The 54,224-nt window shown below is 74.1% G+C and carries 44 protein-coding genes, 1 tRNA gene and 1 riboswitch; of the genes, 33 read left to right on the top strand and 12 right to left on the bottom strand.

Annotated features, from left to right (window positions below; genetic code table 11):
- The first annotated feature begins 302 nt into the window (after positions 1-302).
- From IE330_RS15955 to IE330_RS16000, 10 genes are all read left to right on the top strand, one after another.
- On the top strand, positions 303-1,088 hold the full coding sequence (locus IE330_RS15955) for a GntR family transcriptional regulator (protein ID WP_190136675.1): 786 nt from the start codon (positions 303-305) through the stop codon (positions 1,086-1,088).
- Between the two features lie 139 nt (positions 1,089-1,227).
- On the top strand, positions 1,228-2,349 hold the full coding sequence (locus IE330_RS15960; protein WP_190136676.1) for a TIGR03364 family FAD-dependent oxidoreductase: 1,122 nt from the start codon (positions 1,228-1,230) through the stop codon (positions 2,347-2,349).
- Positions 2,343-3,059, top strand: coding sequence for a phosphonatase-like hydrolase (locus IE330_RS15965; protein ID WP_190136677.1), 717 nt, complete (start codon positions 2,343-2,345; stop codon positions 3,057-3,059). Before IE330_RS15960 ends, IE330_RS15965 begins: the two co-directional genes overlap by 7 nt.
- Positions 3,056-4,117 (top strand): ABC transporter ATP-binding protein, encoded by a 1,062-nt coding sequence (locus IE330_RS15970; protein WP_190136678.1) that lies wholly within the window; start codon positions 3,056-3,058, stop codon positions 4,115-4,117. The genes IE330_RS15965 and IE330_RS15970 overlap by 4 nt, the downstream gene beginning before the upstream one ends.
- 178 nt (positions 4,118-4,295) lie before the next feature.
- A complete protein-coding gene (locus tag IE330_RS15975; protein ID WP_229925682.1) occupies positions 4,296-5,114 on the top strand; it encodes a 2-aminoethylphosphonate ABC transporter permease subunit in 819 nt (272 codons plus the stop codon).
- Positions 5,101-5,898: an ABC transporter permease gene (locus IE330_RS15980; RefSeq protein ID WP_190136679.1), complete on the top strand. Its 798-nt coding sequence runs from the start codon at positions 5,101-5,103 to the stop codon at positions 5,896-5,898. Before IE330_RS15975 ends, IE330_RS15980 begins: the two co-directional genes overlap by 14 nt.
- A gap of 47 nt (positions 5,899-5,945) precedes the next feature.
- Entirely contained in the window at positions 5,946-7,013 is a 1,068-nt protein-coding gene (locus tag IE330_RS15985) for a 2-aminoethylphosphonate ABC transporter substrate-binding protein (protein ID WP_190136680.1), read from the top strand.
- 159 nt (positions 7,014-7,172) lie between these two features.
- Entirely contained in the window at positions 7,173-7,952 is a 780-nt protein-coding gene (locus tag IE330_RS15990) for an HAD-IIA family hydrolase (protein WP_190136681.1), read from the top strand.
- Between the two features lie 140 nt (positions 7,953-8,092).
- A complete protein-coding gene (locus IE330_RS15995) occupies positions 8,093-8,641 on the top strand; it encodes a hypothetical protein (protein ID WP_190136682.1) in 549 nt (182 codons plus the stop codon).
- Between the two features lie 2 nt (positions 8,642-8,643).
- Positions 8,644-9,327 carry a class F sortase gene (locus IE330_RS16000; protein ID WP_190136683.1) on the top strand — a complete coding sequence of 228 codons (684 nt, stop codon included), beginning with the start codon at positions 8,644-8,646 and terminating at the stop codon, positions 9,325-9,327.
- Between the two features lie 66 nt (positions 9,328-9,393).
- Here the strand turns inward: IE330_RS16000 and IE330_RS16005 are convergent, their stop codons facing one another.
- A complete protein-coding gene (locus IE330_RS16005) occupies positions 9,394-10,263 on the bottom strand; it encodes a CbtA family protein (RefSeq protein WP_190136684.1) in 870 nt (289 codons plus the stop codon).
- Positions 10,264-10,280: 17 nt separating this feature from the next.
- Positions 10,281-10,508 (bottom strand): CbtB domain-containing protein, encoded by a 228-nt coding sequence (locus IE330_RS16010; RefSeq protein ID WP_190136685.1) that lies wholly within the window; start codon positions 10,506-10,508, stop codon positions 10,281-10,283.
- 32 nt (positions 10,509-10,540) lie between these two features.
- A riboswitch (cobalamin riboswitch) is annotated at positions 10,541-10,679 on the bottom strand.
- A gap of 407 nt (positions 10,680-11,086) precedes the next feature.
- On the opposite strand from IE330_RS16010, the gene IE330_RS16015 reads away from it, so the two are divergent.
- Positions 11,087-12,142 carry a glycoside hydrolase family 6 protein gene (locus IE330_RS16015; RefSeq protein WP_190136686.1) on the top strand — a complete coding sequence of 352 codons (1,056 nt, stop codon included), beginning with the start codon at positions 11,087-11,089 and terminating at the stop codon, positions 12,140-12,142.
- A 138-nt stretch (positions 12,143-12,280) separates the two neighbouring features.
- Here IE330_RS16015 and glxA read toward each other — a convergent pair whose 3' ends face one another.
- From glxA to IE330_RS16035, 4 genes are all read right to left on the bottom strand, one after another.
- On the bottom strand, positions 12,281-14,218 hold the full coding sequence (glxA, locus tag IE330_RS16020) for a radical copper oxidase GlxA (RefSeq protein ID WP_190136687.1): 1,938 nt from the start codon (positions 14,216-14,218) through the stop codon (positions 12,281-12,283).
- Complete coding sequence (locus tag IE330_RS16025; protein ID WP_190136688.1) at positions 14,215-16,248, bottom strand: glycosyltransferase family 2 protein; 2,034 nt, start codon at positions 16,246-16,248, stop codon at positions 14,215-14,217. The genes glxA and IE330_RS16025 overlap by 4 nt, the downstream gene beginning before the upstream one ends.
- A 324-nt stretch (positions 16,249-16,572) precedes the next feature.
- Positions 16,573-17,286, bottom strand: a complete 714-nt coding sequence (locus IE330_RS16030) for a FadR/GntR family transcriptional regulator (RefSeq protein ID WP_190136689.1) — start codon at positions 17,284-17,286, stop codon at positions 16,573-16,575.
- A 136-nt stretch (positions 17,287-17,422) separates the two neighbouring features.
- Positions 17,423-17,496 (bottom strand) — tRNA-Lys (locus IE330_RS16035).
- Positions 17,497-17,718: 222 nt separating this feature from the next.
- On the opposite strand from IE330_RS16035, the gene IE330_RS16040 reads away from it, so the two are divergent.
- Positions 17,719-18,432, top strand: coding sequence for a nucleoside/nucleotide kinase family protein (locus tag IE330_RS16040; protein WP_190136690.1), 714 nt, complete (start codon positions 17,719-17,721; stop codon positions 18,430-18,432).
- 82 nt (positions 18,433-18,514) lie between these two features.
- On the opposite strand, the gene IE330_RS16045 is transcribed toward IE330_RS16040, so the two are convergent.
- Complete coding sequence (locus IE330_RS16045) at positions 18,515-18,673, bottom strand: hypothetical protein (RefSeq protein ID WP_190136691.1); 159 nt, start codon at positions 18,671-18,673, stop codon at positions 18,515-18,517.
- On the opposite strand from IE330_RS16045, the gene IE330_RS16050 reads away from it, so the two are divergent.
- The 5 genes from IE330_RS16050 to IE330_RS16070 all read left to right on the top strand — a co-directional run bounded on the left by IE330_RS16050 (position 18,672) and on the right by IE330_RS16070 (position 22,439).
- Complete coding sequence (locus tag IE330_RS16050; protein ID WP_190136692.1) at positions 18,672-19,271, top strand: lytic polysaccharide monooxygenase auxiliary activity family 9 protein; 600 nt, start codon at positions 18,672-18,674, stop codon at positions 19,269-19,271. The genes IE330_RS16045 and IE330_RS16050 overlap by 2 nt on opposite strands.
- A 93-nt stretch (positions 19,272-19,364) precedes the next feature.
- A complete protein-coding gene (locus IE330_RS16055; RefSeq protein WP_190136693.1) occupies positions 19,365-19,928 on the top strand; it encodes a DUF3592 domain-containing protein in 564 nt (187 codons plus the stop codon).
- Between the two features lie 57 nt (positions 19,929-19,985).
- Positions 19,986-21,278, top strand: coding sequence for a sensor histidine kinase (locus IE330_RS16060; RefSeq protein WP_190136694.1), 1,293 nt, complete (start codon positions 19,986-19,988; stop codon positions 21,276-21,278).
- Positions 21,254-21,910 (top strand): response regulator, encoded by a 657-nt coding sequence (locus IE330_RS16065; protein ID WP_190136695.1) that lies wholly within the window; start codon positions 21,254-21,256, stop codon positions 21,908-21,910. The genes IE330_RS16060 and IE330_RS16065 overlap by 25 nt, the downstream gene beginning before the upstream one ends.
- 223 nt (positions 21,911-22,133) lie before the next feature.
- Positions 22,134-22,439 carry a hypothetical protein gene (locus tag IE330_RS16070; protein ID WP_190136696.1) on the top strand — a complete coding sequence of 102 codons (306 nt, stop codon included), beginning with the start codon at positions 22,134-22,136 and terminating at the stop codon, positions 22,437-22,439.
- Between the two features lie 96 nt (positions 22,440-22,535).
- Here the strand turns inward: IE330_RS16070 and IE330_RS16075 are convergent, their stop codons facing one another.
- The gene (locus IE330_RS16075; protein WP_190136697.1) at positions 22,536-23,519 is read right to left on the bottom strand and encodes an endo alpha-1,4 polygalactosaminidase; all 984 of its coding nucleotides are present in this window, start codon (positions 23,517-23,519) and stop codon (positions 22,536-22,538) included.
- Between the two features lie 221 nt (positions 23,520-23,740).
- Here IE330_RS16075 and IE330_RS16080 point away from each other — a divergent pair, with 221 nt between their 5' ends.
- The 7 genes from IE330_RS16080 to IE330_RS16110 all read left to right on the top strand — a co-directional run bounded on the left by IE330_RS16080 (position 23,741) and on the right by IE330_RS16110 (position 31,239).
- Complete coding sequence (locus tag IE330_RS16080) at positions 23,741-24,433, top strand: tryptophan 2,3-dioxygenase family protein (protein WP_190136698.1); 693 nt, start codon at positions 23,741-23,743, stop codon at positions 24,431-24,433.
- Positions 24,430-25,536, top strand: a complete 1,107-nt coding sequence (locus IE330_RS16085) for an alpha/beta hydrolase (protein ID WP_229925683.1) — start codon at positions 24,430-24,432, stop codon at positions 25,534-25,536. The genes IE330_RS16080 and IE330_RS16085 overlap by 4 nt, the downstream gene beginning before the upstream one ends.
- Positions 25,533-26,657: a hypothetical protein gene (locus IE330_RS16090; protein WP_190136699.1), complete on the top strand. Its 1,125-nt coding sequence runs from the start codon at positions 25,533-25,535 to the stop codon at positions 26,655-26,657. The genes IE330_RS16085 and IE330_RS16090 overlap by 4 nt, the downstream gene beginning before the upstream one ends.
- A gap of 23 nt (positions 26,658-26,680) precedes the next feature.
- On the top strand, positions 26,681-28,252 hold the full coding sequence (locus IE330_RS16095) for an amino acid adenylation domain-containing protein (RefSeq protein WP_190136700.1): 1,572 nt from the start codon (positions 26,681-26,683) through the stop codon (positions 28,250-28,252).
- A gap of 143 nt (positions 28,253-28,395) precedes the next feature.
- Entirely contained in the window at positions 28,396-28,614 is a 219-nt protein-coding gene (locus IE330_RS16100; RefSeq protein ID WP_190136701.1) for an MbtH family protein, read from the top strand.
- Between the two features lie 40 nt (positions 28,615-28,654).
- Positions 28,655-29,587 carry an ATP-binding cassette domain-containing protein gene (locus IE330_RS16105; protein ID WP_190136702.1) on the top strand — a complete coding sequence of 311 codons (933 nt, stop codon included), beginning with the start codon at positions 28,655-28,657 and terminating at the stop codon, positions 29,585-29,587.
- Positions 29,588-30,216: 629 nt separating this feature from the next.
- Positions 30,217-31,239, top strand: coding sequence for an ArsR/SmtB family transcription factor (locus IE330_RS16110; RefSeq protein ID WP_190136703.1), 1,023 nt, complete (start codon positions 30,217-30,219; stop codon positions 31,237-31,239).
- A gap of 75 nt (positions 31,240-31,314) precedes the next feature.
- Here the strand turns inward: IE330_RS16110 and IE330_RS16115 are convergent, their stop codons facing one another.
- The 4 genes from IE330_RS16115 to IE330_RS16130 all read right to left on the bottom strand — a co-directional run bounded on the left by IE330_RS16115 (position 31,315) and on the right by IE330_RS16130 (position 37,024).
- A complete protein-coding gene (locus IE330_RS16115; RefSeq protein WP_190136704.1) occupies positions 31,315-33,867 on the bottom strand; it encodes an FtsX-like permease family protein in 2,553 nt (850 codons plus the stop codon).
- Positions 33,864-34,736 carry an ABC transporter ATP-binding protein gene (locus IE330_RS16120; protein WP_190136705.1) on the bottom strand — a complete coding sequence of 291 codons (873 nt, stop codon included), beginning with the start codon at positions 34,734-34,736 and terminating at the stop codon, positions 33,864-33,866. Before IE330_RS16120 ends, IE330_RS16115 begins: the two co-directional genes overlap by 4 nt.
- Before the next feature lie 57 nt (positions 34,737-34,793).
- The gene (locus IE330_RS16125; protein ID WP_190136706.1) at positions 34,794-35,309 is read right to left on the bottom strand and encodes a flavin reductase family protein; all 516 of its coding nucleotides are present in this window, start codon (positions 35,307-35,309) and stop codon (positions 34,794-34,796) included.
- Positions 35,310-35,473: 164 nt separating this feature from the next.
- Entirely contained in the window at positions 35,474-37,024 is a 1,551-nt protein-coding gene (locus tag IE330_RS16130; RefSeq protein ID WP_190136707.1) for a tryptophan halogenase family protein, read from the bottom strand.
- A 499-nt stretch (positions 37,025-37,523) separates the two neighbouring features.
- Here IE330_RS16130 and IE330_RS16135 point away from each other — a divergent pair, with 499 nt between their 5' ends.
- The 9 genes from IE330_RS16135 to IE330_RS16175 all read left to right on the top strand — a co-directional run.
- Positions 37,524-39,836 carry an MMPL family transporter gene (locus IE330_RS16135; protein WP_229925685.1) on the top strand — a complete coding sequence of 771 codons (2,313 nt, stop codon included), beginning with the start codon at positions 37,524-37,526 and terminating at the stop codon, positions 39,834-39,836.
- Positions 39,837-40,026: 190 nt separating this feature from the next.
- A complete protein-coding gene (locus IE330_RS16140) occupies positions 40,027-40,824 on the top strand; it encodes an AfsR/SARP family transcriptional regulator (protein ID WP_229925686.1) in 798 nt (265 codons plus the stop codon).
- Between the two features lie 214 nt (positions 40,825-41,038).
- Positions 41,039-42,016 (top strand): LysR family transcriptional regulator, encoded by a 978-nt coding sequence (locus IE330_RS16145; RefSeq protein ID WP_190136708.1) that lies wholly within the window; start codon positions 41,039-41,041, stop codon positions 42,014-42,016.
- A gap of 242 nt (positions 42,017-42,258) precedes the next feature.
- Positions 42,259-42,537 carry an acyl carrier protein gene (locus IE330_RS16150; RefSeq protein WP_190136709.1) on the top strand — a complete coding sequence of 93 codons (279 nt, stop codon included), beginning with the start codon at positions 42,259-42,261 and terminating at the stop codon, positions 42,535-42,537.
- Between the two features lie 22 nt (positions 42,538-42,559).
- Positions 42,560-43,792, top strand: a complete 1,233-nt coding sequence (locus IE330_RS16155; RefSeq protein ID WP_190136710.1) for a beta-ketoacyl-[acyl-carrier-protein] synthase family protein — start codon at positions 42,560-42,562, stop codon at positions 43,790-43,792.
- Positions 43,792-44,874, top strand: a complete 1,083-nt coding sequence (locus tag IE330_RS16160) for a beta-ketoacyl synthase N-terminal-like domain-containing protein (RefSeq protein WP_190136711.1) — start codon at positions 43,792-43,794, stop codon at positions 44,872-44,874. Before IE330_RS16155 ends, IE330_RS16160 begins: the two co-directional genes overlap by 1 nt.
- A 147-nt stretch (positions 44,875-45,021) precedes the next feature.
- On the top strand, positions 45,022-45,786 hold the full coding sequence (gene fabG / locus IE330_RS16165) for a 3-oxoacyl-[acyl-carrier-protein] reductase (RefSeq protein WP_190136712.1): 765 nt from the start codon (positions 45,022-45,024) through the stop codon (positions 45,784-45,786).
- Positions 45,787-45,799: 13 nt separating this feature from the next.
- Positions 45,800-46,426: a DsbA family protein gene (locus IE330_RS16170; RefSeq protein ID WP_190136713.1), complete on the top strand. Its 627-nt coding sequence runs from the start codon at positions 45,800-45,802 to the stop codon at positions 46,424-46,426.
- A 28-nt stretch (positions 46,427-46,454) separates the two neighbouring features.
- Positions 46,455-54,224, top strand: a 7,770-nt coding sequence (locus IE330_RS16175; protein ID WP_190136714.1) for a non-ribosomal peptide synthetase, incomplete at its 3' end; no start/stop codon positions are given.

Below are 54,224 nucleotides of genomic sequence, written 5' to 3' on the forward strand. Positions count from 1 at the left end.
CGCGGGGCCCACGCCGGACGGCGGCGCGGGCCCGGCCCTCCCAGCTCGGCCGCCCTCCCGGCTCGGCCGCCCTCCCGGCTCAGCCCCCCGGCTCGGTCTCCCTCCCGGCTCGGCCCCCTCGCCGCCCTCGGCCTCCAGGCCCGCCCCCGGCCCCATGGCCTCGTCCTCACCGCACCCGCCGGACAAGGCCGTTGACCACCAGTCCCACCCGGCCCACGCGCCCCCACGCGTCGCGACCCGTGTCCGTCCCGCGTCCCGTCCCGCGTCCCGCCCCGCCGTCCGGCCGTGCGACGATCCCCCTCGTGGACCACCAGGAGAACACCGCCGCCGCCCCGGCCCACCTGCGGAACCAGGTGCCCGGCGCCCCCGTTCGCTCCGGCATCCCCGAGCACGGCCGCATCCCCAAGTACTACGCCGTCAAGGCCCGTATCGCCGAACTCGTCGAGGAGTTGGGCGTCGGCCGGGCGCTGCCCACCGAGCGGGACCTCGCCGAGCGGTACGAGGTGGCGCGCGAGACCGTGCGCCAGGCGCTGCGCGAGCTGCTGCTCGAAGGCAGGCTGCGCCGGCAGGGGCGCGGCACGGTCGTCGCCGGGCCCAAACTGGAGCAGCCGCTGTCCCTCGCGAGCTACACCGAGGGCGTGCGCCGGCAGGGCCGCACCCCCGGCCGTACCCTCATCTCGCTCGACCGCTTCCCCTGCCCGGACGCCCTGGCCGACGCCATCGGGGCAGCGCCCGGCGAACCGGCCTGGCACATGGAGCGCGTGCTGCTCGCCGACGACGAGCGGGTGGGCCTGGAGAGCACGTACGTCTCCGTGGCGCGGGTGCCGCGCCTCGACACGGACTTCGACCCCGACTCGTCCTTCTACGCGTATCTGCGCGACCGTCTGGGCATCGCCTTCGGCGACGCGGACGAGCGGATCGAGACCGTGCTGGCCACCCCGCGCGAGGCCCTGCTCATCGGGACGCCGCCCGCCCTGCCGATGCTGCTGCTGCACCGGATGTCGCGCGACACCGAGGGCCGGCCCCTGGAGCGGGTGCGGACGCTGTACCGGGGTGACCGCTTCTCGTTCACCACGCATCTCGGCTGAAATCACTGCCTTCCGGGCACCGGAGACCCCGATTCGGTCACGAGAACATAACGGGTCTAGTCCAAGCTTGCGCGGCCGTTCACGCTTTGGTTGCCGCCCGGCCGCCGCCGGGTCACCCGCCGAAAGGAGCGTTGCCGCCGTGAGAGTCATCGTCGTAGGAGCAGGCGTGGTGGGCACCATGCACGCCTGGCACGCAGTGGAGCGCGGCCACGAGGTCGTACAGATCGAGCGCGAGAGCGAGGCCCGGGGGGCCTCGCTGCGCAACTTCGGACAGATATGGGTCAGCGGCCGCGCCGCCGGCGCCGAGCTGGACACCGCGCTGCGCGCCCGCGCGCTGTGGGAGGAGATCGGCGCCCGCGTCCCGGGCCTCGGCTTCCGCGCCAACGGCTCCCTGACCCTGGTGCGCACCGAGCGGGAGCGCGCCGTCGCCGAGGCCGCGTGCGCCCGCCCCGACGCCGCGGCCCGCGGCTACAAGCTGCTCGCCGCCGAGGAGGCCCGCGCGGTCAACCCGGCGCTGCGCGGCGCGTTCACCGCCGCCCTGTGGTGCGAGCGGGACGCCGCCGTCGAGCCGCGCACCGCCCAGCTCCGGCTGCGCGAGGAGCTGCTCAGGTCCCCGCGCTACACCTTCCTGCCCGGCCGCGAGGTCCGTGACGTCGTCGGGCCCGCCGCCGTGCGCGACGACCACGGCGACGTGCACTCCGGCGACGCGGTCGTGCTGTGCACCGGCGCCTGGCTCGGCGGCCTCGTGCGGGAACTGGCCCCCGAGCTGCCGGTGCGCCGCGTACGCCTCCAGATGATGCAGACCGACCCGCTGGGCGAGCCGCTCACCACCTCCGTCGCCGACGCCGACAGCTTCCGCTACTACCCGGCGTACCGGTCGCCGGAGCTGGACGCGCTCAACGCCGGGCAGGCGCAGACCCCGACCGCCGCCGCGCACAGGATGCAGCTCCTCATGGTGCAGCGCGCGGACGGCGGCCTGACCATCGGCGACACCCACGAGTACGAGCACCCCTTCGCCTTCGACACCGTCGAGGACCCCTACGACCACCTCACCGAGGTCGTCGAGGGCTTCCTCGGGCGCCCGCTGCCGAAGGTCCGCCGCCGCTGGGCGGGCGTGTACGCGCAGTGCGTCGACACCAGCCGGGTCGTGCACCGCGAGCGGGTGCGCGACGGGGTGTGGCTGGTCACCGGGCCCGGCGGGCGCGGCATGACGTGCTCGCCCGCGATCGCCGAGGACACCGCCGACGAGCTGGGATGGTGAGGGAATTGACCACGCACACGCACACGCACGTCAAGCTGGCCGTGCTCGACATGGCCGGGACCACCGTCGCCGACGGCGGCCTGGTCGAGCGGGCCTTCGCCGCGGCCGCCCGGGAGCTGGGCGTCGAGCCCGGCTCCGCGGACCACGCCGCGCAGCTCGACCACGTCCGCGCCACCATGGGCGAGTCCAAGATCTCCGTCTTCCGGCACCTCTTCGGCACCGAGGACCGCGCCCGGCGGGCCAACGCCGCCTTCGAGAAGGCGTACGGGGAACTCGTCGACGGCGGGCTCGTCGCCCCGGTCGACGGCGCCCGCGAGGCCATCGAGGAGCTCCGGGCCGACGGCCGCACGGTCGTCCTGACCACCGGCTTCGCCCGCGTCACCCAGGACGCCATCCTGGCCGCCCTCGGCTGGCGGGACCTGGCCGACCTCACCCTGTGCCCCGCCGACGCGGGCGGGCGCGGTCGCCCCCACCCCGACATGGTGCTCGCCGCGTTCCTGCGCACCGGCGCCGCCGACTCCGTCCGCGAGGTCGCCGTCGCCGGGGACACCGCGTACGACATGCGCAGCGGGGTCCGGGCCGGCGCCGGGGTCGTCGCGGGCGTCCTCACCGGGGCGCACGACCGCACAGCGCTGACGGACGCCGGGGCCACGCACGTGCTGCCGTCGGTCGCGGACCTGCCCGCCCTGCTCCGGGACGCGACGGCATGAACAGCGGCATCCGGTTCGACTCCGTGACGGTCACCTACGGCGGGCACGACGGGCACACCGCCCTCGACGCCCTCGACCTGACCGTCGAGCCCGGCGAGGTCATGGCGCTGCTCGGGCCCTCCGGCTCCGGCAAGACCACCGCGCTGCGGGCCGTCGCGGGCTTCGTGCGGCCCGCGTCGGGGCGGGTGTTCATCGGCGACCGGGACGTGACCGCGCTGCCGCCGCACCGGCGCGGCATCGGCATGGTCGTCCAGCAGTACGCCCTCTTCCCGCACCTGCGGGTCGACGAGAACGTGGCGTTCGGCCTGAAGGCGCAGAAGGTCCCCAAGGCCGATGTCCCGGGACGCGTCGCCGACGCCCTGGAGCTGGTCGGCATGGGCGCGTACGCCAAGCGGTACCCGCGCGAGCTGTCCGGCGGGCAGCAGCAGCGCGTCGCCATCGCGCGCGCCCTCGCCATCCGGCCCGGCGTGCTCCTCCTGGACGAACCGCTGTCCGCGCTCGACGCGCAGCTCCGCTCCGGGATGCTCGCCGAACTCGCCCGCCTCCACCGGGAGCTGCCCGACGTCTCCATCCTGTACGTCACCCACGACCAGGTCGAGGCGCTCACCCTGGCCGACCGGATCGCCGTCATGGACCGGGCGCGGCTCCAGGACTGCGGGACCCCGCAGGAGTTGTACCGCAGGCCGCGCACGGAGTTCACGGCCTCGTTCGTGGGCAACGCGAACCTGCTGCCGGTGGCCGTGGGCGAGGGGAGCGTCTCCCTCGGCGGGGCCGAGCTGAAGGTCGCCACCGACGGGGTGGCGGCCGGGGCCGCGGCCACGCTGTGCGTCCGGCCGCACCTGGTGGGGCTCGGGCCGGGGCCCAACGCCCTGACCGGGCGCGTCACGGAGGTGCAGTGGCGGGGGGCCACGCATCGGCTGTTCGTGGAGGTGGGCGGGCAGGTGGTGAAGGCGGACGTCCGGGAGCTGCGGCAGCCTCCCCTGCTGGGGGAGGAGGTCGTGCTGCACTTCGCTCCGGAGGACGGGGTGCTGCTCGCCGCGGGGGTGCGGGGTGGGTGACCTTACGCCTGGCCTGGTGAAACGCGAGGCGGCACCTGGGGCTGTGCCCACCCGTCCCCAAGCTCTCGGCTCCGCTCGAGCAGGGGAGACCCCAATCGCCCAGCGGGACGACTGCCCACAGCGGGAACGTCGGGAACAGCGGGACGGTGGCCGTCGCTCCGAGCGCCGTCGGTGTCACGTGCCCGCCTTCGTCTGGGCGTTGCCGCCCCTCGCTCTGCTCGGGCTCGTCTTCCTCTATCCGCTCGCCCTCGTCGTGCAGCAGTCCGTGCGGCCCGACTCCGGGGGGACCTCGCTTCAGCCGTACGCCGACGTGTTCGGGTCCGCGGCCTTCCGGGACGCGCTCGGGACCACCGTGTGGCTGGCCGTGGGGGCGACCGTCGGGTGCCTGGTGCTCGGGTTCACGCTCGCGCTGGTCATCGCGTTCGTGCCGTTCCCCGGCGGCAAGGCCGTGGCCCGGTTCATCGACGTCTTCCTGTCCTTCCCGTCCTTCCTGGTCACGCTCGCCCTGCTGTTCGTCTACGGCACCAAGGGCATGGCCAACGGCCTGTGGACGGACGCGACCGGGAGCACGGGCGACGGGCCCTTCCAGTTCCTGACCACGCCGTGGGGCGTGCTGCTCGCCGAGATCACGTACTTCACGCCGTTCGTGATGCGGCCGCTGCTCGCCGCCTTCTCGCAGCTCGACACCGCCCAGCTCGAAGTGGCCTCCAGCCTCGGCGCGCGGCCCGCGCGGATCGTGCGGCGCGTGATCCTGCCGGAGGCGCTGCCCGCGCTCGCGGCGGGCGGCAGCCTCGTCCTGGTGATGTGCCTGAACGAGTTCGGCATCGTCCTGTTCACCGGCGCCAAGGGCGTGACCACGCTGCCGACGCTCGTCTACGGCAAGGCCATGCTCGAGTCCGACTACCCGGCGGCGTGCGTCGTCGCCGTCGTCAACATCGCGATCTCCGTGGGCCTGTACGGCCTGTACCGGGTGGTGAGCCGTCGTGCTGGTGCATAGCCGCAAGGGCAGGTGGGCGCTGTGGGCGGTGTTCGCCGTCCTGTTCCTGCCGGTCTTCGCTTTGCCGCTCGCCGTCATCGTCATGGCGTCGTTCGCCGGACACTGGTCGGGGGCCTTCCCGTCCGCGTTCACCGGCGAGCACTACGAGGCGGCCACCCGGGGCGAGTCCCTGGACGCCCTGACCACCAGCCTGCTCACGGCGCTCGGCGCGAGCCTGATCGCGCTCGCCGCGGGCACCTGGGCGGCGCTCGCCGCATCCCGGCTCGGCAAGGGCGGCAGGCGGGTCGTCGACGCGCTGTTCATGCTGCCCGTCGCCGTGCCGTCGGTGGTCGTCGGGCTCGCGCTGCTCGTCGCCTTCAGCAAGCCGCCGGTGATCCTCAACGGCACGTCCACCCTCGTCGTCCTCGCGCACGCCGTCCTCGTCACGGCCTTCGCCTACCAGTCCGTCTCCGCCGCCGTCCGCCGCCTCGACCCGGCGTACGAGCAGGCCGCCGCCTCCCTCGGCGCCCGGCCCGCGTACGTCCTGTGGCGGGTGAAGCTGCCCCTGCTGCTTCCGTCCCTGACGGCGGCGGCCGGGCTGTGCTTCGCCCTGTCCATGGGGGAGCTGAGCGCCACGGTGATGCTCTACCCGCCGGACTGGACCCCGCTGCCCGTGCGGATCTACGCCGCCACCGACCGGGGCGCCGCCTTCACCGGGGCCGCCCTCGCCGTGGTCCTCATGGCGGCGACGCTGCTCGTCCTGTTCGCCGTCTCCCGCGTCCGCACCAGGGCCTCGTACCGCTGAACGCCCGTCCCCTTCCCGCTGGTTGTCCGTAAGGAGTACGACACGTCATGTCCCGCCACGTCCCCGTCCGGGCGCTCGCCGCCCTCGGCGGCTGCGCCCTGCTCGCCACCTCGCTCACCGCCTGCGGCGGCTCCGCCGACCCCGACGCCAAGGTCGTCACCGTCTACAGCGCCGACGGCCTCAAGGGCGAGAACGGCGACGGCTGGTACGACACGGTCTTCAAGGACTTCGAGAAGAAGACCGGCATCGAGGTCAAGTACGTGGAGGGCGGCTCCGGCGAGATGGTGCAGCGCGCCGTCCGCGAGAAGTCCAACACGCAGGCCGACGTCCTCGTCACGCTGCCGCCGTTCATCCAGCAGGCCGACGAGAAGGGTCTCCTCGCGGCCTACGAGCCGGAGGGCTCCGCGCAGGTCGACGGCGCGAACAAGGCCCCCGACGGCAAGTGGACCGCCGTCGTCAACAACTACTTCGGGTTCATCTACAACAAGAAGGAGCTGGCGGGCGCCAAGGCCCCCAAGACCTGGGACGAGCTGACCGGCGGCGCGTACAGGAACAAGCTCCAGTACTCCACGCCCGGTGTCGCGGGTGACGGCACGGCCGTGCTCATCAAGGCCATGCACGACTTCGGCGGCAAGGAGCCCGCCATGACGTACCTGGGGAAGCTCCAGGCGAACAACGTCGGTCCGTCCGCCTCCACCGGCAAGCTCGCGCCCAAGGTCGACAAGGGCGAGCTCCTCGTGGCCAACGGCGACGTCCAGATGAACTACGCCCAGTCCAAGGACATGCCGAACCTCGGCATCTGGTTCCCGGCGAAGCGGGGCAAGAAGCCCACCACCTTCGCGCTGCCGTACGCCGCGGGCCTGGTGAACAAGGCCCCGCACGAGGCCAACGCCAAGAAGTTCCTCGACTACCTGCTCAGCCGGCAGGCGCAGCGCCAGGTCAGCGAGATCGGCGGCGGCTTCGCGGCCCGCAAGGACGTCAAGGCCACCGACGCGAACGCGATCGCCCTGGACAAGCTCATGGACGGCGTGGAGGTTTTCGAGCCGGACTGGGCCGACATCTCCGAGAACCTCACCGCCTACGTGGACGACTGGAAGTCCGCCACCGGGAGCTGACCCGCGCGCCCGCCGCTCTCCCGGTACCGGAGCCCCGGTGATCGGCGGGGTCCCGGGCGCGCCGCCCGTGACTAGGCTGGGGGCGTCGGCACAGCGTCGTTCCGGCGCCCCACCAGCCGCTTGCTTCACGGCAGACCGCAGACCGCAGGAGTGCACCGCATGGCAGAGCGCAAGCCCATCGAATCGTGGCTCACCGACATGGACGGCGTGCTCATCCACGAAGGCGTGCCGATCCCGGGCGCCGACGCCTTCATCAAGAAGCTCCGGGACTCCGGCCGGCCCTTCCTCGTGCTCACCAACAACTCCATCTACACCGCGCGCGACCTCCAGGCCCGCCTCACGCGCATGGGCCTGGAGGTGCCGGTCGCGAACATCTGGACGTCCGCGCTCGCCACCGCCCAGTTCCTCGACGACCAGCGGCCGGGCGGCACGGCGTACGTGATCGGCGAGGCGGGCCTGACCACCGCCCTGCACGACATCGGGTACGTGCTCACCGACCACGCGCCGGACTACGTGGTGCTCGGCGAGACCCGGACCTACTCCTTCGAGGCCATGACGAAGGCCGTGCGGCTCATCAACGACGGCGCCCGGTTCATCTGCACCAACCCCGACGAGACCGGCCCGTCCACGGAGGGGCCGCTGCCCGCGACGGGCGCCGTGGCCGCGCTCATCACCAAGGCGACCGGCAAGCAGCCGTACTTCGCGGGCAAGCCCAACCCCCTGATGATGCGGACCGGGCTCAACGCCATCGGGGCGCACTCCGAGACCAGCGCGATGATCGGCGACCGGATGGACACGGACGTCCTCGCCGGTCTGGAGGCGGGCATGGAGACGTTCCTGGTGCTGACCGGCCTGACGACCCGCGCCGACATCGACAAGTACCCTTACCGGCCGTCCACGGTCGTCGACTCGATCGCCGACCTCGTCGACCGGATCTGAAACCTGCCCCGCCGCCCCGGCCCACCGCCCTGACCTGCGGCGTCCGTCGCCGGGCCCGGGCCGGGCCGGGCACCGTACGGGCGCCCACGGGATGCGGAACGCCGCCTCACGCGTGAATCTGCTGGTACAGGAGGTTCACCATGCGTATATGTTCGCTTGCCGTGCGTGGCGCGGGGGCCCTGGTCCTCGCGGGCGCGCTCGCGGGGGTGCCGGGCGGGGCCGTCGCGCATGACCAGTCGCAGGTCAGGGCGCAGGTGTCACCGGGAACCGCCGCACCGGGCGGGCAGGTCGAGGTGCGGGTCTCGGGGTGCCGGGGCACGACCGGGTCGGCGGGGTCCGGCGCGTTCACGAAGGACGCCGAGCTGACCGGCAGCGGCAGCGGGAAGACGCTGTCCGGCTCCGCCCGCGTCAAGGCGGGGCTCACGGGCACCTACGAGATCACGGTGATCTGCGACGGGCACCCGCACCAGGGCGTCGGCACCGTCCAGGTCGGCGGCGGCCAGGACGGGGCGACCCCGCAGGCACCCGTACGGGCCGGGGGCGGCGGCACCGCGCACCTGCGGCCCACGGCCGCGGTCGCCGAGGAGACCGGGCCCGGCACGCGGCACGCGGTCGTCGGCCTGGTGCTCGCGGGGGCCGCCGCCGTCGCCGTGGCCCTCCGCAGCGTCCGCCGGCACCGCGCGGACTGACCATGAGCGGGCCCGAGCCCGGCGGCGACAGGGGCACGCACGGCACGAGCCGTCTCGTCATGGGACTGGCGTGGGCCGTGCTGCTGGTGGGCCTGTGGCTGTGGGGCAACGAGATCACCGATGTGCGCGGCGGCCTGTCCGACCCCACCACCGGCGACGTCGCCGCCGTCGGCCGCCCCGCCGGGGTCGAGCTGCCCGCCCCGCCCGAGCCGTGGCCCGCCGCCCGGCTCCTGCGCGTGGACGTGCCCGCGCTCGGCGTGCGGGCCCCGGTGGTGGCGCGCGGCCTGGACGCGGACGGCGCCATAGACCCGCCGCCGTACGCGCGGCCGGGGGCCGTCGGCTGGTACGGCGGCGGGGTGCGGCCCGGGGCCGCCGGGGTCGCGCTGTTCGTCGGCCACGTGGACACCGAGAGCACGCCCGCCGTCTTCTACCACCTCAGCGCGGTCCGCCCCGGCCAGCAGGTGGGCGTGGTGCGCGACGACGGGTCGGTCGCCGAGTTCACGGTGGACGACGTACGGGTGATCAGCAGGGAGGACTTCGACGCCGGGGCGGCGTACGGCCCCCGCGAGCGGGGCCGTGCCGAGATCCGCCTGATCACCTGCGGCGGCAGCTTCGACCGCGCGAGCCGCACGTACTCGGCGAACGTGGTCGTCTCCGCCTATCTCACGGGAGTGGTGGAACCGTAGGTGCTCGCCGACGGCCGGGGCCCGGTGACCGCTTGGCCGGTCGCCGCGCCGCGGCCGCCGGTCGCGTCAGCCCTCCCGGGCGGCCGCGCCGCCGCGGAGGGCACGCAGGCCGAGGCCGCCGAAGACGGCCGCGAACACCGCCCACAGCAGGACGTGCGAGGCGAGCGACAGCACCCGGAAGTCCCACAGCAGCGACGCGTCCACCGGCACCGGGTCCGGGTTGTCCGGCAGCGTCCACAGCAGCGCGAGGACGGCGACCGCCGTGCCCGCCGCCGCCAGTTGCCGCACCGGCTGCGGCCGCACGGCGAGGCGTACGTACACCTGCCACACCAGGAACATGCCGAGCACGCCGATGACGACCGCCGCCAGCCACATCGCCTGGCGGTCGCCCACCGTGCCGGAGTCGCCGACGCCCGGCGGGTTCGCCGGGTAGCGCAGGGCCGGGAAGAGGGAGACCGCGAGGAACGCGGCGGCGGAGAACGCGAGGGCTCTCGGCCAGGGCGCGGCGCGCGGGTCGCGCCGGTGCACCAGCGCGTACGCGACGGCGCACAGCACGCCGATCGCGAGGCCCGCGACGACCAGCGCGACCACCAGGCCCGCGTGCTGGGTGGAGCGGGAGAACAGCTCCTCGTGGTGCTGCACGGCGTTCGCGGCGGCCGCGTCGTCGTGGGCGTGGGCCTGCGAGCGGGCCTCCTCCGCGCGGATCGCCCTGTCCATCAGGGGCTCGGCGAGCAGCAGCGAGAAGAGCCCGGCGGCGAGCCCGCCCAGGCCCCCGGCCGCGAGCCCGCGGCCGAGCAGCGACAGGACGGGGGAGAGCGCGGCCGGGGAAGCCGCGGAAGCCGCGGGATCGGGGCCCGCCGGGGCAGTCGGGGAGAGGTGAGCGGTCGGGGAGGTGGGGGACGGGGAGGAAGAAGCGTGGTGCGGGGACGCGGTCATGGCGGACGCGGCCCCGATCAGTGGCAGGGGGCACCGAAGAGGTGCCGGCCGTCGTGGGCGAACTCGTGGAGGTAGTCACCGGTCGCCGAGACCAGCGAACCGTTGTCCATGAAGACGGCGTACAGGGCGATCAGCGCGAGGATCACGGCCCCCGCCGCCAGCAGCCAGTCGCGGGTCCCGAGGGTCGCGGACCGTATCGCGGCCGTGTCGGTGTGTGAAGCGGTGTGCGCGGGCGCAGCAGACATACCGGGCTCTCCTTCTGGGGTTTCCACGCCCCAAGGCAGGAGGACGACGGGGTCAGTTCCTGACTTCCCCACGCCCACGCGTGAGGTCACAGTGGCGGGACCGTCCCGGAGTCACACCGGGTTCCTGGCGACCGTCGCCTCGACGTATGGACTTGTCGCCCGGAGAGTCGCAGGTGGTCATGGACACTGTCAACCAAAGGCCGCGCCCGGGGCCCGGCGCGCGCGGACGGCGTACGCCCTCCCTGAACGGGCACCACCTGACCCGGTCAACGACCCGCTCCCCCCGGAGTCGCCGACCGGGCCGGTCCTCCCGTCGCGCACGCTCGAGCTGCGGGAGAAACCCGGCGTCGGCGCGGGGAGGCTTCGGATGGTCCATCGGTCGTGGAGTAACTCCGGCCGGGGGCTCGGGCCGTGCCTACGACTCTAGAGCGCGCGACCGCGTCAGCCTAGGGGAGTTTGACGCCAAGAGACCTCTGAGCTAAGGGAGATGACCCCGGGGCCGGTACGTCACGGTCTCGTGGGATTGCCCGGGGTTGTGCCAGGATTGAGCCACGGAACGTGCACCCGAGGGGGAGTGGATGTACCGCAACAACGCAGGTCGCGGGCGGGGTGCCGGGGCCAGGGGGGTGCCGGTGGCGGCGGCGCTCGCGGGGGCCGCGCTGCTGCTCTCGGGGTGCTCGTCCGACGGCGGGGGCGACGGCGACCGGGACGGGGGCGGGGACCGCGCGACCCGCCCGGTGGGGCAACGGCCCGCGGACACCGCCCCGTTCTGGGTCAACCCCGAGGGGCGCGCGGCCCGGCAGGTCGCCGCGTACGAGAAGGACGGCAGGAAGGACGAGGCGGCGCAGATCCGCAAGATCGCCGAGCAGCCCGTCGGCGAGTGGATCGGTCCTGACCGGCCCGAGGGCGAGGCGCGCGGCTTCACCGAGGCCGCCGAGCAGGCCGACCGGGACGCGCTGCTCGTCCTCTACAACATCCCGCACCGCGACTGCGGCCAGTTCTCCCAGGGCGGCGCCGCCGACGGCGCCGCCTACCGCGCGTGGATCGACGGCGTCGCCAAGGGCATCGGCGACCGCCGCGCCACGGTCGTCCTGGAGCCGGACGCCGTCCTGCACATGGTCGACCGGTGCACCCCCGAGCAGTTCCACGAGGAGCGCCACGACCTCCTGCGGGGCGCCGTCGAGACGCTCACCGCGCTGAAGAACACCACGGTCTACCTGGACGCGGGCAACGCGGGCTGGTCACACCCGGACGGCCTGGGCGAGCCGCTGCGGCGCTCCGGCGCCGAGCGGGCCGACGGCTTCGCGGTGAACGTCTCCAACTTCCAGACCACCGAGGCCAGCGAGGCGTACGGCAAGAAGCTGTCGGCCGAGCTCGGCGGCAAGCCGTTCGTCGTCGACACGAGCCGCAACGGCCGCGGGCCCTACACGGGCAAGGGCAAGGACCCCTGGTGCAACCCGCCGGGCCGGGCCCTGGGCGAGGCCCCCACCACCCGGACCGGTGACCCCAAGGTCGCCGCGTACCTCTGGGTCAAGCGGCCCGGCGAGTCCGACGGCACGTGTCGCGGGGGGCCGCGGGCGGGGCAGTGGTGGCCCGAGTACGCCCTCGGGCTGGCCCGCAGGAGTGCCCCGTAAGGGGCGCGGGGAACGGCGCGAGCAGCCACAGCAGACCCGCAGACGCGTCTGCGGCCTGTCGCGCGCCGAGCGCGCAGTTCCCCGCGCCCCTGAGGGCACTGATCTCACGGCACCCGCGCCCCTTAGGGGGCACCGATCTCACGGCACCCGCACCCAGCGGGCCTCGCTCGGGACGCCTTCGCGATCCGTCACGAAGAGCATGTACCAGCCCGACTCCACCAGGCTGCGATTCTTCGGCACGGTGACCGTGACGCCCGTCGCGGACTTCTTCAGGCCGAGGGCGATCGACGTCTGGTCGATGTCCGTGACGTGGGTGGTGGCGCCGGGCCGGATCAGCCGGGCCGCCCGCACGGAGGCGGCGTCCTTCGTGGGGAACGTGCCGGACGCGCCCCGCTTCAAGGTCGTGGGCCCCGCCCCGAGCGCGGGCCGGTCGCCGCGGTACAGGTAGGGCGGCGTGTAGATCTCCAGGCGCTGCTCGAAGCTGCCCGGCTTCGTGTTCGCCGCGTCCCCGTACAGCGGGTCCGAGCCGAAGAACAGGACGCGGCCGTCGGGCAGCAGGAGTGAGCCCGCGTGGTAGTTGCGGCCCACGTGCGGGTCGGCGACCTCGTCGAAGGTGTTCTCGCGCGGGTCGTACAGGCGCGCCTCGCGGATGTCGGAGCCGCCGCGGCCGCGGTAGTCCTCGGAGCCGCCGGAGACCAGCACGGAGTCGTCGGGCAGGATCGACGTCTGCGGGTAGCGGGTGCCCTTGTCCAGGTCGGGCCCGTCCACGAAGCGCGGGCGGGCCGCCCTCAGGTCGACGACACGGGTCTTCTTCGAGGCCTTCCTGGACTCGCCGACGCCGCCCCCGCCGACCACCAGGTAGCGCTGGTCCTGGGCGGGCGGCAGCTCCACCGTGGCGGAGGTCTCCAGGAGGTGCGGGTCGCTCATGCCGGGGATCTTCCGGAACGTGTTCGTCCGCAGGTTCCAGACACCGGGGTCGCGGCCCACGTCGGCGGGGCCGTAGCCCGCGTTGGAGCCGGAGTAGAAGAGCCTGCCGTCCGCCATCTGGAAGACCGCCGGGTAGGTCGGGAACTGGCGGGCCTTCCTGGTGTACGTCCACTTCTTGGTCCGCGGGTCGTACACCTCGTTCTTGCCCGGGACGAGCTGGCCGATCTCGTCCAGGCCGGACAGGGAGAGCACCCTGCCGTCGGTGAGCGTGGTCAGCGTCGGGTACCAGCGCGCCTCGTTCATCGGGTCGACCTTGACGTACCGCTCGGCGACCGGGTCGAACTCGAAGGCGTCCTTGATGCCCTGGAAGTCCTTCTTGTCGAGGGCGAGCTTCTGCGCGATGCCGTACGTGTTGCGGGCGTCGGCGCCGGTGAGGCCGCGCACGCGGTAGTTGTCCTGCGTACCGGTCTCGTACCGCGCGCCGCTGCGCTGCGCCTCGACGTAGATGCGGCCGAGGCCCGGCTCGTTGCGCAGGAACCTCCCGGTCCGCCGGTCGAAGACCTTCCGCGCGCGCTCGACGACGACCGGGTCCTTCGACACGAAGGTCCGGCCGTTCTTCCTGCCGGTGAACAGGGTGCCCGCGGGCAGTGTGACCGGCGCGTCCGGGTTCTCGTTGTGCACGATCATCAGGCCGCCGGCCTTGGTGACGTCCCCCTTCAGCTTCTCGTACCGCTTGGTGCCGCCCGCGATGAGCAGCCTGCCGTCGGCGAGCTGGGTGTGGCCGGTGCAGAACAGGTCCGTGGGCGTGGGGACCCGCTTGACGGTGTTCTTCTCCGGGTCCCACAGCCGGGTGTCGAACCTCTTGGCGTCGAAGTTCTCCTGGTTGTTCCCCGAGCCCGCCACCAGCAGGACCTTGCCGGTGTGCAGCAGGGACGCGTGGATGGTGTTCTGCCGGTACCCCTCGGGCAGGTCGAACACCTTCCAGTGGCCGTTCTCCGCCTTGTACTCCGGCCGGTTGATCTCGTACTCGTGGTACTTCTCGGAGCCGACCCGCCACAGCCAGGGGCCGTTGAGGCCCGCCAGGACCAGGACCACCGCGGTGCCCAGGGCGATGCGCCGGGCCCGGCGGCGCCGTGCGGGGCCGGTCATGTCTCGTGGCTCCCCGCGGTCTGCATGGTGTCACCCTGCGCGGCGCCCGGGGGCGGCGCAGGGTGCGCGGTCCAGCTCGGCCTGCGCTGCGGCGCGTGCGACGCGGGGCGCGTGAACTGCCGTACGGGCAGGCCCTGCCGGTCCGGTACGGGCCGCGGCTCCGGTGGCGCCGGCGGCTCCGCCTTCTCCCGGTGGGTGCCGTACCACCAGAGGAGGATCGGCGCGGCCGTGAGGAGCAGCGCGAACGTGGCCCACACGACCATGGCCGGGTGCGCGTGGCCGTAGGTGTACGCCGCGGCGACGGAGCCGCCGAAGACCACGATGAAGAACAGGTGGACGCGGAACGTGCCGAACAGCGTGTCCGGGCTCGCCGAGTCGCCCTTGGGCGTCACCACGAACGAGGACTTGCGGCGCAGCACGGCGTCCAGCAGGGAGCGCGCGTAGATCGGCGCCGACAGGGCCGACATCACCATGCCCGCGACGCCGCCGGAGCCCTCGGGCTCGTGCGGCGACACGTTGTGCCGGCGGTTCCAGACGTACAGGCCGATCTGGAGCGCCGAGGCGTTGCCGTACAGCATGAGCCAGATGGTCGGGTCGATGTTCACGCCGGACGCCCCGAGGCCGAGGAACAGGGCGCAGCTCAGCGCGGCGAGGATCCAGTTCAGGGCGGACATCGGGTAGAACACGACCAGCAGCGTGTAGTTGAGGAGCCGTCCCGGGGGCAGCGAGAACGGCGCCTTCCAGAACTGCTTGAGGATGGTCTCGTACGTGCCGCGCGACCAGCGGAGCTGCTGGGTGAAGAAGTCCGTCCAGGCATTGGGCCCCTCGCCCACGGCGAGGACGTCCGGGGTGTAGACCGACTTCCACTTGCGGCCCGTGACCGGGTTGCGGTGCCGGTGGATCTCGAAGCCCGTCGCCATGTCCTCGGTGATCGAGTCGTACAGGCCGCCGATCTGCTTCAGGGCCCGGATGCGGACGGCGTTGCTGGTGCCGACGAACATGGGCGCGCCGTAGGCGTTGCCCGCCCGCTGGATCAGGGCGTGGAAGAGGAACTGCTGGGACTCGGCGGCCTTGGTGACGAACGTGTCGTAGTTGCCGTAGACCTGCGGGCCGATGACGAAGCCGACGTCCGGGTCGCGGAAGAAGCCGAGCATCCGCTCCAGGTAGTTGGGCATCGGCACGTGGTCGGTGTCCACGGAGGCGAAGTAGTCGTAGGCGTCGCCGTGCGCGTCGAGCCAGGCGTTGTAGTTGCCGTGCTTGGTCCTGGCGCGGTGCGGGCCCTTGGGCTGGTTCCACCGCGCGACGCCCTTGCGGGAGAAGTGGTGCACGCCCAGGCGCGCGCAGACCGCCTTGACCTCCGGGTCGTCGCCCTCGTCGAGCAGCCACACGTGCAGCGGCCCGCGGTGGCGCAGCCCGACCGCGGCCTCCAGCGTCCTGGTGACCATCTCGATCGGCTCCTTGCCGGGCACGAACGAGGTGAGGAACGCGACGCGGGTACCGGTCTCGGGCACCACCGGCACGGGGTCGCGGGCGACGAGCGTGGCGTGCGCGTTCGACACGACGTTCATGCAGCGGAAGAACTCGATCAGGCCGATCGAGACGAGCATGACGACGTCGAGCACGGGCAGGAAGGCGTACTCCGGGTGGTCGCGCCGCGTCCAGTGCTCGGGCTGGAGCAGCCAGGCGAGCAGGACGAGGGAGAGCAGCGGGGCGGCGCCGAGCATCAGGGCGGCACGTATCCGGTGCGGCTCCTGGGACAGCAGGGAGCGGTAGCGGACCGTGTAGGGCTCGGCCGGGTCGGGCTGGGTGAGGGGTCCGGCGAGCCTGCTGTAGTGCTCGTAGTCGTAGCGCGGCAGGGACTTCTTGAGGCGTCTCAGGCCGCCCGTGCGCGTGAGCGCGTGCGAGTCGGTGGTCCGGTTGGGCTGGGTGTGCTGGATGTGCTGGGTGTGCTGGGTGTATTGGGTGTGCTGGGTGTGCTGGGTGGTCCGGGTCTCGTCCCCGTTCCGTTCGCCCGACGGCGTCGGCGTCATGAGTCATCCCCCCGCACGCGGCCCCCGCGTGGTCGTCGGTCCGCGCCCGCCCCGGCTGCCCTCGGCCCGCGCGGGCGCATCACGTGGTGGGCCACCCCCGCCGGACAGCGAAGGTGGCCTTCCGGTTGCATGAATGCCCCCGTCGGCATCCGTTCATGAACGCGGGGACCCCCTGTCCCGGCGCTCAGGAGGGCTCTCGTCGCGCGGACGGCGTCCCATCCCCCCGCTGCCCCGTCGCGCGCGCCCCGTGAGAGCCAGGCTCCTGCGAGCCTCACGTCAGGGTTCTATGCGCCCTTGCATGATCGCAAGGGCGAATCAAGCGCCTTACCGGTCATATGTGGGGCGGGGGACCGCTGCCGTGACGGGGGCGTTCAAACGGGTACGAATGTTGCCGAAGTGCTCGCGTATGGCGCGCTCGGCCCGTACGACGTCCGAGGAGCGCACCGCGTCGAGGATCTCGCGGTGCTGCCGGCAGGTGACCCTCGGGTCCTGCGGTACGTCGACGAGGTCGGTGCGGACCTTGTGGAAGGCGTCCCAGAAGGCTTCCAGGACCTCGCCGAGGAGCTGGTTGCCGAGGCAGCGGTAGAGCGTGGCGTGAAACGCGCGGTCGGTCTCGGCGCGCACCTCGCCGCCGGGCCCGGCGGCCTCGGCGTCCATGCGGTCGACGAGGGCGTCGAGCTCGGCCAGGTCGGCGGCCGGCAGGGAGCCCGCGAGGCGCGCGATGAGCCCGGTCTCGACGGCCTCGCGCAGCTCCAGGAGCTGGAGCAGGCTGTCCTCGCCGCGGTAGTGGCCGGCGACGGTGCGGAAGGTGAGGCCCTCGATCATCGGGGCCATCGACATCGGCCCGACGTAGGTGCCGAAGCCGTGGCGGATCTCGACGATGCCCATGGCCTGGAGCGCCTTGAGCGCCTCGCGCACCGAGTTCCGGCTCACGCCGAGGCGCTCCATCAGCTCCGGCTCGGTGGGCAGCACGGAGCCGGAGGGCAGCCGCTGGTCGATGATGAGTTTCTTGATCCGCTCCTGGATGTCCCGCGCCATGGCGCAACCGTAGCGGTCGCCTTTGTCGACAGGGAGACGCCGGCGGGATGCGGGGCGGGGGTTCCGGATGCGGGCGCCGTTCGGGCCGGACACAGCGAAAAGGCCCTCCGTCGGAACGGAGGGCCTTCGCTGTCGGTGCGCCGCCAGGGACTCGAACCCCGGACCCGCTGATTAAGAGTCAGCTGCTCTAACCAACTGAGCTAGCGGCGCCTGCTGACCTGGATAACTCTACCGGACGCCGGAGGGTGCTCCTGACCACCCGGCCGCGCGGAGGGGCGGTGCGCCCAGGCGCGCGGCGGAATGCGACGGCGTGTGACGTGCGTCGCACCGGGAGCGCATGTGTGTGCTGTATGTCAGGAGCTCACGGTCCGTAGCGGGGCTCTGTCCGGGAAAAGGGACGGTGGCGTTCCAAGGGTGGCGTTCCATAGGGGCATGGCCAACGCTGATCACGTACACACGCGGAGCCCCGCCGGTTCCACCGGTCCAGACCGGTCGTCCCCGCCGGACCTGGCGGACCTCGCCGCGGACGCCCGCCGACTGGCCGATGCCGCGCCCGGGCGCGTCCTCCTCGGGCTCGCGGGGCCGCCCGGCGCCGGGAAGTCCACGCTGGCGCGGGCCCTGGTCGCCGAACTCGGCGCGGACGCCGCGTACCTGCCGCTCGACGGCTTCCACCTCTCCAACGCCCAGCTCGAACGGCTCGGCCTCGCCTCCCGCAAGGGCTCCGAGCCGAGCTTCGACGTCCACGGCTACGTGGCCCTGCTGCGCCGGGTCCTGGGCGAGACCGGGCGCGACGTCTACGTACCGGACTACGACCGGACGCTGCACGAGCCGGTCGCCGCGCGGCACGTCGTCGCGCCCGGGGCCCGGCTGGTGCTGACCGAGGGGAACTACCTGGCCTGCGACCTGCCCGGATGGCGGGACGCGCGGGAGCTGATGGCGGCGTGCTGGTACGTGGAGGCGCCCGGCGCGGTGCGCCACGAGCGGCTGGTGGAGCGGCACGCGGCGGGCGGCCGCACCCCGGACGAGGCGCGGGCGTGGGTGGTCGGCAACGACGGCCCGAACGGTGAACTCGTGGAGACCTCGCGGGGACGCTGCGATCGGATCGTCTCCACGATTGGTATGGACATGTTCAAGTACCGGCCATAATCTAGGACTTGGTCTAGACCGCACTTCCCCACAGAGTCAGACACCGCGACCCCCACTCGCGTTCAGTTCCACACGGTGAGCATCACACGTCACACGCGAACCAGCACGTCAGCACGGTCGGCACCGGGCGGCAGCGTCCGGTGCCGTCGAACGGGCCCGCACCACCCGCACCACCCCAAGACAACCGCCGCCGCGCGCACGGCTCATAGAACTCCCCCACGTTCTCCAGGAGCAGCAGCATGCGAAAGAAGATGTCCGCCGCCATGCTCGGGATGGCGACGGTCGGGGCCTTCGTGCTCTCGACCGGCGGCGCCAGCAGCCATGGCTACACCGACCTGCCCGCCAGCCGCCAGATCAACTGCGCCAAGGGCGTGGTGACCGGCTGCGGGTCGATCCAGTACGAGCCGCAGAGCGTCGAGGGCCCCAAGGGCTTCCCGGCGGGCGGCCCGGCCGACGGAAAGATATGTTCCGCGGGCATCGCCGGCTTCAGCTCGCTCGACAAGCCGACGAAGCCCAACGGCGGCGCCTGGCCCACGACGAAGGTGTCGGCCGGCCAGAACTACAGCTTCCGCTGGCAGTTCACCGCGCGCCACCGCACCACCGACTTCCGCTACTACATCACCAAGCCGGGCTGGAACGAGAGCCAGCCCATCACGAGGGCGGCGCTCGACACCCAGCCGTTCCTCACGGTCCCGTACAACAGCCAGCAGCCGCCCGCGACGCTGTCGCACAGCGGCACGATCCCCGGCGGCCGCAGCGGCCACCACGTGATCGTGGCCGTCTGGACGGTCGCGGACACGGCGAACGCGTTCTACGCCTGCTCCGACGTCCAGTTCTGAGGTTCCCCTGAGGATCTGCGGGTCCTCACCGGGTAGGTTCCGCGTACGCCGGCCGTGACCACGACGGCGGACGCGGAACCTCGGGGGAATTCCATGGCCGACCCGCTCCACGTCCTGCCCCGCCTCTTCTTCCTCGCCCTACCGCTCGTCCTGGCCGCCGCCGTCGTCGGCACGGCGGTCGTGGTGGTCAGGCGCTCCGCGGGGCTGCGGCAGGCCTGGCGCAGCGGCCTGAGCGCGCGGGGACGCTGCCTGCGCGCGTACACGACCACGTCCGGTCACGGCGGCACGAACGGCCGGGTGTCCACGACCCTGCACCACGTCTACGAGTTCACCACCCACGACGGCGACGTGATCCGCTTCGACGAGGAGAACGGCCCGTCGACCACCGTCGAGGGCGACGTCGTGACCGTGTACTACGCCGCCGGGCGCCCCGAGCGGGCGACCGCGCACGCGCCCCGCCCGTTCCGCACCACGGCGGGCACCGTCGCAGCCCTCTGCTTCCTGGGCCTCATGCTCGTCGTCATCCTCACCTCCCTGACGGATGCCCTGATCCCCGACGGCTCCCACGACGTGGACGCCCCCGACGTCGAGCAGCCGTGGGGCGACCCCGCCTCCGGCGGCGCGCCGTGGGAGGAGTCCGGCACCGGGATGCCCTAGGACGTGCCACGGGGGCGCGCTCCGGCGTGGCCGGGGTGCCGGTTACCGTGCCGCGTCATGGACCTGCGCGAGAACGCCCCCCGCCCCGGCCCTCCGTGGCCCGGCGCGCTGCGGCGGGCCTGGCGGGGCGGCGCGTACGTCGTCTCGGGGGCCCTCATCGGGATACCCCTGCTGGTGGCCCTGGCCGGCGGCCTCGCCGTGGGGCTCGCGGCCAGCCTCGTCGTCGTGGGCCTGCCACTGCTCGGCCTGCTCGCCCTCGCGGGCGTGCCCGTCGGGGCGCTGGAGCGCCGCCGGACGCGGCTCGTCCACGCGGACCCCGCCCCCACCCCGCACCGCACCCCGGACGCCCCCGGCCTCACGGCCTGGCTGCGGCTGCGCGGGCGCGAGCAGGCGACCTGGCGCGAGCTGGCGTACACCGTCCTGATGGCGGTCGTGCTGTGGCCCCTCGACCTGGCCGTGGCCGCCTGCACCCTGGGGCTACCCCTCCTGCTGGCCCTCGCGCCCGCGCACCTGGCCCTCGCGGGCGGGCCCGGCGGGGGCGGCGTCCGGCCCGCGAAGGTGTGGCTGGTGGACACCTGGCCACAGGCCTGCGGCACGGCCGTCGTCGGCCTGGTCCTGCTGGCCGCCCTGGCGTACCCGCTCACCGCGTACGCCGCCGCGCGCGCCGCCGTCGCCCGGCGGCTGCTCGCCCCGCGCGAGGCCGAGACGGAGGCGCGGCTCGCCGAGGTGACCCGCTCTCGGGCCCGGCTCGTCGCCGCCTTCGAGGCCGAACGCCGCAGGGTGGAGCGGGATCTGCACGACGGGGCGCAGCAGCGGCTCGTCGCCCTGAGCATGGCCCTCGGCCTCGCCCGCCTCGACGCCGGGCCCGGCGGCCCGCTCGCCGAGCGCCTCGCCACCGCCCAGGCCGAGGCCGACGCGGCCCTCGGCGAGCTGCGGGAGCTGATCCACGGCATCCGCCCCCAGGTCCTCGCCGACTACGGCCTCGCCGCCGCCGTCGAGGACGCCGCCGACCGCTCGCCGGTGCCGGTGGACACCGACGCCGAGCTGCCCCGGCTGCCCGAACCGGTCGAGTCCGCCGCGTACTTCGCCGTCCGCGAGGCCCTCGCCAACGTCGCCCGGCACAGCGGCGCCACCCGGGCCGCCGTCCACGCCCGGTACGCGGACGGCGCCCTGCGCGTGCGCGTGAGCGACGACGGGCGCGGCGGCGCCGACCCCGCGCGCGGCACCGGCCTGACCGGGCTCGCCGACCGCCTCGCCGTCCTCGATGGCACACTGACCGTCACCAGCCCGCCCGGCGGCCCCACCGCCCTGACCCTGGAGATCCCGTGCCGTCCCGCCCCTACCGCGTAGTCCTCGCCGAGGACAGCGTGCTGCTGCGCGAGGGCCTGATCGGCGTGCTCGGCCGGTTCGGCCACGAGGTGGTCGCGGCGGTCGGCGACGCGGACGCGCTGCGCGAGGCCGTGACGGCGCACGCGCCCGACGTCGTCGTCACCGACGTGCGGATGCCGCCCGCCTTCCAGGACGAGGGGCTGCGCGCCGCGCTCACCCTGCGCACCCGGCGCCCCGACCTGCCGGTGCTCGTGCTCAGCCAGTACGTACAGCGGTCGTACGCCGCCGAGTTGCTGGACAGCGGCGACGGCGGCGGGGTCGGGTACCTCCTCAAGGACCGGATCGGGCAGGTCGAGCAGTTCGTGGACGCCTTCGCGCGGGTCGCCGCGGGCGGCACCGTCGTCGACCCCGAAGTCGTACGGCAGTTGCTGCGGCGCAGGCGCGACCCGCTGGAGCGGCTGACACCGCGCGAGCGCGAGGTGCTCGCGCTCGTCGCCGAGGGCCGGTCGAACGCCGCGATCGCCGCCGAACTCGTCGTCACCGAGGCGGCCGTCGGCAAGCACATCGGCAACATCCTCGGCAAGCTCGACCTGCCCCCGGCCGAGGGCACGCACCGGCGGGTGCTGGCTGTGCTGGCGTATCTGCGGGGGTGAGTTCCGGGGCCCCGGTCTGCGGGGGTGAGTTTTTCGGAGTCCCGGCCTGCGGGGCGAGTTCCGGGGCCTCGGTCTGCGGGGTGAGTTCCGGAGCCCCTGGGGAGCCGTGCCGCCCGGGCGCCGGGGCGTGCCGCGGTCCCCGGGCCGGTGTGTACTCCCGGTGTTCTCCGTGGCTTTGACGTGTCCGTAGCGACCGCGTACGGATGGACTACGATCGCCCGGCATGAGCGTGTCCGACCCGGCGCCGCCGGACCCCGCCCCGCCGGAGCGGGGGCCCCGCACACCGCGCCAGGCCCGGCGGCTGCGGGTCGTCGCGGCCTCCGCCGGGATGGCGGTGGCGGCCGTCCTGCTCGGGGCCCTGCTCACCAGCAGGTCGTCGGTCCTCGTGGTGGGCGTGTACGGGCTGCTGCTCGTCCTCTGCGGCCTCGTCGTCGAGCTGAGCCGCCGCGGCCGGACCAGGCTCGGCAGCTATCTGCTGGGCTGCGGCCTGGTCGCGGCGGTCGTCATGGACGCCGTGGTGCTGTCCTGACGCCGTCTCCCGGGTGGGGCGGCCGGGGCGGCCGGGGTGGTCAGCAGCGTCGGTAGGCGGCCGGGGGGTCAGCAGCGCCGGTAGGCGGCCGGGGGGTCAGCAGCGCCGGTAGACGTAGCCGTCCTCTCCGGCGGGGCGTACGTCGCGGTCGCGCAGGATGACGGAGAGCTTGCCGTGCCAGCGGCGGCAGGCGGCCTCGTACCCCTTCTTCTCGTACTCGATGTCGAAGACCCTCCCGTCGTACGCCTTCATGTACGGCCCGCACTCGTCGTACGGCCCGCACTCCTCCACGACCGCGAAGTCGAACCCGAGGTCCTTGTCCAGGAACTCCGTGGTGTTCTTCTGGCCGATGGCGAGGCCCCGCTCGTGGGCGCGGCGCGCGAGCAGGCGCGCGAAGGCCTGGCCGTCGGCGGCGTCGAGCTCGCCGTCGGAGCGCGTGTACGAGTCGAGGTTGTCGGGCTCCACGGCGTCGAACCCGGAGCGGGCGCAGCCGTCGATCCAGGGGCCGACGACCTTGAGCAGGGCCTTCCGCTTGGCGGCGGTGGAGATGTCGAAGAGCGGCTCGTTCCAGTCCTCGTCGATGACCAGGTCGCCGTCGGGGTCGCGCAGGAGGAGGTCGGGGTGGGTCTCCTGCCACCACTTCGTGGCGGCACGGCCCGGCTGGGCCTGGAAGGCGTTGACGTAGCAGATGTTGTAGCGGCCGGGGACGGGCTTCGCCGCACGGTCGCGGGAGACGGCCCGGACACCGGCGGGCGGGTCGTAGGCGCCGCCCAGTTGGTAGTCGAACGGGGTGTGGGGGCTGGGCAGGCGAGGGGTGGAGCGGGTCTGGTCGCCGGTTCCGCCGGTCCTCTCCTGGTGGCTCCGGTCGCCGGAGGACGAGCCGTCGCCGCTGCCGGCGCAGCCGGTGAGGAGGGCCGCGGTGAGGGCGAGCGTGATGGCTGGGGCGGTGGTGGTGGCTCTGCCGGTGGTGGTGCGGTGCCGTGGGGTGGTGCGGTGCTGCGGGGTGGTGCGGTGCCGCGGGGTGGCGGGGGTGTGGGTGTGCGGGGTGGCGGGGGTGCCGGGCGGGGGGTTGAGCGACATTTTTGACGGTCCTGTGCTGTGCGGCGGCTGGCTGGGAGCTGACTGCGGGGCTGGTCAGGGGCTGGTCACGGGCGGGCTGGTGCTGACTGTGTTCCGTGTTGATGTGCGCTTTTAAGTGTGCGCTTGATGACGATGCCGGCGGCGTTCGCCCTGGTTAGCCTCGTGACGAAGCCATCCGTACGCGCAGACCCTCACCGCGTCTGCGGGGAAAGGGGTCCGTTGTGAACGGCCAAGCCGTCGCTCCCTCCTATGGGCAGATACTGCAACTCGACGATCTCCTCGGCAGCGCGCGTGTGCACGACGAGGACGTGGACAGCGTGCTGTTCCTGGCCACGCACCAGTCGTGCGAGATCTTCTTCGCCGTCATGCTGCGCCACCTGGAAGCCGTGCGCACGGCGCTGGACGCGGACGACGGCCCGCTGGCGGAGCGCCGCATAGCGCCCCTGCCCCGCATCGTGGCCACGCTGACCGGCCAGTTCGACGGGCTCGCGACGCTCACCCCGGCGGCGTTCGACGCCATCCGCACGGAGCTGGGCTCGGCGAGCGGGTTCCAGTCCGCGCAGTTCCGCGAGGTCGAGTACCTCTGCGGTCTGCGGGACGCCCGCTTCGTGAACACGGGCGGGTTCACCGAGCTGGACCGCGCACGGCTGCGCGCCCGCCTGGAGGAGCGGTCCGTGGAGGAGGCGTACCGCGACTTCGCCGAGCGCTGCCCGGACCCGGTCGCCGTCGAGCGGGTGCGCGGCGCGCTGATCGACTTCGACGAGGCCCTCGCGGTCTGGCGCGCGCGGCACGCCGTGCTCGCCGAGCGGTTCCTCGGCGGGGCCACGGGCACGGCGGGCTCGGACGGCGCGTCGTACCTGTGGCTCGCGGCCCGGCGCCGGGTCTTCCCGACCGCCTGGGCGGCGTCGTCGTGAGCGGGGAGGCGGGGGGTGAGCCGGGGCTCGACCCGCAGGCGGGGCGCAGCGGTCTGGGGCTCGACCCGCAGGCGGGCCGCGAGTTGCGGCTCGGCCCCGAGGCGCGGCGTGAGCCCGACCGGGAGTACTCACCGAGCTCCCTCGTGGACGACCTCCCCGTCTTCCTCGACCGGTACGCCGCCGACAGCCTCCGGGCCCGCGCCACCCTGACCGTCCACCAGGACCTGCGCTGCGGCCCGCTGCCGGAGCAGCGGTTCGACTACTTCCCCGCGCCCGGCGAGGGCGCGCCCCTGTTCGTCTTCGTGCACGGGGGCTACTGGCAGGAGCTGAGCAAGGCTGAAGCCGCGTTCGCCGCGCGGGACTTCGTCGCCGCGGGCATCTCCTTCGCGGCGCTCGGGTACGGCCTCGCACCGGCGTACGGCATGCGGCAGCTCACCGCCGCCGCCGTCGACTCCCTGCACTGGATCTGCGCGCACCGCGCGTCGCTGCCGGGCGCACCGTCCGCCGTGCACCTCGGCGGCCACTCCGCCGGGGCGCACCTGGTGGCGTCCGCGCTCCTCGACGCCGAGGCGCGGCGCCGGGCGGGCACGCACCCGGCCGGGACGATCGCCTCGGCCACGCTGCTCAGCGGGGTCTACGACCTGGAACTCCTCCGGCACACCTACGTCAACGACGCCCTGGGCATGGACACCGCGGAGGCACGGGAGTGCAGCCCGCTGCGGAGGCTCCCTGAGGCGGGGCCGACCGCGGCGGGCGCCGTGCCGCCGCAGGGCGCGCTGCCGCAGGGCGCGCCGCCGTCCCGAGGCACCGCGCTGCCGCCGCTCCTCGTCGCGCGGGGTGAGCGGGAGACCACCGCGTTCGACCGCCAGCAGGTCGCGTTCGTGCGGCGGGCCCGGGCCGCGGGCGCGGCGGTCACGGACCTGGTCGTGGCGGACCGGCACCACTTCGACCTGCCGCTCGACCTGGCCCGGCCGGGGACGGTGCTCGGCGCGGAGGTGCTGCGGGTGATCCGTTCGACCGGACCCGTAGGGGTCGACTCCGGGTCGGGTGGGGGAGATGCCGGATCCGGCGCCCCCCTCGCGGACGGCACGCTGGTGTCATGAAGCCACTGACTTCCCTCGGCGCCCGCACCTCCGCCACCTCGGCGTCCCTGCTGCGGCTGTTCGTGCTGTCGGGGATTCTCACCGTCCTGCTCACCCGGGCGTTCCTGGCCCTCGCCGGGTATCCCAAGCTCGGCAGCAAGGACCCGGACGCGACCGTCCACATCTCGCACATGCTGTGGGGCGGCCTGCTGATGACGGTGAGCCAGGTCGCCCTGCTCGGGCTGACCGGGCGGCGGGCGCGGATCGGGGCGAGCGCCGTGGGAGGCGTCGGCTTCGGCCTGTTCATCGACCAGGTCGGCAAACAGGTCTCGAACGAGGGCTATCTGTACGCACCGGCGGCCGGCCTGATCTACCTGAGCTTCGCCGTGCTCGTCGCCATCGCCTGGCGCGCCGACGACGGCACCCGGCCCCCGGAGGGCCCTGGTGCGGCGACCGCCAGGACCGCCCAGGCCGCCGAGCTGGTCCTGCACGGCGTCGGCGACGGCCTGACCACCGAGGAGCGGGCCCGCGCACAGCGACTCCTGCGCGGTGCGACGAGCGACACCGACCGCGCCCTGCTGCGGGCGCTCGACACCCTGCCCGCGCGCGAGCCCCGGCCCAGCGCCTGGCGCACCGCCCGGGACGCGGCGGCCCGCCTCTTCGCCGGGGCGGCGGGGCGCGCGGGCGTCGTCAGGGCCGCCGTGGTCCTCGCCCTGGTGATGGGCTTCCTGCGCCTCGGGCGCCTGGCCGCCAGCGGCCTCGACGGCCCCGCCGCCGAGCGCGAGTGGAACGCCCTGGTGGCGGCCCTGGCCTGCGCAACCGTGACCTGGGGCCTGTACGTGTACGGCGCGCGCACCCTGCGCCGCGACCGGGCCGCGGCCTTCCGCGCCCTGCGCGCGGGCATCCTCATCGACCTGCTGCCGGGCCAGGTGCTGAACTTCACCATCCACCAGTTCTCCGCGGTCCAGGACCTGGTGGTCGACGTGCTCCTGCTCGGCGTCGTCACGGCGGAGCTCCAGCGGATATCCGGCCGGCCGGCGCCCGGGGCCGCAATACCCGCGGCGGTGCCGGCCGCGCCCCCGCCCCCCTTGAAGCTGACCAGCACGTTGCGCGGTGACGCCGGAGACGTCCCGGCCCGATGACAGGAGTGACGATGGTTTCGTCCGTGGCACACCCCAGTTCGCTGTCCGGCGCGGTGCGCCACGTCGCGGCCCACTCGGTGGTCGCGCTGGTGCGTGAGCACGCGATGCGGCGGCCGGACGCCGTGGCCGTGCAGTCCGGCACCACCCTCCTGACCTACCGCCGGCTCTGGCACGACGCCCTGCTGGTGGCCGCGGCCCTGGAGGACGCCGGGGTCGGGCCCGGTGACCGCGTGGCGCTCTGGGCCGACCGGACCCCGGGCGCGATCGGCGGAGCCCTCGGCGTCATGGCCCTCGGCGCCGCCTACGTCCCGATCGACCCCGCGCACCCCGGCGAGCGCACCACCGCGGTCCTCGCGGGCGCCGCCCCCGCCGCCCTCGTCCACGACGGTGCCGCCGGCACCGGCCTGCTGCCCGCGGTGGACGTCCCCGCCCTGGACGTCCGGGAGCTGACCCAGGGCGCACCGGACCCCGGCGCGCCCGGAGCGGCGGCGCCCCCGCAGCGAGCACTGCCGGGGCCGGAGGACATCGCGTACGTCGTCTTCACCTCCGGGTCCACCGGGACGCCCAAGGGCGTCATGGTCCCGCACGGCTCCCTGGCCAACTACGTCTCCTGGTGCGGCGACCTGGTCGGCGGCGCGGGCATCGGCAGCCCCCTCTTCGCCAGCCTCGGCTTCGACCTGGCGATGACCTCCCTGTGGGTGCCGCTCGCCCAGGGCAACCGCGTGGTCACCGTGTCCGGCCTGCACGACCAGGCCACGCTCTTCGGCGCCCGCGACGACCGGTACACCTTCGTCAAACTCACCCCGTCGCACGCCCGGTTCTTCGACGTCCTCGCCGACCCGCCCCGGTACGACGGGGCGACCCGGCTGCTGATGTTCGGCGGCGAAGGGCTCGACCCGGCGCTCGTCACCTCGCTCGCCCCCCGCCTCGACGGCGTACGCCTGGTGAACCACTACGGCCCGACCGAGACGACCATCGGCTGCTGCGCCTACGCCTTCGACGCCACCCGCGTGCCCACGACGCCGACCGTGCCCATCGGCAGCCCCGCGTGGAACACCCGCGCCTACGTGGTCGACGAGGAGCTGCGGCCCGTGGCCCCCGGACAGCCCGGCGAACTCGTGGTCGCGGGCCGCGCGGTCGCCGCCGGCTATGTGGGGGACCGCTCCGGCGGCGGCAAGTTCCTCGACGAGCGCGACCTGGGCGGCGCCCCCGGCCGGGCCTACCGCACCGGCGACATGGTCGAACTGCTCCCCGAGGGCGCGCTGCTCTACCTGGGCCGCCGCGACGACCAGCTCAAGGTCAACGGCCACCGCGTCGAGCTGGGCGAGCTGCGGCACCACGTGCTCGCCGTGCCCGGCGTCGCCGACGCGGCCTTCGACATCGTCCGCGGCCCGGTCGACACCCTGGAACTGCTCCTGCGCACCACCGGACCCGCCCCGGCCGACGAGGAGTTCCCCGAAGTGGTCCGCAAGTCCCTCGCCGCGGCCCTGCCCTCGGCGCTGGTCCCGGAGTCCATACGCGTCGTGCCGCGGTTCGTGTTCAACGCCAACGGCAAGTGCGACGTGGCCGCCACGCGACGCCAGCTCGACGGCTGAGCCCGCCCCGGCGCCACCCCGCGGGCGGTCCGGGTCAGCCGGGTCAGCGACAAGTCAGCACCCTGTCAGCGCCGCGCCGCGACCATGACGGTGCGGGTCGACGCAGACCCGATCCCCTGACGACCGGATACGGAGTGTGCGACGTGTCGAACCCCTTTGAGGACCCGGACGGATCGTTCCTCGTGCTGGTGAACGACGAGGGCCAGCACTCCCTGTGGCCCGCGTTCGCCGAGCGCCCCGAGGGCTGGACGGTGGCCCTCACCGAGAGCCCGCGCGACGAGGCCCTCGCCTACGTCGAGGCGCACTGGACGGACATGCGCCCGCGCAGCCTGCGCGCGGCCACGGACCCCGCCGCGGCCTGACGGACCGCGCTTCACCGGGACTTGAGGAGCAGTCGTGGGCATGGCGATTCAGGCGGAGGGTCTGCGCAAGCGCTACGAGCGGACCGAAGCGCTCGGCGGCGTCGACCTCGCGGTACCCGAGGGCACGGTCCTCGGGCTGCTCGGGCCGAACGGAGCGGGCAAGACGACGACCGTGCGCATGCTGGCGACGCTGCTCGCACCGGACGGCGGGCGCGCCGAGGTGGCCGGCTTCGACGTGGTGCGTCAGCCGCGCGAGGTGCGCCGGCGCATCGGCCTCGCCGGCCAGTACGCCGCCGTCGACGAGCACCTCACCGGCCGGGAGAACCTGACCCTGATCGGCACGCTGCTGCACCTCGGCAGGCGGGCGGCGCGGACCCGGGCGGACGAGCTGCTGCACCGGTTCGACCTCACGCGCGCCGCCGACCGGCCGGCGCGGACGTACTCGGGCGGCATGCGGCGACGGCTCGACCTGGCCGCGTGCCTGGTCGCGACGCCGTCCGTGCTGTTCCTCGACGAGCCGACGACCGGCCTCGACCCGGTGAGCCGCATGGCACTGTGGACCGTGGTGCGCGAGCTGGTGGCCGACGGCGTCACCGTGCTGCTCACGACGCAGTACCTGGAGGAGGCCGACTTCCTCGCCGACCGCGTCACGGTCATCGACACCGGCCGGGTCATCGCGGACGGCACCCCGGACGAGCTGAAGCGCAAGGTCGGCGAGGAGCGCCTGGAGATATCCGTGGCACGCCCCGAGGGCGTGGCCGCGGCGGTCACCGCGCTGCGCTCCGTCTCGGCCGACGAGCCGTCCGTGGACCGCGACGGCGGTCTGATCTCCATCCCGCTCAGCGACGGCATGGGCGGCCTGGCGAGCGCGGCGCTCGCCCTGCGGCACGAGGGCGTCGAGGTGGCCGACTTCGCCCTGCGCAGGCCGACGCTGGACGACGTCTTCGTGACCCTCACCGGCACATCCGCGTGACCCCGCCCCGGCCCGTTCCCCACGACCACCACCACCGGACGGCCAACCGCCCCGAGACGTTCGCCGCCCACCGGGTGGGCGGCAGTCTCCGGGCGGACGGCAGCCTCCGGGTGGGCGGCAGTCTCCGGGCGGGCGGCAGCCGCCAGGCGGGTGGCATCCGCCGGGCGGACGGCAGCCACCAGGCGGACGGCCACCCCCGGCCGGTCGGCGTCCGACGGTCGGTCGGCGTCCGACGGTCGGTCGGCGTCCGACGGGCGGGCGTCGGCCACCGGGTGGTCAGCCGCTACTGGGCGGCCAGCCGCCACCGGGTGGGTGACGGCCCCGGGACGATCGACGGCAACGGGGCAGGTGACGGCAACGGGGCAGGTGACGGCCACCGGGCGATCGGCCGCCGCCGGGCGGGCGACGCGCACACGGCGGGTGACCGCCACGGGACGGGCGACCGCCACGGGACGGGTGACCGTCACCGGACGGGCGAGCGCCGCCGGGCTCGGCCGGGACGCTGAGGTCTTCGCCTCGCTTCTCTCTTCGCTTTCCTTCTTCTCTCTTCTTCTCTGTTCTTCTCTTTTCTCTTTTCGTGCGGGACCACGGGGCATCGGGGCTGCGCGGACGCCACAGGGGGCATCGTCATGCAACGGATCCACTTCACCGCCGCGGACTTCGCACGGACCCGGCTCAAGACCACCGCGGGCCCGCTCGCCGAGACGGCCTTCGCCCACGGGCTGCTCGGCCGGGGCATCGGGGCGCCGTTCGGGCGCTGGCGCGGCCAGGTGAGCAAGCGGCTCGCCCGGCGCCCGGAGCTGCTCGCGGGGGCCGGTGAGCTGCCGGACCTGGACACGTTACTGCGCGGCATCGAACGGTCCGACCTGGCTCTCGGCGGCGACCTCCTGGACGCCGGGGCCCCGGCGTCGCAGCCGCCGGCGGCGACCGGGGACCTGTCCACGCTGTGGAAGGCCCTCGTGGCGCCCTACTGGGAGCGGATCGTCACCTACCTGGAGGCCGAGTGCGAGGCACGCGGCCGGGTCGTCATGGCGGGCGGCGTCGAGCTGCTCCTCGCCACGCTGCACTCGAAGATGACGTGGAAGGCACCGGTCCTGGAGATCCACGACGGGCCCGACGAGGACATCCACCTCAACGGCCGCGGCCTGGTGCTCACCCCCTCCCTCTTCCTCAACCACCGCGCCGGCCGGGTCACCCGGCGCCTCGCCGAGGACGGCCCCGTCGTCCTCGCCTTCGCCACGCCCCCGGACGTGCACCAGGCGGCGGCCCTGTGGGGCGAGCCGGAGGCCGAGCAGAGCGCGGAGAGCGCGCAGTCCCTCGGCGCCCTGGTCGGGCAGACCCGCGCCGCCGCCCTGCACGTGCTGCGGGCCAGTTGCACGACCAGCCAGCTCGCGGACCGGCTCGGCATCTCCGCGGCCGGGGCCAGCCAGCACACGGCGGTGCTCCGCCAGACCGGCCTCATCACCACCCGCCGCATCCGCAACACCGTCCTGCACACCCTCACCCCGCTCGGCGTCGCCCTCCTCAAGGGCATGACCGGGCACCCCGCGCCCGCGCCCGTGCCCGCGCAGCGCGCCGGGCACCGCCGGTCCCAGCCCACGCGCCGCCTGCGCGTCCTGGACGGCATACCCGCCCAGCCCGTCGCCTCGTAGCACCCGCCCCGCGCACCGCGCACGGTGAGGGCCCCGGCACGCACCGCGTGCCGGGGCCCTCACCGTCGCCGGGCCCTACTCCCGGACGCCCACCGCCTCGACCGGGCGGTTCCGCAGCACGGTCACGGCGGAGACCAGCGTCGTGGCGAGGGTGAGGGCGAAGGCCGCGCCGACCACCGTGACGAAGATCCACGGGGAGCCCTCGGGGGTCGCCGTGCCGAGGACGCTCATGCTCAGCGGCACCAGCGTCAGGGCCGCGACCAGGGAGCCGAGGACGATGCCCGCCACGGACACCAGGGCCGCCTCCATCGCCATCATCTGCATCACCTGGCGGCGGGTCGCGCCGATGAGGCGCTGCAGCATGAACTCGCGGCGGCGCTCGGTGGTGGCGAGGGCCTGCGTGTTCACCAGGGCGATGATCGCGTAGCCGACGACGACACCGAGGACCAGGTACGCCATCCACGCCTGGGTGTCGTCCTGTTCGGCCTGGGCGGCGGCGAGGGTGTCCCGGCTGGTCACCCGCAGGCCCGGCTGCCGCTCGGACAGGCCGGTGAGCGTGGCCGCCAACCGCGCGCGGTCCGTGCCCGGTTCGGCCGTCACCATGATGCTCGGGACCAGGCCCGAGTCGGTGTGCCGGGCGAGCAGCGCGGCGGGCAGCAGCGCGGTCTCGTAGCCCCGCTCGCCCTTGACGGTGGCGACCAGCTCCAGGCTGACCCGGCTGCCGTCGCCGAGCCGCATCGGGACCTTGTCGCCTATCTTGTGGCCGTCGGTGTAGCGGGTGGGCAGCGCGACCGTCTCGCCGCGCAGCGCGTCGAGGCTGCCCTGGGTGGCGCGGAACGCCGTGGTCCGGCCGATGCCCTCGGGGGTGACGCCGGCGAGCGCCATCTCGGGCGGGTCGGCGGCGCCCTCGCCGCCGTCGGCACCCGGGTCCATGCCCCCGGCGGGCTCCACGTACCCCCTGCTGGAGACCTGCGCGGAGGCGGCGGCGACGCCCGGCTGCTTCTTGACCGTGTCCACCATGTCCAGCGGCAGGCCGCCCGCGTCGGAGGTGACGGCCAGGTCCGCGCGCAGGCTGTCGTCGAACGCCCGCTCCGCGCCCCGGGAGTTGGTGGTCTGCATGTAGATCAGGGCGATGGCGAGGCCCGTGGCCAGCATGACGGGCATGACCGCGCCCGCGAACCGGGCCGTGCGGGCCTTCGCGTTGAGCGTCGCGAGACGTCCCGCGAGCCCGGAGAGCGCGCCCATCGGCCGGGACAGGCCCGCCGTGATGCCGCGTGCCAGGACCGGCCCGAGCAGGCCGAAGCCGGCCGTCCACACCATCGCCGCGGGGGTCGCCGCCCCGGCCGCCTTCGGGCCGTCCATGCCGGCCGTGACCACCGCGAGCGCGGTGCCGCCGCCCAGGCACACCAGCGCGAGCACCAGCCGCGGCCAACTGAACCAGCGCCGCTCGACGGCCGCCTCGGCCAGCGCCTCCGTGGGGCGGGTGCGCGCCGGGCCGCGGGCCGCGATGAACGCCGCGCCCACCGCGGTGACGAGGGCGGTGGCCGCGCCCGCGACGAGCGGCAGGCTGCCGGCGTGGAACTCCATGGTGTCCGGTACGACGCCGGCGGAGGCGAAGCCGTCGAGCAGCCAGCGGCCGAACAGCGGCCCGCAGGCGCACGCCAGGGCGGTAGCGAGGAGGGTCAGCAGCACCGTCTCGCCGAGGATGAGGCGGCGCAACTGGCCGGGCGTGGTGCCGATGGCGCGCAGCAGCGCCATCTCGCGCTGCCGCTGCTGGATGGCGAGGCCCAGCGTGCTGGCCACCACGAAGACGGTCACCATGGCGGCGAGGCCGCCGAACGCCGCGGCGAGCGAGACCAGGTCGTCGCCGCCGGAGACGATCTCCGGGTCCTCGGCGCGGCCGCGCTCGGCACCGGTCAGGACCGTGACGGACGGGGTGTCGACGGCCTTCTCGACGGCCGCGGCGACCTGTCCGGGGTCGGTGCCGGGCCGCGGGAACACGCCGATCACGTCCGCCTTGCCGGGCCGCCCGGTGAGCTCGGCCGCCTCGGTGTCGGTGAGGAACACGCTGCCGGAGGCGCCGTCGGCGGACGCGAGGCCCGTCACGCGGAACTCCTGCGTACCGCCGCGGACCAGGAGCCGGGTGCGGTCGCCGGGGGCGAGGCCGGCCCGGCGGGCGAGCCGCTCGTCCAGGACGAGCTGGCCGGGCCCGGCGGGCGCGGCCCCCTTGGTGATCTCGTACGGGGTGAGTGCGGCGGACGACCAGCCGTGCCCGGTGACCCGCGCCCCGGCCCGCTTGCCGCCGTCGGTGGCGAGCGCGGCCGGGAAGGACACGTCGGTCACCGTGGCGCGCACGCCGGGCAGGGACTTCAGGCGGGTGGCCAACGCGGCGTCGAGCGGGACCCGTTCGACGAACGGCTCCTCGCTCTGCGTGCCCAGGTAGCGCTGGTCGGCGCTGACCACGATCGGCACGGCGGCCAGCCGCTGCGGCTGCGCCTCGCTCTTCAGGGCGCTCTGCAGCAGCCCGCCGCAGCCGACCACGATCGCCGCGCCGAAGAACAGCGCGACGAAGGAGGCGAGGAACCCCGCCTTGTGATGGCGCAGCGTGCGCAGCGCGATCCGGATCATCGCAGCCCCTCCCAGGCGAGGGTGCCGGCGGGGGAGGCTGTCGTGGCGGGCGACTCGCGCCGGGCGGTCCCGGGGGAGGGCGCCCCGCCGGAGGCCGCCGGGGCGGAGCCCTCGGCACCCCACGCCCCGAGGTGCGTCATGCGCTCGGCGACCTGGTCGGGCGTGGGGGCTTCCAGGGAGCTGACGAGCCGGCCGTCGGCGAGGAACAGGACGCGGTCGGCGTGGGCGGCGGCCACGGGGTCGTGCGTGACCATGACGATGGTCTGCCCCGCCCACTGCACGGCTTCGCGCAGCAGGGTGAGCACCTCGCGGGCGGTGTGCGTGTCCAGGGCGCCGGTGGGCTCGTCGCCGAAGAGGACGGCGGGCCGGGTGATCAGCGCCCGGGCGATGGCCACGCGCTGCTGCTGGCCGCCGGAGAGCTCGCCCGGCCTGCGGTGCTGCTTGCCGCCGAGCCCCACCCGCCGCAGGACCTCCTCCACGGTGTCCTTGGCGGGCTTCTTGCCCGCGAGCCGCAGCGGCAGCGTGACGTTGTCGAGCACGCTGAGCGCGGGCAGCAGGTTGAAGGCCTGGAAGACGAAGCCGATGCGCTCGCGGCGCAGCTTGGTCAGCGCGCGTTCCTTGAGGGTGGACAGCTCCACGCCGTCGAGCCGGACGGAGCCGGAGGTGGGCCGGTCGAGCCCGGCGGCGCAGTGCAGGAAGGTGCTCTTGCCCGAGCCGGAGGGGCCCATCACCGCGGTGAAGGTGCCCCGTTCCAGGCCGATGCTCACGCCGTCGAGTGCGGTCACCTGGTTCTTCGACCCGCCGTAGACCTTGCGCACGGCGTCGAGTCGTACGACGTGCCGGTTGTCGGGGCTTGTGGTCCCGCTCATGGGTTGCGTCCTTCGTAGGGAGGGGCCCGGTGGCCGGGCGGCGAGGTGCTGTCGGCCTCAGGTCCTGGACCAGGAGCGGAACTGCCTGAGGCCGTACAGCAGCGGTTCCTGTCGGTGGCGTTGGGTGATCCGGCGGGTCTCGCCGAAGACGGTGACGTGGTCGCCCATGCGCTGGGTCAGGACCACGCCGCAGTCGGCGACGGTGTGCGCGTCCCGGATCAGATGGGGGCCGGCGCTCTCGGGCGCCCGCTCCCAGGGGGTCTGGAGGAAGCGGTCGGGGTCGCCGGAGGCGAACAGCTCGGCCACGTCCTGGGCGCCCTCGTGCAGCAGGTTCACCGCGAAGGCGCCGGAGTCGAGGACGGCGTCGAGGGTGGGGCTCGTGGCCCGCAGGCACACGAGGAGGGTCGGCGGGTCGATGGAGACGCTGCACACGGCGGAGCAGGTCATGCCGCGCGGCTGCCCGTCGGCGTCCACGGCGGTGACCACGCAGACGCCGGTCGGGAACCGGCTCATCATGGCCCGGAACCCGTCGGGCGTGGCGTGGTCGGCCACCTGTGTGGCGGGGTCGCTCATGGGAGGAGGCCTTCCTGGCTGAAAGGGGCGTACCTGACTGGGCGGGGAGCGGGCGGCACCCGGCCGCCGGGGGAGCGCGGCCCGGCACCGGCCGGGGGGCGCCCGCGGGACCGCCCCCCGGGCGGGGGCGGCCCGGCGCGGGCGGCGCGGGGGCGGGGCGGCCCCTAGCCGAGCTGGGAGAAGTAGTCGTACGCCTTGGGCAGCACGGATGTCAGGTGCTTGGTCTTCTCGCGGATGGCCTCGAACTCCCGCTGGGCGGCGCTCGGTTCGGACAGCAGGACCGCGGGGGACGGCTTGAGGGGGATGCCTCCCATGCCGAGCATGACGCACATGTACGAGTAGGGCGGCAGGCCGTGGTAGTAGGGGAAGACCGTCTCGCTGTCCGGGAGCTGCACCTTCCACTTCTCGATGCGCTCGGCCAGGGAGTCGGGGATGGTGCGGGTCTTGGCGTCGCGCCAGTACTGCGTGTCGTTGCGCTTGGCGGCGACGTAGTGCAGGACGAGGAACTCGCGGACGCCGTCCATGACGTGGGCGACCGCGTCGTTGTACAGCTTGGTCCGGGTGGGGTGCCAGTCCTCGTCGGGGAAGTTCTTGGCGAGCTGCTCGATCGCGTGGTGGATGAAGAAGATGCCGGTGGACTCCAGCGGCTCGACGAACCCGCTGGACAGGCCGATGGCGACGCAGTTCTTCACCCAGGAGTTCTCGCTGCGGCCGATGCGCATCTTGATGTGGTTGGCGGGCACGTCCGCGGCGGCGGGGCCGACGAACTCGCGCAGCGTGCGCTCGGCGTCCTCGGGGGAGAGGTAGTCCTTGGCGTACACATAGCCCGTGCCGACGCGGCCGAGGAGCGGGATCGTCCAGATCCAGCCGGCGTCCTGCGCGGTGGCCGTGGTGCACGGCCGGATGCCGCGCTTCTCCATGTCCATCGGCACCTGCAGGGCGACGGCGCTGTCGTTGGGCAGCGTGTCCTGGTACGAGATGAAGGGGGTCTCCAGGGCCTGGTTGAGCAGCAGGCCGCGGAAGCCGGTGCAGTCGATGTACAGATCGCCGGTGATGTCGCCGTGGTCGGCGGTGGTGACGCCGGAGATCCAGCCGCGCTCGTCCAGGTTCACCTGGCGCACGTCGTCGACGATGTGCTTGACGCCGCGCTCCACGGAGTACTTCGTCAGGTACTTGGCGAGGAGGGCGGCCTCGAACTGGTACGCGTACGGGAACTGGGTCTTGCCCTGGTGCTCGGACATCGTCAGGCCGTGCATCTCGTCGGCGCCCTCGTCGAAGGGCTGGTCGATGAGGGTGCCGTCCTGGTGGCGGGGGCTGAGGCCGGCGTCGATGACCGAGGTCATCACGAAGCAGTCCTTGTCGAACCGGTCGGTCGGGCCCTGGTGCAGCCACCAGTCCGTCAGCGGCAGGCCGTTGACCGACCGCATCTGCTCGAAGGGGTGGTAGAAGTAGTGGCCCTTCTCCCGCCAGTTCTCGAAGCGGACGGCGAGCTTGTACGTGGCGTTGCACGCCGGCATCCAGTCCTTCTCCTTGAGTCCGAGGAACTCGAAGAAGTGGCGGATATCGCTGAAGGTCGCCTCTCCCACGCCGACCGCGCCGACGTTTCCTGATTCAACGAGCGTTATGTCTATTCGGTCGCCGAACGCGGCCTTGAAGTACGAGGCCGTCATCCATCCTGCGGTACCGCCGCCAACAATCACAACTCGGTTGAGCATGGTGGGACTCTCCCGTCGGGTGGCTTCACGATGGAAAAGAGCCTAGGAGCCCGCCCGGCGTGGAAACAGGTCCTTAAGCATCGGCCGAAACTTGCAGGTCAGCGGGGGTATGGGGGGGCGGATCACGGGAATTCGGCGGCCTGTCCCGGCGCCTTCGGGCGCTGCCTGTCAGCGACCTGTCAGAGCAATGCCGACATCCTAGTGTCGGGCCGCTGTGTGCCGAGAGCGCGCCGGTTCCATTCCGGCGTGCCGACGGACGTTTTCGGCCTGCCACAACTGCACAGGGAGCGGCCCGCCGAGGCCTTTCCGCAACGGGTCCCCTAAGGGAAAACCCTGATATGGGGGCGGTGCGGAAGCGTTGCGGAGGGGCGGATTCAGCCATAGCCGGAGGCGCTGTTGACGCCTCTTCCGGGCACCTGTAATCCTCGACTTACACCTGAAGGATCTGGCTGACGGTTGTCGTGCCGACGGTCATCGTGAGCGTGAGGAGCTGGCCCCCGTGAAGAAGCAGCCAACCGTCCTGAGGGCGGCGCACTGGAGCGCGTTACACCCCGGCCGGGCGATCGCGGGATGGTTCGCGTTCGTCGCCCTGTGCCTGGCCGTCGGCCTCGCCCTCGGCAACCAGCGGGCGGGCGACGACGACTTCCAGGTCGGCGAGTCCGGCCGCGCCGCTGCCCTCGCCATCGAGGCGAAGGTGCAGGACCGCCCGGCCGAGCACGTGATGATCCACACCGAGTCCGGCCCCCTGGACCGCGCGGCCGCCGACGCCGCCGCGCGGGACGTCACCGCCCGCATGGAGAAGCTGCCCGAGGTCACCGGCGTCGCCGAGCCGGTCCTCTCCGACGACGGCCGGATGCTCCGCGTCGAGGTGTCCATGAAGGGCACCAAACGCGAGGCCAAGGACTACGTGGAGCCGCTCCTGGAGCAGACCGCCGAGGTCCAGGAGGCCCACCCCGGCCTGGTCGTCGAGCAGAACGGCGACGCGTCCGTCACGTACGGCCTGGAGAAGCAGCGCGGCAAGGACCTCACCAAGTCCGAGCTCATCACCTTCCCGGTGACCCTGGTGACCCTGCTCGTCGTCTTCGGCTCCCTGGTGATGATCAGCGTGCCGCTGCTGCTCGCGGTCACGTCCATCCTGGGCGCCGTGGGCCTGTCGATGGTCGTCTCGCACGTCGTGCCCGACTCGGGCCTCGGGATGAACATGATCCTGCTCATCGGCATGGCCGTCGGCGTCGACTACACGCTCTTCTACCTCAAGCGCGAACGCGAGGAACGGGAGCTCGCGGGCGGCCGCCTGTCACCGGAGGCCCTGGTGGGGATCGCCGCGGCCACCTCGGGACGCGCGGTCGTCGTCTCCGCGCTCGCCGTCATCGTCTCCACCGCCACCCTCTTCCTCGCCGACGACGTCATCTTCTCCACGCTGGCCACCGGCACCATCATCGTGGTGTTCGTCGCCATGATCAGCTCCGTCACGGTGCTGCCCGCGCTGCTCGTCACCATCGGCCGGCGCATGGACCGCAAGGCGCGGCGCGCCACGGAGCGCGGCAGGAAGCTCAGGCGCCGCACGCCGGAGAGGAACGGCCGCGTCTGGGCCGCCCTGCTCAAGCCCGCCCAGCGGCGCCCCGTGGCCACGCTGATCCTGTCGGTCCTGGTGATGCTCGGCCTCGCCGCCCCCGCCCTCGGCATGGACCTGCGCGTGCTGAACAAGGACACCCACTCCCGCCAGATCCCCGAGATGCGCGCCTACGACCGCCTCAACGACGCCTTCCCCCACCTGCGGGCCGAGCACTGGGTCGTCGTACGCGCCGACGCCGGACAGGAGCGGCAGGTCGCGGCGGCGCTCGACGCGCTCACCGACAAGGCGGGGCGCGACCCGGCCTTCGCCAGGACGCCGCGGGAGCTGCGCACCTCCGCGGACGGCCGGACCAGCCTGCTCACCCTGCGCGTGCCGTACAAGCTCAGCTCCCCCCAGGCCAAGGCCTCCCTGGACCACCTGCGCGACGACTACCTGCCCGCCACGCTCGGCCGGGTCGAGGGCGCCGAGTACGGCGTCGACGGGCCCATCGCGGTGGACCGCGACTACCTGGACAACCAGAACGAGAAGCTGCCGCTGATCCTCGGGGTCCTGCTCCTGGTGACGTTCGTGATGACCGTCCTGGTCTTCGGGTCCGTGGTGCTCGGCCTGCTCGGCGTGCTGCTCAACCTGCTCTCCGTGGCCGCCGCCTTCGGTGTCCTCGTCGTCTTCTTCCAGTGGGGCCTCGCCTCCACGCTCTTCGGCTTCGAGCACGGCGCCACCAGCGAGATCGGCTCCCGCGTCCCGCTGTTCCTGTTCGTGATCCTCTTCGGCCTGTCGATGGACTACCAGGTCTTCGTCGTCAGCCGCATCCGGGAGGCCGCGCTCACCGGTATGCCCACGCGCGAGGCCGTGATGGACGGGCTCGCCAAGTCCGCGAAGGTCGTCACCAGCGCGGCCGTCGTCATGGTGACGGTGTTCTCCACCTTCGTCTTCCTGCACCTCGCGGAGATGAAGCAGATCGGCTTCAGCCTCGCCGTGGCCGTCCTGCTCGACGCGTTCGTCATCCGCATCCTCATCCTGCCCTCCGCCATGGTCCTGCTGGGCAAGGCCAGTTGGTGGCCGTCCACGAAGCTGCGCCGGGCGACGGCCGCGACCGGCACCACGGCGGCCACCGCAGCCACGGCGGCCACGGCGGCCACCGCGGCCACCGACCCCGTGGAGGACACCGCGCCCGCCGACGCCCCCCATCCCGCCGACCACCCGCAGACCCCCGCCGCCACGGCCCGCACGCGGTAGCCGCGGCCGCCCCGAGCGCGGGCGCCGGACCGGACATCCCCCGCCGGTCCGGCGTCCGCACCACCGCGTCACGGGTCGGGCCATACCACCTCCGCGTCCCCGGGCCCGCCGGATGGTATTTCCCGGGGCCGGGCGCGCCGGGGCACGATGAGAGTCACCAGCAGACGGACGACGACGGGGGTCCGGAACCGTGGAGATTCAAATCCTTGGCTCAGTTTTCCTGACGCACGAGAGCAAGCAGTACGCCATGGCGTCGAAGCGGGTGAGCGCCGTACTCACCGTGCTCGCCCTGACGCCGCGCGAGCCCATTGCGTCGGACCAGCTCGTCGACGAACTGTGGGGAGAGCGCCGGATGGCGAATGCGCGGAACGCGCTGCACGCCAATGTCGGCCGGCTGCGCAAATACCTGGAATCCATCACCGGAATCAAGGGCGGCGACCTCATCCGCACCGTCGGCAGCGGATATCTCCTGGACGTGCCGCCGGAGACGGTGGACGCCCACCGCTTCCTCACGCTCGCGGACGCGGGCGCCGACCTCGTCCACCGCGACCCGGCCGCCGCCATCGAACGCCTGGAGCAGGCGCTCGCCCTGTGGCGCGGCCCCGCCCTGATGGACGCCTGCGAGGGCCTGCGCTGCCGGATCAGCGCCGCCCAGCTCGAAGAGCGCAGGATCACCGCGTACGAGGACCTGACCGCGGCCAAGCTGGCCGTGGAGGCGCACCGGGTCTCCGTGACCGAGCTGCGCCAGCTCGCCACCGAACACGCCGGGCGCGAGCGGCTCAGCGAACTGCTGATGCTGGCCCTCTACCGTGACGGGCGGCAGGCCGAGGCGCTCGAGGTGTTCCACGGCGCGCGCCGCCGCCTCGCCAGCGACCTCGGCCTGGAGCCGGGGCGCGCCCTGCACCGCGTCTACCAGGCGATCCTCCAGCAGGACGAGGAGCTCGGAGAGGTCCGGCAGACGCTTGCTTATCTCACGCCGACATCCTGATGAATGACCCTCAAAGGCAATTCGGTGGACATCTCCCGATTGCCGGCAACCGCCTTAGGCCGTACGCCTGTTAAGGGACGGTCCTGTGGACAGTACGGGCCTGCCTGGTTAAGGTTCTTGGGCGTCTCGCATGCGGTGGTTTCAGTTCACGTGTACGTCTTCAACAACTTCCGTGAGGCGTTCGGGGGATTTGCCTTCAGGGGGTTACGGGGACTTGGACATAGAACTGCGCCACGCGCGGATCGTGGCCACGATCGACATGGCCGGAAGTATTTCCAAAGGGGCCGGCGAGCTCAATCTGCCGCAGCCCAGTCTCACCGCACAGTTACGCAGAATCGAAAGAGCCGTGGGCGGTGACCTGTTCGTCCGCTCCCGGGCCGGCGTCACCCGTACGGCACTCGGGGAACGGCTCATTCCGATGCTGGCCGACCTGGTCAAGCGCGCCGACGAGGTGATGGCCGCCGCGGCCGCGCCCACCTCGGGCCCGCTCCGCTTCGGCAACATGGAGTGGACGCCTCCGACCCTGCGCGAAGCCCTGCAGTCCGCGCTGCCCGCCGTGGAGCTGCAGACCGTCACGATGACCCCGGCGACCGCCGTCGAGGGCGTGCAGAGCGGCACCCTCACCGCCGCCCTGGTGCCGAGCAGCACCGTCGCCGAGGCCGCCGAGGGGCCCGAGCCCGCCCTCGGCAAGATGCTGATCGTGCGCGAACCGGTCTGGCTCGCGCTGCCGTTGCAGCACCCGCTGGCCGGGCGGCACCGCCTGGACCCCGCCGACCTCGCCACGCTCGGCTGGGTCCGCTACTCCCAGGACCACTGGTTCCACGCCATCGAGAAGCGCCTGTTCAGCGCCTTCGACCAGCAGGACGTGGAGGTCCTGCACCGCGTCGACGGCCACCGCGAGGCCATGAACTGGGTCCGCGACCTCGGCGTCGCCGCGCTCACCCCGCCCACCGGTGCCACCCCCGACGTGCGGCTGGTGCCGCTGGTGGGGCCCGAGCGGGTCGAGATGCTCCTGGTGTGGCGCAGCGGCGCCGTGCCGCGCGAGACGCTGCGCAAGCTCGTCGACACCGTACGGCAGTACTACGGCGAGTACGCCCGCACGGTGCCCGGCTACTGGCACTGGATCGTGGAACACCCGCGGGACTTCCTGGAGCTGAACGGCTTCACCCCGCCCGCCGTGCCGTCCGCCTGACGGCAGGACCCGCCGACGCACCCGCGGCAGTCCCTGGACCGGAGCGCCCGTCCAGGGACTCCCGCCTGTCCGGGACCCGTACGACGGCACGCCCCCCCGTACGGGAAGCGGCCCGTGCGCCCAGCCCCGTACCGCCCGGCCGCGGACCCGGCCCCGTACTACCCCGGCCCCGGCACGGCGTGCGCCCCCGCGTCAGACGGAAATCAGCCACCTGTCAGCGGCCGCCCGCCAGCATCGACGGCATGACTACAGCCCATGAGACCGCGGCCGCCGACCGCGCGAGGATCAAGACCATCGTCTGCGACATCCTGGAAATCGAGCCGGACGAGCTGACCGACACGGCCCTCTTCAGAGAGGACCACGACGCCGACTCGATGGCCGCCATCGAGATCCTCTCCCAGCTCGAGCGGGCCTTCCGCACCGACATCGACCAGGCCGACCTGCCCCGCATGGTCAACCTCGACGGCATCGTCGAGGTCGTCTCCGAGTCCCTGGCCGCCCGGGCCGCCCGCGCCAACTAGCCCCAATCCACGGGAGGTCACGGTGCGTGACAGCCAGCAGCGACCGCGCCGCGTGGTGATCACCGGCCTCGGCACGGTCACCAGCATCGGGCTCGGGGTGCCCGCCTTTCTCGACGGACTCCGCTCGGGCCGCTCCGGCGTCAAGCCCCTCACCGGCTTCGACACCACGGGCTTCGCCCACGCCAACGGCTGCGAGGTCGACGACTTCGAGCCGTCGCGGTTCATCCGCCACGCCGACCCCGAAGGGCTCGGCCGCGCCACCCAGTTCGCCGTCGCGGCGGCCGTCATGGCCGTCGCCGACGCCGGTCTCGGCGAGAGCGAGCTCCGGTCCCGCCGGGCCCTCGTCTCCGTGGGGACGACCGACGCCGAGACCCGCGACCTGGACGCGCTCGCCGAGCAGCAGCTCGCCGAGGGGCCCGAACACCTCGACCCGGTGCTCGCCCGGCGGGCCCAGGCCGGCCGGCTCTCCACCGGCATCGTCCGCGAACTCGGCCTCACCGACGTCGAGGCGCTCACCATCCCCACCGCCTGCGCGGCCGGGAACTACGCCATCGGCAACGGCTTCGACGCCCTCCGCGACGGCGACGTCGACGTCGCCCTGTGCGGCGGTGCCGACGCGGTGTGCCGCAAGAACTTCGTCGGCTTCTACCGGCTCGGCACCGTCGCCCCCGAGGTGTGCCAGCCCTTCGACAAGGACCGCAAGGGCATCCTCACCGGCGAGGGCGCCGGCATCCTCCTCATGGAGAGCCTGGACTCCGCCCTGGCCCGCGGCGCCCGGATCTACGCCGAGGTCCTCGGCTACGGCCTCAACTGCGACGCCCACCACCCCGTCGCCCCCGACCGGGACTCCCTGGCCCGGTGCATGGAGGTCGCGCACCGCAACGCCGGGGTGAAGCCCGAGGACGTCGACTTCATCTCCGCGCACGGCACCGGCACCCGCGCCAACGACGTCACCGAGACCGGCGCCATCCGGCAGGTCTTCGCCGACCCGCCGCCCACCGTCTCCATCAAGTCGATGATCGGCCACTCCATGGGGGCGGCCAGCGCGCTCGCCTCCGCCGCCTGCGCCCTCGCCCTCACCGAGGGCTTCATCCCGCCCACCGTCAACCACGGCGAGACCGACCCCGAGTGCGGCCTGGACTGCGTCCCCAACGAGGCGCGGCCCGCCGACCTCACTGTGGTGCAGAACAACGCGCTCGCCTTCGCGGGCAACAACGCCGTGCTGATCCTCGGCCGCTACCAGGAGGCCGCGTGATGAACCGGCTCGCCCTCACCGCCTGGTCGGCGGTCACCCCGTACGGCGTCGGCAGCGAGCCGTTCCGCGCCGGCGTCACCGCCGGCCGCACCGCGCTCACCGCCCTCGACCGCGACATCCACCCGGGCCCCTTCACGCACGGCGCCGTCATCCCCGGCTTCAGCGCCGCGGCGTACGTCGGCAAGAAGGGCACCCGCACCATGGACCGGGAGACGGCGATCGCCGTCACCGCCGTGGGCCGCCTGATCGCGGAGTGCGGCACCGGGCTCACCGACCGGCCCGAGGACGTCGGCCTGGTCCTCGGCACCGGCTCCGGCAGCGTCCAGAGCATCATGGACTTCACCCGTGACTCCCTCACCGGCGAACGCCCCTACCACGTCGACCCCGCCCGCTTCCCCGGCACCGTCATGAACCGCGCCACCGGGCAGAGCGCCATCCGCCACGGCATCAAGGGCCCCAACACCACCGTCGCCGGGGGCGCCCTGACCGGCCTGCTCGCCCTCGCCTACGCCGGGCGCCTGTACCGCGGCGGGCACTGCGCACGGGTCCTGTGCGGCGCCGCCGAGGAGTACTCCACCCAGCGCGCCTGGCTGGAGTGGCACGGCCGCGGCGAGGCCGAGCGGACCACGCCCCTCGGTGAGGGCGGCGCCGTCTTCCTCGCCGAGCCCCCCGACGCCGCGCGCGCCGCGGGCCGCGCGCCGCTCGCCCACGTCCTCGCCACCCGCTTCCGCGCCTGCGCCACCCCCGACGGGGTCCGGCAGGCGGTCGCCGACTGCGTCCGCGACGCCCTCAAGACCGCCGACGTGACCCCGGCCGCCGTCCGCGTCGTCGCCCCCCTCGGCACCGGCGGCGCCCTCGCCGACCAGGAGCGGTTCGCCCTCGGCGACGTGCTCGGCACCGCCCAGCCCGAGTGGGTCCGCGTCAGCGCCCTGCTCGGCGACACCTCGGCCGCCGCCACCGGCCTGCAGATCGCCGCCGTGCTCGCGGCGGCCGGGCCCCAGGGCCTCGGCCCCGGCGAGGCGGCCCTGGTCACCGGCGTCGACCGGGACGGCACCGTCGGTTGCGCCCTCCTCGGCGGCTGACCGCCCGCACCGCGCCGCCCCCCCCCCAGGCCCGGCCCCCCCGCCGACCGCCCGGGCCCGCCCCGCCGCCGACCGCTCCGGACCGGCCCCACGGCGACCGCGCCCGACGCACCGGCCCCCCGCCGACCGCACCCTAGGAGACGCCCCATGCCCGAAGCCGCCGGACCCACCGGAAACCGCCGCCGCGTGGCCCTCGTGACCGGGGGCTCGCGGGGCATAGGCCGCCACGTCGTCCTGCGCCTCGCCCAGGACGGCTACGACGTCGCCTTCTGCTACCAGGCGAACAAGGAAGCCGCCGACGCCGTCGCCGAGGAGGCGACGGCCACCGGGGCGCGCGTGTACACCGCGCGCGCCGACGTCTCCGACCACGACGCGGTACGCGACTTCGTGCGCGGCACCGAACGGGAACTCGGGCCGCTGCACACCGTCGTGTCCTGCGCGGGCATCGTCCGCGACAACCCCCTCGTCCTGATGCCGCCGCAGGACTGGGAGGAGGTCGTCCGCGTCAACCTCGACGGCACCTACCACCTCTGCAAGGCCGCCGTGTTCGCCATGATGAAGCGCCGCGCCGGCTCGGTGATCACCCTGTCGTCCGTCGCCGGCGTGTACGGCAACGCCACGCAGACCAACTACTCGGCCACCAAGGCCGGGATCATCGGCTTCACCAAGGCCCTCGCCAAGGAGTCGGGCCGCTACGGCATCCGCGCCAACGCCGTCGCGCCCGGCTTCATCGTCACCGACATGCTGTCCGGCCTCGCCGACGACTACGTACGGGAGATGACCGCGCGCATCCCCCTCGGCCGCTTCGGCCGCCCCCAGGAGGTCGCCGACCTCGTGTCCTTCCTCGCCTCCGACCGGGCCTCGTACATCACCGGCCAGGTCTTCGGCGTGGACGGCGGACTCGTCGTCTGAGGGCGGGGACACCGTGTCCGCCCCGCCCGCCGCACCCCCGCGGGCCGCACCGCGCTGCTACTTCTCCTTCCGCAGCCCCTTCTCCTGGCTCGCCTGGCAGGAGGCCGCGGCCCGCCACCCGGAGCTGGCCGCGCGCATGGAGTGGGTGCCGTTCTTCGACCCCGACCCGCTCACCGCCCGGCTCGTCGCCGACCGGGGCGGCTGGTCCCCCTTCCCGGACCGGCCCCCCGGCGACGACCGGGTCTGGGAGGTCCCGCACCTCGCCTACCTCGCCGCCGCCCGCCTCGGCCGCGGCCCCGACTTCCTCCAGGCCGCCTTCCGCGCCGCCTTCACCCGCGGACTCGACCTGTGCGACCGCGCCGTCGTCGCCCGCGTCGGCCGCGAACTCGGCCTCGACCCCGCCCCGCTCGCCCACGCCGCCGACGTGCCGGAGCTGCGCGCCCACGGCCTCCGGGCCCTCCTGGACGCCTGCGCCGACGGGGTGTTCAGCGTGCCCTTCTTCGTCCACGACCACCTGCGCTGCTTCGGGCTCGACCGGCTCGACACCTTCGCCGCGCTCCTGCCCGCGCCACCGCCGACACCCCTGTCAGACCGGCATCAGCCCGCTGTCAGCGGCCGTCTCCGACGATCGACGGCGTGACATCAGTGACCTTCGCAAGGGGATTGCTATGACCCAGAATTCGACGGACCACATACCGACGCCGCCCGCCGGCCTCCCGCTCACCGCCGGGCAGAAGGACATCTGGTTCGACGAGCAGCTCTCCGGCGGCGGCGCCCTGTACAACACCGCCGCCTACTGGGACATACGCGGCCCCCTGGACCACGGCCTGTTCCGCACGGCCCTGGACCGGCTCGTCACGGAGGCCGAGTGCCTGCGCACCCGCTTCACCGACGCCGGGCCCGACGGCACGCCGCGCCAGTACGTGGAGCCGCTGCCGCACCTGCCGCTTACCGTCACCGACGTCCGTACCGACGAGGACCCCGAGGCCGCCGCCCGCGCCGCGATCCAGGACGACCTGCGCACCGCCTTCGACATCGCCGCCGCCCCCCGCGTCCCGCTGTTCCGCGCGGCCCTGTACACCCTCGGCACCGACCGGGCCTTCTTCAGCCTCGTCAGCCACCACCTGGTCGCCGACGGCTACAGCGTCACCCTGCTGTGGCGGCGCCTCGCCGAGATCCACGAGGCGCTGCTCGCCGGAACCTCCCTCGACGACGGCGCCTTCCCGCCGCTGCGCACGCTCCTCGACGCCGAGGCCGCCTACACCTGCTCGCCCCGCGCCGACCGCGACCGCGCCTACTGGGAGCGGCAGACCGCGGGCGCCCCCGAGCCGCTCACCCTCGCCGCGCACGACGTGCCGCCCGCGCAGACCTTCCTGCGCGAGAGTGCCGTGCTCCCCGACGCCACCGCCGCCCGGCTGCGCGCGCTCGCCTGGGAGGCCCGCGTCACCTGGCAGACCGTGTTCGCCGCCGCGCTCGGCACCTACACCGGCCGCATGGCCGCCACCGAAGACGTCCTGCTGTCCCTGCCGGTCACCGCCCGCGCGGGCGGCGCCACCCGCAACGTCCCCGGCGTCGCCGTCAGCATCCTGCCGCTGCGCCTGCCCGTCCGCCGCGACGCCACCCGCGCCGACCTCGTCGCCGACGCCTACCGGGCGCTGTCCACGGGCCTCAAGCACCAGCGCCACCGCACCAGCAGCATCCGCCGCGCCATGGGCCTCACCAGTGACGACCGCAGGCCGTTCGGGCCGTACGTGAACTTCCTGCCGCTCGCCGACGACCTCACCATCGGCGCCGCGTCCGCCACCATCCACACCCCCTCCCCGGGCCTGGTCGACGACCTGGAGTTCACCGTCGTCGACAAGGGCGCCGCGGGCATCGCCGTCGACGTCAGCGGCAACGAGGCCCGGTACACGGCCACCGAGATCCGCGGCCACCTCGACCGCCTCACCGGCTTCCTCGACCGCTTCCTCACCGCCGCCCCCGACACCCCCGTCGCCGCCCTGGACGTCGCCGCGCCCGGCGAGAGCGACGCCGACCTCACCGGCCCCGACCGCCCCACGCCCTACCGGGGCGTCGTCGAGCGCGTCCGCGACCGCGCCGCCGAGACCCCCGGCGCGGTGGCCGTCACCGACGGCGGCGGCAGCCTCGACTACGCCGGGCTGGTCGGCCGCGCCAGCGCCCTGTCCCGCCGCCTCGCAGGCGGCCGCGGCCCGGTGGCGATCCTCACCGAACCCGGCCGCGACTTCGTCACCGCCGAACTCGCCGCGCTCGGCGCCGGCCGCGCCTTCATCCCCCTCGACCCCGGCGCCCCGCTGCCCCGCCTGGCCGCACTCCTCGCCGACAGCGGCGCCGGCTGCGTCCTCACCCAGCCGTCCCACCGCGACCTCGCCGAGCGGGCCGCCGCCGCCCACGCCGAGGCGGACCCGGCGGCCACGCCGCCGCCCGTGCACGTCCTCGACGGCGCCTGCGACGCCCCCGACGCCCTCGCCCCCGTCCTCGGCGGCCCCCTGGACCTGGCGTACGTCATCTACACCTCCGGCTCCACCGGCCGGCCCAAGGGCGCCATGGTGCAGCGCGGCGGCATGGTCAACCACCTGCTCGCCAAGGTCGAGGAGTTCGCCGTCACCCGCGCGGACGCGCTCGTCCACAACGCGCCCGTCACCTTCGACGTCACCGTCTGGCAGACCCTCACCACGCTCCTGGTCGGCGGCCGCGTCCGGGCGATCGACCGCCTCGACATCGCCGACCCCGACGCATTGTTCCGCGTCATCGGCGAGGAGCGGCTCACCCTCCTCGAAGTCGTACCGTCCCTGATGCGCGCCGCCCTCGACCTGTGGGACGCGGCCGGCACCACGCCCCAACTGCCCGCCCTGCGCTGGATGATCTCCAACGGTGAGGCGCTCCCCGCCGACCTGTGCCGCCGCTGGTTCGCCCGCCACCCCGGCATCCCGCTGGCCAACCTCTACGGCCCCACCGAGTGCTCCGACGACGTCACGCACGCCTACGCCACCACCCCCGACGACCTCGACGCCCCCGTCGTCCCCATCGGCCGCCCGCTGCGCAACACCCGCCTGTACGTCCTCGGCGACGACCTCAGGCCGGTGCCGCGCGGCGTCCCCGGAGAGCTGTACATCGCCGGGCGAGGCGTGGGCCGCGGCTACCTGGGCGACCCCGGGCGCACCGCCACCACGTTCGTGCCCGACCCGGCCGCCGCCGACGGCTCGCGCATGTACCGCACCGGCGACCAGGTCGTGCTGCGCCCCGACGGGCAGCTCGCCTTCGTGGGCCGCCGCGACCACCAGGTCAAGATCCGCGGCCAGCGCATCGAGCTGGGCGAGGTCGAGGCGGCGCTGCGGGCGGCCCCCGGCGTCGCGGACGCCGTCGCCGCGGCCGCCACCGACCCCTCGGGCCAGCAGCGGCTGGTGGCGTACGTCGTCGGCGACGCGGTAGCGGGAGAAGCCGCGGGAGCCGCGGGAGCCGCGGGAGCCGCGGGAGTTGCGGGAGCCACGGGAGCCGCGGAAGCCGATGGAGCCGCGGGAGCTGCGGAAGCCACGGGAGCCATGGGAGCCACGGGAGCCGGTGGAGCCGCGGATGTCGCGGGAGCCGTCGCGGCCGGGACCCCGGCAGCCCCCGACACCACCGCCCTGCGCGCCCACCTGGCCGCGCGGCTGCCCGCCGCCCTCGTGCCGTCCGTGTTCCTGACGCTCGACCGGCTGCCCCTCACCGCCCACGGCAAGGTCGACCGCAAGGCACTGCCCGCGCCCGCCTGGGACACCGGCACCGCCACGCCCACCACCCCGGGCCCGGCGGCGCGCACCGAGGAGGAGCGCGTCCTGTGCGGTGTCCTCGCCGAGGTCCTCGGCCTGCCCGCCGTGGCGCCCGACGACAACTTCTTCGCCCTCGGCGGCGACAGCATCAGCTCCCTCCAGGTCGTCGGCAAAGCCCGCCGCGCCGGGCTCGTCCTCACCGCCCGCGACGTCTTCAAGCACCGCACGCCCGCCGGGCTCGCCACCGTGGCCCGGCGCGCCGCGGCCGCGCCCACCCCGGCCGACGACGGCGTGGGCGAGGTCGAACTGACGCCGATCGTGGACCAGTTCCGCGAGGAGGTCTCCCACCTGCCCGCCGCTCTGCGCGAGTTCAGCCAGTACGCCACCGTGGCCGTGCGCGCCGACGTGGACCCCGGCCTCCTGACCCGCGCCGTCCAGGCCGTCCTCGACCACCACGACGCGCTGCGCCTGCGCCTCACCGAGCCCGTCGCGGGCCTGTGGTCCCCGCGGACCCTGCCTCCGGGCTCCATACGCGCCGCCGACGTGGTCACCGAGGCCGCCGACGCCCCGCTCCAGGAGCTGGTCGCGGCCGCCCGGGCCCGGCTGCGCCCCGCGGACGGCCTGATGGTCCAGGCGGTCCTGTACGGCGCCCCGGGCGGGCGCGGGCTGCTGCTCGTCCTCCACCACCTCGTCGTCGACGGCGTCTCCTGGCGCATCCTGCTGCCCGACCTCCGGGCCGCGTACGAGGCCGTCGCCGCGGGCCGCGAGCCGCGCCTCGACCCCGTCGCCACCTCCTACCGCACCTGGGCCAGGACGCTGTCCGCCCAGGCCCGCACCGCCCACCGCGTCCAGGAACTCCCGCTGTGGCAGCGCCAGAGCGCCTCCTGCGGCCTGCCCGGCGCCGACGCGGCCGCGCTCGGCGACCGCCCCGTCGACCCGGCCCGCGACACCTACGCCACCGCCCGCGCCCTCCGCGTCGAACTGCCCGCCGACCGCACCCGTGACCTGCTCACCCGACTCCCCGACGCCTTCCGCGCCGAGGTCAACGACGTGCTCCTCACCGGCCTCGCGCTCGCCCTCGCCGACCGCGACCGGCAGCACGGCGGCACCGCCCGCCGGGCCGTCGTCGAACTGGAGGGCCACGGCCGCGAACAGCTCACCGACCCGGCCGCCACGGCCGGGTCCGCCGCCGAGGCCGCCGACCTCTCCCGCACCGTCGGCTGGTTCACCAGCGTCTACCCGGTCGGCCTCGACCTGAGCGCCCTGACCGGCGCCGACCCGGCCGACGTCCACGCCGGGGGCCCCGCCTGCGCCGCCGTCCTCAAGCACGTCAAGGAGACCCTGCGCGCCCTGCCCGACCACGGCCTCGGCCACGGCCTGCTGCGCCACCTCAACCCCCAGACCGCCACCGCCCTCGCCCGCACCCCCGTGCCCCGCCTCGGCTTCAACTACCTGGGCCGCTTCACCGTCGGCGACCACGGCGACTGGCACATGGGCGCGGGCACCTTCGGCCAGAGCGCCGCCCCCGACACCCCGCTGCGGCACGCCGTGGAGCTCGCCGCCCTCACCGAGGACCGCCCCGAAGGCCCCGTCCTCGTCGCCGAGTGGACCTGGGCCGGCGAGCTGCTCACCGAGGACGAGGTACGCGCCCTCGCCGAGGGCTGGTTCCGCGCCCTCGACGCCCTCGCCGCGCACGCCGGACGGCCCGGCGCGGGCGGCCGCACCCCCTCGGAGTTCCCCCTCGTCACCATCGGCCAGGCCGAGATCGAGGCCTACGAAGCCGAGTTCGCGCAGGCGGACGGCGCCACCCTCGCCACCCTCGAAGACGTACTGCCCCTGTCACCGCTCCAGCGCGGCCTGCTGTTCCAGGCCGAGTTCGACCGGCACGGCATGGACGCCTACACCCTCCAGGTCGTCCTCGACGTGGACGGCCCCCTCGACCCGGCCGCGCTGCGCGCCGCCGCCACCGCGCTCGTCGCCCGCCACCCGGCGCTGCGCGCCCGCTTCCGCGACCGCGACACGGGCGACCCCGTGCAGCTCGTCCCCGGCGCCGTCCAGGTGCCGTGGGAGGAGGTCGACCTCACCCACCTCGACCCCGGCCGCGTCGACGCCGAACTGGCCCGCCTCACCGACGAGGAGTGGCTGCGCCGCTTCGACGTCACCCAGGGCCCGCTGACCCGCTTCACCGTCCACCGCGCCCCCGGCGGCCGGCACCGCGTCGTGTGGACCACCCACCACCTGCTCGTCGACGGCTGGTCCCTGTCCGCCGTCCTCGCCGGTGAACTGGTCACCCTGTGGGGCAACGGCGCCGACACCTCCGCCCTGCCCGCCGTCGCCCCCGTCCGCACCTACCTGGAGTGGGCCGCCGCCCAGGACACCGACGCCGCCCGCGAGGCCTGGCAGAAGGACCTCGCCGGCCTCGACGAACCCACCCGCCTCGGCCCCGCCGACCGCCCCCGCGTGTCGGTGCTGCCCGAGACCCTCACCGCCGACCTGCCCGAGAAGCTCACCGCCGCCGTCTCCGCCTGGGCCCACCAGCGCGGCCTGACGTTGAACACCGTCATGCAGGGCTGCTGGGCCGTCGCCCTCGGCCGGCTCACCGGACGGCGCGACGTCACCTTCGGCGCCGTCGCCTCCGGGCGCCCCGCCGACCTGCCCGACGTCGAGCGCATCGTCGGCGCCTTCATGCACACCCTGCCGGTGCGCGTCACCCTCGACCCGTCCCTGCCCTTCGAGGCGATGCTCACCGACCTCCAGGACCGCCAGCTCGCCCTCGCCCCGCACCAGCACCTCGGCCTCGCCGAGGTGCAGCAGGGCGCGGGCGTCGGCGAGCTCTTCGACACCGTGGTCAGCTTCCACAACTACCCCTCGGGCGCCCTCGACACCCTCGGCGACCACGTCCCCGGCCTCACCACCCGCGCCTGGAGCGCCCGCGTCGTCGCCGAGTACCCGCTGGCGCTCGGCGTGTTCCCCGTCGAGGGCCACCGGATGCGCCTGGAGGCCCAGTATCGGCCGGACATCTTCACCGCCGCCGAGACCGCCGCCTTCGTCCGCCGCTTCACCCGCGTCCTCGAACAGCTCGCCGCCGCCCCCGGCACCACCCTCGGCCGCCTCGACGCGCTCGGCGAGGACGAGCTGCGCCAGGTCCTCGCCGACTGGTCCGGCAGCACCGGCACCCGGCCCGTGCGTCCCGGCCTGGCCGGCGACGTCTTCCAGGCGCGGGCCGCCGAGACCCCCGCCAAGGCGGCCGTCGTCCTCGGCGACCAGGAGGTCACGTACGCCGACCTCAACGCCCGCGCCAACCGGCTGGCCCGGCTCCTCGCCGACCACGGCGTCGGCCCCGAGCAGGCCGTCGCCGTGATGCTGCCGCGCACCCCGGACATCGTCGTCGCCGCCCTCGCCGCGCTCAAGGCGGGCGCGTCCTACCTGCCGGTCGACGCCGAGTACCCGTCCGACCGGGTCGCGTACATGCTCCAGGACGCGCGCCCCGCCGTCCTCGTCACCGACACCGCGACCGCCGCCCGCCCCCAGGGCCTGCCCGACCCCGGTGACGCCCACGTCCTGCTCCTCGACACCCCTGAGACCGCCGACCGCCTCGCCGCGCGGCCCGCCACCGACCTCACCGACACCGACCGCACGGCCCCGCTGCTGCCCCGCCACCCGGCGTACGTCATCTACACCTCCGGCTCCACCGGCCGCCCCAAGGGCGTCGTCGTGGCCCACGACGGGCTCCTGGACATGGTCGGCAGCCTCAGCGACCGGTTCGAACTCGACGCCGACACCCGCGTCCTGCAGTTCGCGTCGTTCAGCTTCGACGCGTCCATCTTCGGGATCATGCTGGCGCTGCTGCCCGGCGGCACCCTCGTCATCGCCGACGAGGAGTGCCGCACTCCCGGATGGCCGCTCGTCAACCTCATCAACGACCGGCGCGTCAACCTCGTCGCGCTGCCGCCCGTCGTCCTCGGCGCCCTGCCCGAGGGCGCCACCCTCCCCGCCGACCTGCGCCTCGTCGGCACCGGCGAGGCCGTACCCGCCGAGGTCGTCGAACGGTGGGCCGGAACCGTCAGGATGTTCAACGGCTACGGCCCCACCGAGGCCGTCGTCGGCTGCACCGTCAGCGGCCCCCTCACCCCCGCCGGCCGCCCGCCCATCGGCCGCCCCACCAACGCTCACCGCGTGTACGTCCTGGACCGCGACCTGCGTCCCACACCCTCGGGCGTCCCCGGCGAGCTGTACGTCGGCGGCGGCCTCGCCCGCGGCTACCTCGCCCGGCCCGCCCTGACCGCCGAACGCTTCGTGGCCGACCCCTACGGGCCCGCGGGCGAGCGCATGTACCGCACCGGCGACCTGGTGCGCTGGCTGCCCAGCGGCGAACTCGACTACCTCGACCGCGTCGACGACCAGGTCCAGCTCCGCGGCATCCGCGTCGAACTCGGCGAGATCTCCTCGGCGCTGCTCGCCGAACCCGGCGTGGACCAGGCCGTCACCGTCGTCCGCCAGGACGAGGCCGGGGAGCGCAGGCTGGTGTCGTACGTCGTGGCGACTCCCACCGGTACCGGTACCGGTACCGGTACGGGGACGGACACTGGTGCTGGTGCTGGTGCTGGTGCTGGTGCTGGTGCTGGTGCTGGTGCTGGTGCTGGTGCTGGTGCTGGTGCTGGTGCTGGTGCG

The sequence above is a fragment of the Streptomyces longispororuber genome (assembly GCF_014656095.1).
GTDB lineage: Bacteria > Actinomycetota > Actinomycetes > Streptomycetales > Streptomycetaceae > Streptomyces > Streptomyces longispororuber.

Bases quoted from the DNA above. Each gene is read 5' to 3' on its own strand.
- IE330_RS15990 (WP_190136681.1), top strand. From the start codon at position 7,173: ATGGCAGAGCGCAAGCCCATCGAATCGTGGCTCACCGACATGGACGGC.
- IE330_RS16060 (WP_190136694.1), top strand. From the start codon at position 19,986: ATGGACCTGCGCGAGAACGCCCCCCGCCCCGGCCCTCCGTGGCCCGGC.
- IE330_RS16040 (WP_190136690.1), top strand. From the start codon at position 17,719: ATGGCCAACGCTGATCACGTACACACGCGGAGCCCCGCCGGTTCCACC.
- IE330_RS16070 (WP_190136696.1), top strand. From the start codon at position 22,134: ATGAGCGTGTCCGACCCGGCGCCGCCGGACCCCGCCCCGCCGGAGCGG.
- IE330_RS16115 (WP_190136704.1), bottom strand. From the start codon at position 33,867: ATGATCCGGATCGCGCTGCGCACGCTGCGCCATCACAAGGCGGGGTTC.
- IE330_RS16005 (WP_190136684.1), bottom strand. From the start codon at position 10,263: ATGACCGCGTCCCCGCACCACGCTTCTTCCTCCCCGTCCCCCACCTCC.
- IE330_RS16075 (WP_190136697.1), bottom strand. From the start codon at position 23,519: ATGTCGCTCAACCCCCCGCCCGGCACCCCCGCCACCCCGCACACCCAC.
- IE330_RS16000 (WP_190136683.1), top strand. From the start codon at position 8,644: ATGAGCGGGCCCGAGCCCGGCGGCGACAGGGGCACGCACGGCACGAGC.
- IE330_RS15970 (WP_190136678.1), top strand. From the start codon at position 3,056: ATGAACAGCGGCATCCGGTTCGACTCCGTGACGGTCACCTACGGCGGG.
- IE330_RS16120 (WP_190136705.1), bottom strand. From the start codon at position 34,736: ATGAGCGGGACCACAAGCCCCGACAACCGGCACGTCGTACGACTCGAC.
- IE330_RS16025 (WP_190136688.1), bottom strand. From the start codon at position 16,248: ATGACGCCGACGCCGTCGGGCGAACGGAACGGGGACGAGACCCGGACC.
- IE330_RS16090 (WP_190136699.1), top strand. From the start codon at position 25,533: ATGAAGCCACTGACTTCCCTCGGCGCCCGCACCTCCGCCACCTCGGCG.
- IE330_RS16015 (WP_190136686.1), top strand. From the start codon at position 11,087: ATGTACCGCAACAACGCAGGTCGCGGGCGGGGTGCCGGGGCCAGGGGG.
- IE330_RS16105 (WP_190136702.1), top strand. From the start codon at position 28,655: ATGGCGATTCAGGCGGAGGGTCTGCGCAAGCGCTACGAGCGGACCGAA.
- IE330_RS16055 (WP_190136693.1), top strand. From the start codon at position 19,365: ATGGCCGACCCGCTCCACGTCCTGCCCCGCCTCTTCTTCCTCGCCCTA.
- IE330_RS16010 (WP_190136685.1), bottom strand. From the start codon at position 10,508: ATGTCTGCTGCGCCCGCGCACACCGCTTCACACACCGACACGGCCGCG.
- IE330_RS16130 (WP_190136707.1), bottom strand. From the start codon at position 37,024: ATGCTCAACCGAGTTGTGATTGTTGGCGGCGGTACCGCAGGATGGATG.
- glxA (WP_190136687.1), bottom strand. From the start codon at position 14,218: ATGACCGGCCCCGCACGGCGCCGCCGGGCCCGGCGCATCGCCCTGGGC.
- IE330_RS16045 (WP_190136691.1), bottom strand. From the start codon at position 18,673: ATGCTGCTGCTCCTGGAGAACGTGGGGGAGTTCTATGAGCCGTGCGCG.
- IE330_RS16150 (WP_190136709.1), top strand. From the start codon at position 42,259: ATGACTACAGCCCATGAGACCGCGGCCGCCGACCGCGCGAGGATCAAG.
- IE330_RS15985 (WP_190136680.1), top strand. From the start codon at position 5,946: ATGTCCCGCCACGTCCCCGTCCGGGCGCTCGCCGCCCTCGGCGGCTGC.
- IE330_RS15995 (WP_190136682.1), top strand. From the start codon at position 8,093: ATGCGTATATGTTCGCTTGCCGTGCGTGGCGCGGGGGCCCTGGTCCTC.
- IE330_RS16160 (WP_190136711.1), top strand. From the start codon at position 43,792: ATGAACCGGCTCGCCCTCACCGCCTGGTCGGCGGTCACCCCGTACGGC.
- IE330_RS15965 (WP_190136677.1), top strand. From the start codon at position 2,343: ATGGTGAGGGAATTGACCACGCACACGCACACGCACGTCAAGCTGGCC.
- IE330_RS16125 (WP_190136706.1), bottom strand. From the start codon at position 35,309: ATGAGCGACCCCGCCACACAGGTGGCCGACCACGCCACGCCCGACGGG.
- IE330_RS16110 (WP_190136703.1), top strand. From the start codon at position 30,217: ATGCAACGGATCCACTTCACCGCCGCGGACTTCGCACGGACCCGGCTC.
- IE330_RS16030 (WP_190136689.1), bottom strand. From the start codon at position 17,286: ATGGCGCGGGACATCCAGGAGCGGATCAAGAAACTCATCATCGACCAG.
- IE330_RS16050 (WP_190136692.1), top strand. From the start codon at position 18,672: ATGCGAAAGAAGATGTCCGCCGCCATGCTCGGGATGGCGACGGTCGGG.
- fabG (WP_190136712.1), top strand. From the start codon at position 45,022: ATGCCCGAAGCCGCCGGACCCACCGGAAACCGCCGCCGCGTGGCCCTC.